At 72.5% G+C, this 57671-nt stretch carries 38 protein-coding genes and 1 pseudogene (2 of these 39 running past the window's edge); 16 read left to right on the forward strand and 23 right to left on the reverse strand.

Annotated elements, in window-relative coordinates:
• The 6 genes from C6361_RS09220 to C6361_RS09245 all read left to right on the forward strand — a co-directional run.
• On the forward strand, positions 1–370 hold the 3' portion of the coding sequence (locus tag C6361_RS09220; RefSeq protein ID WP_107267478.1) for a hypothetical protein. Its footprint begins 209 nt before the window's first position; only the last 370 of its 579 coding nucleotides appear in the window; its start codon lies off the left edge, out of view; its stop codon occupies positions 368–370.
• Between the two features lie 281 nt (positions 371–651).
• On the forward strand, positions 652–1926 hold the full coding sequence (locus C6361_RS09225; protein WP_107267479.1) for a fibronectin type III domain-containing protein: 1275 nt from the start codon (positions 652–654) through the stop codon (positions 1924–1926).
• A gap of 277 nt (positions 1927–2203) precedes the next feature.
• On the forward strand, positions 2204–4813 hold the full coding sequence (locus C6361_RS09230; RefSeq protein WP_234359580.1) for a fibronectin type III domain-containing protein: 2610 nt from the start codon (positions 2204–2206) through the stop codon (positions 4811–4813).
• A 52-nt stretch (positions 4814–4865) separates the two neighbouring features.
• The gene (locus C6361_RS09235) at positions 4866–5861 is read left to right on the forward strand and encodes a MoxR family ATPase (RefSeq protein ID WP_107267480.1); all 996 of its coding nucleotides are present in this window, start codon (positions 4866–4868) and stop codon (positions 5859–5861) included.
• Between the two features lie 10 nt (positions 5862–5871).
• Positions 5872–7026, forward strand: a complete 1155-nt coding sequence (locus C6361_RS09240; RefSeq protein ID WP_107267481.1) for a DUF58 domain-containing protein — start codon at positions 5872–5874, stop codon at positions 7024–7026.
• Between the two features lie 41 nt (positions 7027–7067).
• Positions 7068–9416: a transglutaminase domain-containing protein gene (locus C6361_RS09245; RefSeq protein ID WP_107270844.1), complete on the forward strand. Its 2349-nt coding sequence runs from the start codon at positions 7068–7070 to the stop codon at positions 9414–9416.
• Positions 9417–9579: 163 nt separating this feature from the next.
• Here C6361_RS09245 and C6361_RS09250 read toward each other — a convergent pair whose 3' ends face one another.
• Complete coding sequence (locus tag C6361_RS09250) at positions 9580–10560, reverse strand: LLM class F420-dependent oxidoreductase (RefSeq protein WP_107267482.1); 981 nt, start codon at positions 10558–10560, stop codon at positions 9580–9582.
• An 85-nt stretch (positions 10561–10645) separates the two neighbouring features.
• Here C6361_RS09250 and C6361_RS09255 point away from each other — a divergent pair, with 85 nt between their 5' ends.
• Positions 10646–11479: a DUF1028 domain-containing protein gene (locus C6361_RS09255; RefSeq protein WP_107267483.1), complete on the forward strand. Its 834-nt coding sequence runs from the start codon at positions 10646–10648 to the stop codon at positions 11477–11479.
• Positions 11480–11497: 18 nt separating this feature from the next.
• Here C6361_RS09255 and C6361_RS09260 read toward each other — a convergent pair whose 3' ends face one another.
• The 3 genes from C6361_RS09260 to C6361_RS09270 form a co-directional block, all read right to left on the reverse strand.
• Positions 11498–12178, reverse strand: a complete 681-nt coding sequence (locus C6361_RS09260) for a maleylpyruvate isomerase N-terminal domain-containing protein (protein WP_107267484.1) — start codon at positions 12176–12178, stop codon at positions 11498–11500.
• A gap of 9 nt (positions 12179–12187) precedes the next feature.
• The gene (locus tag C6361_RS09265) at positions 12188–13093 is read right to left on the reverse strand and encodes a phosphatase PAP2 family protein (RefSeq protein ID WP_369931370.1); all 906 of its coding nucleotides are present in this window, start codon (positions 13091–13093) and stop codon (positions 12188–12190) included.
• A gap of 429 nt (positions 13094–13522) precedes the next feature.
• Positions 13523–16432: a glycoside hydrolase family 48 protein gene (locus C6361_RS09270; protein WP_107267485.1), complete on the reverse strand. Its 2910-nt coding sequence runs from the start codon at positions 16430–16432 to the stop codon at positions 13523–13525.
• A gap of 1066 nt (positions 16433–17498) precedes the next feature.
• Between C6361_RS09270 and C6361_RS09275 the strand changes: the two genes are divergently transcribed.
• Entirely contained in the window at positions 17499–18998 is a 1500-nt protein-coding gene (locus C6361_RS09275) for a GH1 family beta-glucosidase (RefSeq protein WP_107267486.1), read from the forward strand.
• Between the two features lie 65 nt (positions 18999–19063).
• Complete coding sequence (locus C6361_RS09280) at positions 19064–20092, forward strand: phosphotransferase family protein (RefSeq protein ID WP_107267487.1); 1029 nt, start codon at positions 19064–19066, stop codon at positions 20090–20092.
• Between the two features lie 41 nt (positions 20093–20133).
• Here C6361_RS09280 and C6361_RS09285 read toward each other — a convergent pair whose 3' ends face one another.
• From C6361_RS09285 to C6361_RS09295, 3 genes are all read right to left on the reverse strand, one after another.
• Positions 20134–20556, reverse strand: a complete 423-nt coding sequence (locus C6361_RS09285; RefSeq protein ID WP_101365437.1) for a roadblock/LC7 domain-containing protein — start codon at positions 20554–20556, stop codon at positions 20134–20136.
• Positions 20553–23000, reverse strand: coding sequence for a nitrate- and nitrite sensing domain-containing protein (locus C6361_RS09290; protein WP_234359426.1), 2448 nt, complete (start codon positions 22998–23000; stop codon positions 20553–20555). Before C6361_RS09290 ends, C6361_RS09285 begins: the two co-directional genes overlap by 4 nt.
• A gap of 215 nt (positions 23001–23215) precedes the next feature.
• Positions 23216–24628, reverse strand: coding sequence for an FGGY family carbohydrate kinase (locus C6361_RS09295; RefSeq protein WP_107270845.1), 1413 nt, complete (start codon positions 24626–24628; stop codon positions 23216–23218).
• 307 nt (positions 24629–24935) lie between these two features.
• Here C6361_RS09295 and C6361_RS09300 point away from each other — a divergent pair, with 307 nt between their 5' ends.
• Both C6361_RS09300 and C6361_RS09305 read left to right on the forward strand, forming a co-directional pair.
• Positions 24936–27011, forward strand: coding sequence for an anthranilate synthase family protein (locus C6361_RS09300; protein ID WP_107267489.1), 2076 nt, complete (start codon positions 24936–24938; stop codon positions 27009–27011).
• A 163-nt stretch (positions 27012–27174) separates the two neighbouring features.
• Entirely contained in the window at positions 27175–28425 is a 1251-nt protein-coding gene (locus C6361_RS09305) for a sensor histidine kinase (protein WP_234359427.1), read from the forward strand.
• On the opposite strand, the gene C6361_RS09310 is transcribed toward C6361_RS09305, so the two are convergent.
• Entirely contained in the window at positions 28422–29522 is a 1101-nt protein-coding gene (locus C6361_RS09310) for a winged helix-turn-helix transcriptional regulator (RefSeq protein ID WP_107267490.1), read from the reverse strand. The two genes, C6361_RS09305 and C6361_RS09310, sit on opposite strands and share 4 nt — an antisense overlap.
• A 33-nt stretch (positions 29523–29555) precedes the next feature.
• Here C6361_RS09310 and C6361_RS09315 point away from each other — a divergent pair, with 33 nt between their 5' ends.
• Positions 29556–30272 (forward strand): N-acetyltransferase, encoded by a 717-nt coding sequence (locus C6361_RS09315; protein WP_107267491.1) that lies wholly within the window; start codon positions 29556–29558, stop codon positions 30270–30272.
• A gap of 60 nt (positions 30273–30332) precedes the next feature.
• Here the strand turns inward: C6361_RS09315 and C6361_RS09320 are convergent, their stop codons facing one another.
• The 5 genes from C6361_RS09320 to C6361_RS09340 form a co-directional block, all read right to left on the reverse strand.
• Entirely contained in the window at positions 30333–31196 is an 864-nt protein-coding gene (locus tag C6361_RS09320; protein ID WP_107267492.1) for a DMT family transporter, read from the reverse strand.
• Between the two features lie 236 nt (positions 31197–31432).
• Entirely contained in the window at positions 31433–32641 is a 1209-nt protein-coding gene (locus tag C6361_RS09325) for an ABC transporter ATP-binding protein (RefSeq protein WP_107257154.1), read from the reverse strand.
• Between the two features lie 7 nt (positions 32642–32648).
• Positions 32649–33488, reverse strand: a complete 840-nt coding sequence (locus C6361_RS09330) for a carbohydrate ABC transporter permease (protein WP_107257155.1) — start codon at positions 33486–33488, stop codon at positions 32649–32651.
• A 55-nt stretch (positions 33489–33543) separates the two neighbouring features.
• A complete protein-coding gene (locus C6361_RS09335; protein ID WP_369931414.1) occupies positions 33544–34494 on the reverse strand; it encodes a carbohydrate ABC transporter permease in 951 nt (316 codons plus the stop codon).
• Positions 34495–34526: 32 nt separating this feature from the next.
• The gene (locus tag C6361_RS09340) at positions 34527–35813 is read right to left on the reverse strand and encodes an ABC transporter substrate-binding protein (RefSeq protein ID WP_107257156.1); all 1287 of its coding nucleotides are present in this window, start codon (positions 35811–35813) and stop codon (positions 34527–34529) included.
• A 569-nt stretch (positions 35814–36382) separates the two neighbouring features.
• Here C6361_RS09340 and C6361_RS09345 point away from each other — a divergent pair.
• From C6361_RS09345 to C6361_RS09355, 3 genes are all read left to right on the forward strand, one after another.
• The gene (locus C6361_RS09345; RefSeq protein WP_107257157.1) at positions 36383–36814 is read left to right on the forward strand and encodes a hypothetical protein; all 432 of its coding nucleotides are present in this window, start codon (positions 36383–36385) and stop codon (positions 36812–36814) included.
• A gap of 175 nt (positions 36815–36989) precedes the next feature.
• Positions 36990–37274 carry a hypothetical protein gene (locus C6361_RS09350; RefSeq protein ID WP_107257158.1) on the forward strand — a complete coding sequence of 95 codons (285 nt, stop codon included), beginning with the start codon at positions 36990–36992 and terminating at the stop codon, positions 37272–37274.
• A 154-nt stretch (positions 37275–37428) separates the two neighbouring features.
• Positions 37429–39456 (forward strand): bifunctional diguanylate cyclase/phosphodiesterase, encoded by a 2028-nt coding sequence (locus C6361_RS09355; RefSeq protein ID WP_107267493.1) that lies wholly within the window; start codon positions 37429–37431, stop codon positions 39454–39456.
• A gap of 8 nt (positions 39457–39464) precedes the next feature.
• Here C6361_RS09355 and C6361_RS09360 read toward each other — a convergent pair whose 3' ends face one another.
• A complete protein-coding gene (locus C6361_RS09360; RefSeq protein WP_107267494.1) occupies positions 39465–40442 on the reverse strand; it encodes an FAD-dependent oxidoreductase in 978 nt (325 codons plus the stop codon).
• Positions 40443–40610: 168 nt separating this feature from the next.
• Between C6361_RS09360 and C6361_RS09365 the strand changes: the two genes are divergently transcribed.
• The gene (locus tag C6361_RS09365) at positions 40611–40958 is read left to right on the forward strand and encodes a hypothetical protein (protein WP_159079261.1); all 348 of its coding nucleotides are present in this window, start codon (positions 40611–40613) and stop codon (positions 40956–40958) included.
• Positions 40959–40985: 27 nt separating this feature from the next.
• On the opposite strand, the gene C6361_RS09370 is transcribed toward C6361_RS09365, so the two are convergent.
• From C6361_RS09370 to C6361_RS09420, 9 genes and pseudogenes are all read right to left on the reverse strand, one after another.
• Complete coding sequence (locus tag C6361_RS09370) at positions 40986–41741, reverse strand: thioesterase II family protein (protein ID WP_107267495.1); 756 nt, start codon at positions 41739–41741, stop codon at positions 40986–40988.
• A gap of 49 nt (positions 41742–41790) precedes the next feature.
• Positions 41791–43743: an AfsR/SARP family transcriptional regulator gene (locus C6361_RS09375; protein WP_159079262.1), complete on the reverse strand. Its 1953-nt coding sequence runs from the start codon at positions 43741–43743 to the stop codon at positions 41791–41793.
• A 20-nt stretch (positions 43744–43763) separates the two neighbouring features.
• Positions 43764–45560 (reverse strand): fatty acyl-AMP ligase, encoded by a 1797-nt coding sequence (locus C6361_RS09380; protein ID WP_107267497.1) that lies wholly within the window; start codon positions 45558–45560, stop codon positions 43764–43766.
• A gap of 533 nt (positions 45561–46093) precedes the next feature.
• Complete coding sequence (locus C6361_RS09385; RefSeq protein WP_234359428.1) at positions 46094–47014, reverse strand: TauD/TfdA family dioxygenase; 921 nt, start codon at positions 47012–47014, stop codon at positions 46094–46096.
• Between the two features lie 76 nt (positions 47015–47090).
• Positions 47091–48032 (reverse strand): TauD/TfdA family dioxygenase, encoded by a 942-nt coding sequence (locus C6361_RS09390; RefSeq protein ID WP_107267499.1) that lies wholly within the window; start codon positions 48030–48032, stop codon positions 47091–47093.
• A 111-nt stretch (positions 48033–48143) separates the two neighbouring features.
• Positions 48144–49610 carry an MFS transporter gene (locus C6361_RS09395; RefSeq protein WP_159079264.1) on the reverse strand — a complete coding sequence of 489 codons (1467 nt, stop codon included), beginning with the start codon at positions 49608–49610 and terminating at the stop codon, positions 48144–48146.
• Positions 49607–50554, reverse strand: a complete 948-nt coding sequence (locus C6361_RS39170; RefSeq protein ID WP_107270847.1) for an ornithine carbamoyltransferase — start codon at positions 50552–50554, stop codon at positions 49607–49609. The genes C6361_RS09395 and C6361_RS39170 overlap by 4 nt, the downstream gene beginning before the upstream one ends.
• Positions 50555–50770: 216 nt before the next feature.
• A pseudogene (locus C6361_RS36925) lies at positions 50771–53704 on the reverse strand (amino acid adenylation domain-containing protein); the annotation flags it as partial.
• Between the two features lie 5 nt (positions 53705–53709).
• Positions 53710–57671 carry the final stretch of a non-ribosomal peptide synthetase gene (locus C6361_RS09420; protein WP_107267501.1) on the reverse strand. The gene runs 7078 nt beyond the window's last position, so 3962 of the gene's 11040 nt are visible here — the last part of the coding sequence; its start codon lies beyond the right edge, outside the window — the gene reads right to left on this strand; the stop codon is at positions 53710–53712.

Raw genomic sequence — 57671 nt, forward strand, 5'->3', positions numbered from 1 at the left:
GGCCCGTCAGGTGATGGACCTCGGCGCGACGTACGACGTGACCGACGCCGCCGGTACTCCGATCGGCCTGTTCCGCAAGGACTTCAAGTCGTCGCTGCTGCGCTCCACCTGGCATGTCGAGCAGCCCGGTCTCGGACAGGCCACCGGTCAGGAGCGCAGCCTGCCGGTCGCGCTGCTGCGCCGGTTCGTCGACTCGCTCTCCTGGCTCCCCTACCACTTCGACTTCACCATCGGCGGCCAGCCCGCCTTCTCGGTGGTGAAGAAGTGGGGCCTGCGCGACCGGTACGTGGTCGACGTCCACCTGCCGCAGCTCGACCGCCGGCTGGTCATCGCGATGGCGGTCGGCCTGGACGCGTTGCAGAGCCGCTGACCGGGGCGCCGACCGGGCCGGAGCGCCGGTGGGGCCGGCGTCGACGTACCGGCCCCACCGGAACACGGCCCGACCCCGGGGGCGGGTCGGCGCCGGCCGGGACCGTCGCCGGCCGCCGGACCGGATCGCGGGAAACTCCGACCGGAATTGCTGGACGCTCGGATCGGCCCTGGTCAGCGACGTACGGGCGGCGGGGCGGCCTCCGGCACCGGGGCGGAACGGCACCGCCGGACGGGTACCCGGCTGGCGCGGTACCCCGTGCAGGGGGCAGCATGGCTGGCGTGTCTCAGCCTCCACAACTTGCCGCCGTGCAGGGCCGCGCCCGGGCGCTCCGCGACGGCGGTGACGATCTGGGTGCCCGACGGCTGCTCGCACAGGCACTCGACGCGGCCCGGCCGGCGTACGGCAAGGACCATCCGGAGGTGCTCGGCACCGTCGGGCTGCTGGCACGGTGGCACCGCGAGGCCGACGACCCGGCGGCGGCTCGGCGGCTGCTCGAAGAGGCGATCGTCGACGGTCAGCGCCGGTGGGGTGACGCCGATCCGCTGATGCTGTCGCTCACCTTCGAACTCGGCGCCGTCGCCGAGGAGTTGGGCAACCGGCACGAGGCGCGGCGCAACTTCGGCCGGATCGCCTCGCTGGGGCCGGGTGTGCTCGGGGAGGACCACTGGCAGGTCCGGGCCGCCCGGGACTACCTCGGCGAGCCGCCCGGCGGCGCCGCACCGGATCAGGTCGGGCCGCTCTCGGCACCGCCCGCACCGCTCTCGGCACCACCGGCACCACTGTCGGCACCACCGGCACCGCTGTCGGCACCGCCGGCCGGGCCGCCGCTGGTCTCGGCGCCACCCGCCGCGCCGCTCTCCGCACCGCCGGCCCGACCGGCCGGGGACGGGCTGTTCCGCTCGGCCGCCACCGCACCGGGGTACCTGCCGGCCACCGAGCCGGTACCGGCCCGTCCGGCGGAGGCGCAGACCTCGCCGTACGCCCCGGGCGCCGCCGAGCAGGCGTCGTCGACGTACCCGCCGTACTCGGCGCAGTCGGTCGCGCAGCTCGAGTCGTACCCGGTGATCGCACCGACCCCGACCCCCGTGGCGCCGGCGCCGGCCCCCGAGCCGAGCCGGGGCCGCGGCTCGACGGTGGCCGCCGCGGTCGCCGCCGCCGCGGCGGTGGTCGCCGCGATCGTGGTGGTGGTCGCGGTGCTGGTGGACAAGAGCGGGTCGACGGAGCAGGGGCCGACCGACGAGCGCGGTGAGCCGGTCGTCGCCGGTGAGCCGCCGACCGACGTGAAGCTGGTCGACGAGGGCTCGGCGATCACCATCAGCTGGACCGATCCGAGCGGCGGGACGGTGCCGTTCGTCGTCGCGGGCGGCCGGGCGGGCCAGCCGACCAAGCCGATGACTACGGTCGGTGCCGGCGAGACCACGTTCAAGGTGAACGCGTTGAACTCCAAGCTCGATTACTGCTTCTCGGTGCTCGCCGTCTATTCGACCAACGAATTCGCCCCGTCGGATCTTGTCTGTACGAAGCGGGACGGCGCCGGGGCGACACCACGCTGATCACAATTCGACAACCGTTCCCACCGCACTGACCTGCGGAAACGGTGATGGCCACCCGGGCTTATCCACAATTCACGCCCCGTCTGTCCACAACGGCACGTTGCGGGTACCCGCAGCCAAAGCCTCGGGCCCTATGATGGCACGCGGTTTCGGGAAAGATTCGCTGACGACGGCGGTCGGACACGACCGCCCACGGGTGGGGAGGCGGCCGGCTGTGGTCACCACAGGCAACGGCTTGACAGGCAGTGACGGGATCGGCGGGGTCGACCCCGCCGGTGTGGCGCCGGACGCGCCGCCGGCCCGTCGCCGGTCCCGGCTCCGGGGTGGACTGGTCACCATCGCCACCGTGGCGGCGCTGGCCGCCGCGATGGGTCTGACCGTGCTCGGCCTCGGCGCTGCCGACAACGCCGTGGCCAGCTACGACGCCAGTTCCTGGCTGTGGAGCATGACCAAGAGCGAGATGGCCCGGGTCAACGGGGTGACCGGTCGGGTCGACACCCGGGTGCAGATCCCGCAGGGCCGCAACCACGAGATGCAGGTCGTGCAGACCGACCGGCTGCTGATCCTGCGCGACCTGAACACCGGCCAGATCAGCTCGCTCGACCTCGCCACGCTACAGATCATGGCGACCACCAAGACGACCGCAGGGCTCGGGGTCAACGTGGCCCTGCACGAGGACGCGGCGTTCGTCGTCGACGCCGTGCAGGGAATCGTGCGCCAGCTCGACCCCCGGACGCTGACCCCGGTGGGCGAGCAGATCAACTATCCGCCGGGCATCACCGGCGGCCAGTTCGACGGGACGGGGCGGCTCTGGGTCGCCGTGCCGAGCGAGGGAACCGTCTCCGCCATCACCGCCGCCAAACTTCCGGAGTCCGACAGCGGCGGCGCGGGCGGCAGCGTCAACCCGGAGCAGATCTTCAGCGAGGCGGTCGCCGACCCGAGCCACGACCTCAAGCTCTCCACCCTGGACGACGGCGTGGCGGTGCTGGACCGGACCACCAGCACGCTCACCACGCTGCGCGGCAAGGACAAGCGTCCGATCAAACTGCCGCTCACCGGCCCGGGTGACCTGCCGCCGCGGACCACCGGCCTCCGGGTGCCGGTGACCGTGCTCGACGACCGCAACATCGTGGTGGCCGACAACGGCGCCGTCGGGCAGCAGTTCAGGGTGCCGGGTGCCGGCACCAAGCTCAACCCCGCCGTCGCCTGGGCGGACCGGTTCTACTGCGCCGACGACGACACCGGGACGGTCTACTCCTTCGACGCCGGCGGGAAGCTGCTGGAGAAGATCGAGATCCCGGGTGCCAACGGCCCGCTGGAGCTGGAGGTCCGGGAGAACCACCTCTTCATCAACGCGCCGAACTCGGCCGTCGCCCGGGTCATCGACGACCAGCACCGGGTCAAGGACGTCAACAAGTACGCCAACGACATCCTCGGTGGGGACCCGCCGCCGAACCCGCCGCCGCCTCCGCCGCCGCCGAAGCCGGTGATCAGCAAGCCGAGCGCCCCGAAGTCGGTGACCGCCGCCGCCGGCAACGCCCAGGCCCGGGTGAGCTGGCGACCGGCCGCCGCCAACGGTGCCGCCATCACCCGCTACGTGGTGCAGGGCGCCGGCCGGACCTTCGAGGTGGGCGCCAACCAGCGCTCGCTGGAGGTGACCGGCCTGACCAACGGCGAGACCTACCAGTTCGCGGTGCACGCGGTGAACGCCAAGGGCGCCGGACCGGCGAAGAAGAGCAACCCGGTCGTGCCGACCTCCGAGGTGCCGGATCCACCGGCCAGCGTCACCGCCGAGGAACGCCCGGACGGCACCGTGCTGGTCAGGTGGGCGGCCGCCAACGGCCAGGGCTACAAAATCAAGAAGTACGCCGTGACCGCGATCTCGGCCGGCGCCAACGCACCCGTCGGCGAGTCGACCAAGACCGAGCTGGTGATCCCGGCCGGCGAACTCGACTACGGCAACCAGTACGCCTTCACCGTCGTATCGATCAACGAGAAGGGCGCCGGTTCGGCCGCCTCGCCGGCCAGCAACAGCGTCGTACCGTTCAGCACCCCGGCGGCGCCGGTCAACCTCCAGGCGAAGACGGTCGCCGGCTCGCGCGGCACCGTCTCGATGACCTGGAGCCCGCCGGCCGACAACGGCCGCCCGATCACGAAATACGTGGTCGAGGCGGGCGGCAAGAAGAGCGAGGTGACCGACACCCAGGCCACCGTGGGAGAACTGGGTGACGGGGCGAACGTCACCGTCCGGGTGCAGGCGGTCAACGAGGCCGGGGCCGGCGCCGCCGCCACCGACACCGCCAGGACGGTCGCGGCGCCCCGGGTCACCATCACCGGCACCAGCGCGGACGCCACCTCGGTCACGGTCAACTTCACCGTGGACGACGGCGGCGGCCAGGCGGCCTGCTCGGTGACCCCGGCCGGGCGGGCCAAGGTCAACGGCAACTGCTCCAGCATCCGGGTCACCGGGCTGACCCCGGGGACCGACTACAGCTTCACGGTGACCGCGACCAACGCGGCCGGACCCGGCACCGACAAGGTCGACAAGGCGACCGCCGCCGTCTACGGCATCGCCACCTGCAAGAACGGCTCCTCCGGCGAGCAGCGGACGTACTGCAACTCCGACGGTCCGGGCCGCAACGGCAACGAGATCTTCTCGGTGACCCAGCAGGACGACGACCGCCAGGTCGGCTGGGCGAAGCCCGGCACCCGGATCAAGGCGCTCTGCAAGAAGTCCGGTGAGGAGGTCTACGCCTACGTCTACAACGACGACAAGCGCAGCACCTGGTGGGTCCGGATCGAGTGGAACGGCGGTAAGCCGTACATCCCGTTCGCCTGGCTCAACCTCGAGGGGGGCGACAATATCAACGTCCTGCCGACCTGCTGACCGAGTCGCCCGGTAACAGGGAGCACCTCCGGTAACAAGGAGCACCACGACCGTGAACAACCACGAGCCGCTTACCCCGCACCACGTGCAGGGCTTCGCCAACCTGGCCGCCCGGATAGCCGACAACATCAGCTCGGTGGTGCTGGGTAAGCCGCACGTGGTCCGGCTGGCGCTCACCGCGCTCTTCGCCCAGGGGCACGTCCTGCTGGAGGACGTGCCCGGGGTGGGCAAGACCACCCTGGCCCGGGCGATCGCGGCGACGGTGCACGGCCAGTGGCGGCGCATCCAGTTCACCCCGGACCTGCTCCCCGCCGACGTCTCCGGGGTGACCATCTTCAACCAGGCGAGCCGGGGATTCGAGTTCCACCCCGGCCCGGTCTTCGCCAACATCGTCATCGCCGACGAGATCAACCGGGCCTCCCCGAAGACCCAGTCGGCGCTGCTGGAGGTGATGGAGGAGCGCAACGTCACGGTGGACGGCGTTCGGCACCCGGTCCCCCGGCCGTTCCTGGTGGTCGCCACCCAGAACCCGGTCGAGATGGACGGCACCTACCGGCTGCCCGAGGCACAGCTCGACCGGTTCCTGGTGAAACTCTCCGTCGGCTATCCCGACGAGGCCGTCGAGATCGAGGTGCTCCGGGGCGCCCCGATGCGCTCCCCGGAGGCGCTGGAGCCGGTCACCGACACCGCCACCGTCGGGGAGATGGTCCGGATGGCCCAGCGGGTGCACATCGCCGACCCGCTCTACGCGTACGCGGTCAGGCTGGCCGCGGCGACCCGCAACCACCCGCAGGTCCGGGTCGGGGTCAGCCCCCGGGGCGTGATCGCGCTGACCCGGGCCGCCTGCGCGTACGCCCTGATCGACGCACGCGGCTGGATCCTCCCCGAGGACCTCAAGACCCTCGCCGAGCCGGTCTTCGCGCACCGGATCCTGCTCTCCCCCGACGCCCAGGTCCGGGGCGTCACCGCGACCGAGGTGCTGCGCGAGGCGATCGCGTCGGTGCCGGTGCCGCTCCCCTCGGGGCAGCTCGCCTCGGCCGGCACCTGATCCCGGCGCCATGACGGTCACCTCGCGCGGCATCGGCCTCCTCGTCGGCGCCGCCATCCTCCTCGTCGCCGGTTTCCGGTTCGGCTATCCCGAACTCGCCCTGCTCGGCACCACCGCCGCCATCGCGGTCGGCTGCGCCGCCGGCAACGCCAGCTGGCGGCCCCGGCTCGACGTCACCCGGGTCGCCGACCCGGACCGGGTGGGCCGGGGCGAGCCGGCCACCATGACCCTGACGGTGCGCAACAGCGCCCGGCTCCGCTCGGCCAACCTGATCGCCGAGGACCGCTGCGGCAACCGGGCGGTGCCGGTGCCGCTGCTCCGGCTGCGTCCCGGCCGGGACACCACGGTCAGCTATCCGGTCCCGACCACCCGGCGCGGGGTGATCGCCGTCGGTCCGCTGCGGGTCACCGGGCGGGACGCGCTCGGGCTGATCACCGTCGCCCGCTCGCACGGCGAGACCGCCCAGGTCTGGGTGCATCCCCGGATCCACCCGCTGGCGGCGGTGCCGGCCGGGATCGCCCGGAGCATGGACGGGCGGATCGACAAGGTACCGCAGGGGTCGATCACCTTCGACTCGCTCCGGGAGTACGTCGTCGGCGACGAACTGCGCCGGGTGCACTGGCGGAGCAGCGCCAAGGTCGGCGAGTTGATGGTCAAGGAGCAGCTGGACACCAGCCTGCCCCGGATCGTCGTACTGCTGGACAACCGGGCCGGCGCCCATCCGGAGCGGGTCGACGGGATCGCCGAGACCTTCGAGTCGGCCTGCGAGACGGCCGCCTCGGTGGTGGTCGCCGCCCGCCGGGAGGACCTGCCGGTGACGCTGCTGCTGGTGGCCGACGCCGACGGCTCCGGGGAGTTCCTGGACCGGCTCGCCGCCGCCGACCTGGTGCCGGGGCCGCAGGGCACCGAGGGTGACCCGCTGCGCACCACGACGCTGCGGCTGCGGCAGGAGAAGCTCGGCGACACCCTGGTCTTCCTCACCGGTCCGGGCGCCGCCGCCGACCTCGGCTACGTCGGCGCGCTCCGCCCCGCGTACCCGTCGGTGGTGGCCGGGGTGTTCGGAGCCGGCGGGCAGATCCCGGCAGGCAGCGCCGGACTGGTCGTGATCGACGCGGCCGACGGGGCGGAGTTCGCGGCCGAGTGGGACGGGGTCCGCCGGTGGTGAAGTTCCTCCGGACGCTGCCGGTGCCGCTGGCCCTGGTGGCGATGATCGGCCTGGCCGGTGCCGTCCTCGGCGGGGTGTACGCCGATTCGCTGCTCAGCCGGCTCGTCCTCGGCGCGGCGGTCGGCTCGGTCGGGGTCAGCCTGGCCGCCCGCCGCCTGCCGTCCTGGCTGGTCGCCCCGCTCTCGGTGCTGGTCCTGCTCGGCTACACCGCGGCCGTGCTCCGGTTCACCGCGCAGCGGGCCGACCTGCCCGGCTCGCTCGGCGAGGTGGCGGCCGATGCCGCCCGCAACGGCATCCCCCGGCTGCTCACCGCGCTGATCCCGGTCGAGCCGGTGCCGGACACCGTGATCGTGCCGCTGGTCGCGGCCTGGCTGGCCGGGCTGGCCGGTGCCGAGGTCGGGATCCGGGCCGACCGGGTGCTGCTCGGCCTGACCGCCCCCGCCGCCCTCTACGCGGGCGCGCTCTACGTCGTCGGCCCGAACGCCGATCCGACGCCGTGGCTGACGGTCGCGTTCGCCGCCGCCGGTGCGGTGGCGCTGGCCGCCGGTGGACGGCCGACTCCGCCGGAACAGGGCCGCGCCCCCGATCCGGCCGGCGAGCTGAACCCGGGGGTCCGGGCCGCGCTGCGGGCCCGCACCCTGGCCAGTACCGCACTGGGCCTGGTGCTGGTGCTCGGCCTCGCCGTACTGGTGGCGCCACTGGTGGCCCGGCAGGTCGGCGCCACCCCGGTCGACCCGCGCCGCTACGTGCAACCGCCCCAGGTGGACAGTCTCGACGAGAATCCCCTGATCCGGATCTCCGGCTGGGCGCTGAACCCCGACCAGAAGCTGCTCGACGTGGCGACCGTGGGAGCGGGTGGGCCGCCGGCCGCCGGACAGCCGACCGGCACCGCCGGGCCGACCCCGGGGGGCGACGGCGCTGAGCCGGCCGTCGAGGAGGAGGAAGCTCCGTCGACCAGCCGGCGCATCCGGCTCGCCGTACTCGGCGACTACGACGGGGTCACCTGGCGGGTCGGCGCGACGTACCGGAACGCCGGTCGGGTGCTACCCGAGCCGGAACCGCTGCCCGACGCCCGGGTGCGGCAGGTGGTGCAGCAGATCACCATCGACAGCCTGACCGGAAAGCTGCTGCCGGCGGTCGCCACCCCGCGAGAGGTGACCGGCGCCCGGGTGGCGTACGACCAGGAGAGCGGGACGCTGATCCGGCCGGAGGGGCTGACGACGGGCCTGACCTACTCGGTCACCTCCCGGCAGGAGAGCCCCGACTACAGCCTGCTGCCCTCGGCGAGCGTACCGGCCGGCGACGCGGTGGCCCGGTTCCTCAGGGTCGAGCCGGGCGCACCGGAGCAGATGCAGCAGCTCGCCGCCCAGCTCGCCGAGGAGAACGGCGCGCCGTTCGCCCGGGCCGACGCGATCGAGACGTTCCTCGCCGAGCACTACCGGGTGGTCGCCGACGCGCCCAGCGGGCACGCCTATCCGAACCTCAACTTCTTCCTCTTCGGCCCGAGCAACGGTGGCGGGCAGCGGGGCACCTCGGAGCAGTTCGCCGCCGCGTTCGCCGTACTCGGCCGGATGACCGGGCTGCCCACCCGGGTGGTGGTCGGCTTCCAGTCGCCGGCCGGCACCGGGCCGGTACGCGGCGCGGACGCGCTCGCCTGGCCCGAGGTGCTCTTCGAGGGGCTCGGCTGGGTGGCGTTCGACCCGCTGCCGAAGCCGAACACCCGGCCCAAGCCGGTCGAGCAGGACTTCAAGCCGGAGCCGGAGGACCCGACCCCGCCGCCGGACGAGGCGTCGCAGAGCGCGGCGGCCACGCCGAGCGGCACCCCGGACCCGCAGGCCGGCCCGGGCCGGGGCGGCGGCCTCGGCACCCCGGTCCTGGTCGGCGGCGGTGCCGGCGGGCTGCTGCTCCTGCTCGCCGGGCTGGCCACCCTGATCGTCGGTCTGCGTCGGGGCCTGCGTCGGCGCCGGCTCGCCGAGGGGCCGCCCGCGCAGCGGATCGCCGGAGCCTGGCGGGAGGTGACCGACGCGCTGCGCCTGGCCGGGCGACCGGCGCCGGAGCACCTGGCGGCGACCGAGGTCGCCGAGCACGCCCGGTCCAGCCTGCCCGACGCGACGAAGCCGGGGCCGGAGCCAGGCCCGGGACCGGCCCTCGGCGGCGGACCGGAGCAGCCGGGCCGACCGGGTCCGCTCCGCCCGGCGACACCGCCGGTCGACGACCTGGCCGCGCTGGTCAACCTGGCCGCGTTCGCGCCCGGCAACGCCACCGACGAGCAGGCCCGCCGGGCCGGTGAGCTGGCGGTGGCGTACGCGGCCGAACTCCGCGCCGGCCGGCCGTGGTGGCGCCGGGTGCTCTGGTCGCTGCACCCCGGCCCGCTGCGCTGGCGTCGCTGAGCAGCCTCCGGCAACGCGGTCGGGCCGAGCGCACCCGGTGTCGGCCGGCGACCAGGCTCCGGTCAGGCCGGGACAGGGTCGCCGGACCGAGCTGAGCGATCAGCGATGCGGGTCAGGCCAGGGGCAGGGTCGCCGGGCCGAGCTGAGCGATCAGCGATGCGGGTCAGGCCAGGGGCAGCGTCGCCGGACCGAGCTGGGCGATCAGCGTGGTCAGCGCGGCGGCGCCGCCGGCCGTCACCTCCGGGGTGGGCAGCAGGGCCAGCACCGGAACGTCCACTCCGGCCGCCGCGTACCGCTCGATCCGCGCCCGGCACACCTCCGGGCTGCCGTGCACGACCAGCGCGTCGACCAGCTCGTCCGGAACCAGCTCGGCGGCACCCCGACGGTCACCGGCCGCCCAGGCCCGCCACATCGGAGCGAGCACCGACTCCCGGCCGAGCCACCGGTGGAACTCCGCGTACGCCGGGACGGTCAGGTAGGTGGCGATCAGCCGGCGGGCGGAGGCCCGGACGTACCCGGTGTCCTCGGTCGGACAGACGAAGATCCGGGCCGCCACCTCGAAGCCGGGGCGGCGCTCCCCCAACGCGGCGAGCACCTTCGGCACGTCGTCGTCGGCCAGCCAGTTCAGGATCGTCCCGTCCGCCTCGGCGCCGGCCAGCCGGAGCATCCGGGGCCGCAGCGCCGCCAGCAGGATCGGCGGCGGTACGGCCGGCGGCCGCTCCAACCGGAACCGCCGTACGGTGAAGGTGTCGTAGACCTCGTCGACGGTCTCGCCCCGTAGCGCCGCCCGCAGGAAACGCAGTACGTCGCGGCTGCGCCGGTACGGGTCCGCGAACCGTGTCGCGTTCCAGTCCTGCACCAGCACCGGTGACGACGCGCCGATCCCGAGCGAGAACCGCCCGGGGGCGGCCTCGGCCAGTGCCGCCGCGCTCATCGCCAGCAGCCCGGGTCCCCGGGTGAAGACCGGGGCGACGGCGGTGCCCAACCGCAGCGACGGTTGCCAGGCGGCGGCGAGCGCCAGCGGGGTGAAGGCGTCGCTGCCGGCCACCTCGGCGGACCACAGGTCGGTGAAACCCGCCTCGACGAGCGCGGCGTAGATCGCGTCGTGCCCGTCGAGCGGTACGCCGCCCAGCGGCACGGTCATTCCCCAGCGTGTGGTCATCGGTCGATGGTGCCCGCTCCCCCAGGCCCGGGCAACAGAACGGGCCCGTTCTTGTAGCCTCTGCCGGGTGACCTTCTCCATCGTGGCGCGCTCCGACGACGGCCGGCTGCACGGTGTCGCGGTAGCGAGCAAGTTCCTCGCCGTCGGCGCGGTGGTGCCGGCCGCCGAGGCCGAGGTGGGCGCCCTGGCCACCCAGGCGTACGCCAACCTGGCCTACCGGCCGCAGGGGCTGGCGTTCCTGCGTACCGGTCTGGCGGCGGCCGACGCGCTGGCCGGGCTGGTCGCCGCCGACTCCGGCCGTCCGCAGCGGCAGCTCGGGATCGTCGACGCCGACGGTACGGCCGCCACCTACACCGGCGTCGGCTGCCACGACTGGGCCGGTGGGCAGGCCGGTGCCGGTTGGGCGGTGCAGGGCAACATCCTGGTCGGGCCGCAGGTTGTCGACGAGATGCGGGACGCCTGGCTGGGCGGTGCCGACCGGCGCTTCCCGGACCGGCTGCTCGGCGCGCTCCGGGCCGGCGACCTGGCCGGCGGTGACCGGCGTGGCCGGCAGAGCGCGGCGCTGCTGGTCGTCGGTCGCGGCGGTGGGTACGGCGGCGGCAGCGACGTCATGGTGGACCTGCGGGTGGACGACCACCCGGATCCGGTGACCGAGCTGGCGCGGCTGCTGGACGTGCACCGGCTGCTCTTCGAGCGCCCCGATCCGGAGACGCTGCTCGACCTGACCGGTGACCTCGCCGACGAGGTGTCGCGGCTGCTCGCCGGGGTGGGCCATCCGGGCGACGGTGCGGCGCTGGAGGATCGGCTCGCCGCCTGGGCCGGCGTGGAGAACCTGGAGGAACGGATGGTGCCGGGCAAGATCGATCCGGTGGTCCTCGCCCACCTGCGCGCGCAGTCCTGACCGGCCGGTCCCGGCAGGTCAACCGAAGGAGAGCCAGCGCACCCCGCGGCGGTCGAGTTCGACCCGCTCCGCAGCGGTCAGCGGCCGCCGGCCGGTGGCCTTGGCCACCAGGGTCAGCCGGTCCCAGTGGTGCTCCTCGGCGAGGCCGGCTGCCGCCGGGCCGGCCGCCCGGACCAGCAGCTCGGCGATCAGCTCGCCGGCCGGTTCGGTCAGCCACGGCTCCCGGTCCAGGGCGGCGGCCAGGTCGAGCCCGTGCACCCCCAGCTCGACCACCCGGGTCACCAGGAACTCCTCCAGGGTCATCGGGTCGCCGTGCCGGGTCCGGACGAGCCGGCCGGGCGGCGCGGCGAGGCTCACCGCGTACCCGGCCCGCCAGGTCCGGGCGAATTCCTCGGCGATGTCCCGGCCGGTGCCGGATCCGGCGCCGTGCTGGCGAGCCGTGTCGATCCGGGCCGCGTCGGTCGCGGGGGCGAACTTCGCCGGCCCGAAGTAGGCGGCGGCGTCGACCTCGGCACGTGGTGGTGCCGGCTCGGCCAGCATCCCGACCATGCGACCGGCCCCGATGCTCACGTGTGCGACCAGCTCCCGGACGTTCCACGGTGCACAGTGCGTCGGTCGGGCGAAGTCGGACTCGGTCAGCCCGGCCAGTACTCCGGCGAGCCGGGCGGCCTCGCCCCGGAACACCTCGACCACCCGCACGCCAACAGGTTAGTCGGCCGGTGCGGTGGCGCCCCGACCGGTGTGCCGGGGCACCACCCGGTGCAGGGTGACGAGTACCAGGGCTGTCACCAGGGCGGCCGTGCCGGCGATCCCGGCCGCGCTGCCGCCGTACGCGATCATGAGCTGGCGTCGGTCGAACTCGGGGATCGGCGTCGAGCGCACCCCGTCGGTCCAGCCGAGGGCGAGCGCGGCGACCAGCAGCAGGGCGAGGCCGACGACGGCGAGTACCGCGGTGACCCGCCGGTTGCCGTCGGCCGCCGAGACCTGCGCGGTCTCGCGCTGGGTCAGCAGCAGTACCAGGCTGGCCGCCGACGCCCAGGCGCCGACCACCAGCAGCGCGGCCACGGCGTCGCTGGGCCGGTGCCAGCCCGCCGACAGGGTGGCGACCCCGGCGGCGGCGGAGTAGCCGGCGCCGACCAGCGCGCCCCAGCCACGGACCCGGGGCGGCAGCACCATGACCAGCGCGATGGCGACCGAGGCGGCGACGGCGGTGTGTCCGCTGGGCAGGCTGTTGCCGGCCGCCTCCCGGGCCTCGTCGACGTCGAAGTCGGGCCGCTCGATGAAGTACTTCAGGGCCTGGGTGGTGACGTTGGCGCCCACGATCAGCACGACCGTCACCACCGCCAGGGTGATCCGGACCCGGATCAGCGCGATGAAGCCGATGACCGCGGTGGCGACCAGCAGGGAGAGCAGGGAGACCGCGTTCAGCACGCCGCCGACGATGCCCTCGATCCGGTGTTGCCCGATCGAGTTGCCGGTCAGCGCGATCGTGTCCAGCAGTTGACCGTGTTCGGTGCCGACGGCGAACCGCCAGACCACGACGAACGCGAGTATCTGTAGTGCGGTCAACAGGATCAGCCAGGACGCTGTCAGGATGCCGCTTCGGCCACGCACGCCCGACACCGTATCGGACGCTCCCGGCATAGCCGACACCGCACTCGACCGGCGGGCGGCGAGGGGGCGGGAGAACAAGAAGCGGGAGGGGCCGCCACGGGGGAAGCGGCCCCTCCCACTGAGGCCAGGATACTCCGTCTTGCCGCACGGGGCACCCCGGACTGACTGGAAACTCAGTGCCTTTACCGGGCCGGGCCACGAAAATCTCCGCCACGACGCCGGCACGGACGACGTTGGTCCCGGGCCCGGACAGGCAAGGGCGGGCGGCACCCGCTGGTGCCGCCCGCCCTTGGGGCGGTGGTGGTCGCCCCTGTGCTGTCCGGAGTGGAACGGGAGTGGCGGGCCGGCCGGATCGCTGCGTTGGCCAATCCGGCCGGGCCCGCCACGGTTGGCCTGACCGTGGGAATCAGGCCCGTCTGGTGACCGGGATCAGCCGATCAGCCGGTCGTAGTCGTGCAGTGCCATGGCCACGTCGATCTGCGCCCAGAACCGGTGGTACGTGAACGTCGGCACCGGGCCGCCGTTCAGGTACGACTCCACCTTGGGCCAGTCCGGGTCGTCCTGGAGGAACGAGCGGATGCTCAGGAACGTGGAGTTCTGGTTGATCGGGTCGCCGTTCGGCATGGTGCCGGTGAAGCCCGGCGGGATGTAGAGACCCTGACCGGTGCTGGAGTTGTACTGGTCGTCGAAGCGGTTGTAGTCCGCCTTCGTCTCCGTCACCGCGACGCCCTTGTCGGTCTTGTGCTGGAGCACGGCGTCGAGCAGGGCCTTGGCGGTGTTCTTGGCCGCCGCGTGGTTGGCCTTGGCACCGTAGTAGATCAGCGTACGGGCGTAGGCACCCGCGACACCGACGTCCTGGGTGTGGTCGACCACCGAGACCCGCAGGTTGCTGTTGTTCACCGAGGTGGTGCCGGCGGTCCAGTTGCCACCGGGCTGACCGCTCCAGCTCAGCGTCGACGGGATCTGGTAGTTGGCACCGTTCACCGTGGTGTTGGCGATCGCCCAGTTCACCCACTTGTCGAGCAGCGCCTTGGCCCGGGCGTCACCACTCTCGTGGTAGTACTCCGCGACCCGCTCCATGCTCCACGCCTGGAAGCCGAACCACTGGTTCGACGGCGGGTCGTGGTAGACCGGCTTGACGTCGTACACCATGCCGTAGAAGGTCGGCACGCCGGCCGGGCGGGCGCTGTAGTCGCCGTTCCAGCTGTTGGTCGCGCCACCGGCGATGGCACCGTCGGCCGACTGGAGCCAGGTGTAGAAGTCGATCTGCCGGGTAAGGCTGGTGGCCCAGTCGGTCCGCGCGGTCGGCGACCGCGGGGTCAGCTCGGACACCGTGGAGAGGGCGTACGCGGCGAACGGGTTCTGGTAGCCGCCGTGGTTGTGGCTGGAACCGATCCGCCACGACCAGCTGCTGCTGCCACCCTGCGAGCCGCCCCAGGCGTAGTACCAGGAGAGCAGGTAGGCGGCGCTGTTCTTGCCGCTGCCGGCCGCGCAGGACGGCGAGGCGCACCCGGGCTGCTTGAAGTACTTGTCGTACATCGCGTAGCGCAGGTAGTCGCCCATCTTGGCGGCGTTCTGGATGGTGGCCGAGATCTGGCCCTGCGCGCCCTGCTCCTTGGCCCACTTCAGCGCCCAGTACGCGGCCTGGACGGCGCGCGCGTCGGCGTCGGGAGCGTTGGTGTAGCGCCACTGCTGGGCGTAGGACGAGTCACCGATGAAGATCGGCAGGTAGCCGTTCGGGCCACCGTGCCTGAACGTCTCGCAGGAGGGGTGCGGCACGGTCTCGAAGACCGACTCCTGCGGGCCGCGCTGGTAGGTGTTGATGTACGCCGGCTTGGTGGTGCCGTCGCCGCACTTGCCGAAGCCGTAGACGTTGTCCACGTCGAGCAGCCAGTGCATGCCGTAGACCCGGCCGCTGTTGTAGGTCGACTGGAGCTCGGCGGCGAGCGGGTCCTGACCGACCCGGACGCTGGAGTCGAGCTTGCCGCCCTGCTGCGGGTAGAGGTCCGGCCGGTTCGCCTCGGGGGCGTAGTCCGCCGGGTCGCTGGCGTTGTAGTTCGACTGGGTCTCGGACGGGATGATGTACCGGTCCATGACCTGCCAGGCGTTGTTGAACGGTCCCCACTCGCCGGTGGTCCGGCCGTACATGGCCTCCAGGAAGAGCCAGTAGCTGAACGCCTCGGAGGTGGTCTCGTGACCGTGGTCCGGGGCCTCGACCAGCAGCGTCTCGACGGAGTGGTACGGCACGCCCTCGGGGCTGAAGTAGCCGCTCGCCGGCGCCTTGATCTTGTTGTAGAGCTCCAGGAACTCCTCGCCGTACTCGCCGGCCGGTCCGCCGCCCTCGTCGTCGGTGACGGTCACCTGGGTGGTGCCGGGGGTACGCCCGCTGGCGCTGGCGGTGATCGTCGCCGTGTCGTTGGTGTCGTCGGCGTCCTGGGCGGCGTTGACCGCCACGTTGACCCCGGTGTTCCAGTTCGACGGGGTGATCGTCGCCGTGCTGGCGCCCAGCGTCACGTCCGCGTCGCCGGTCTTGGCCAGGTTGACGGTGACGTTGCTGGTCGGTGCGGCGCTGAGCCTGACGTTCAGGGCCGCGTTGCCGCCCTCGGGTATCGAGAGGGTCGCCGGGACGACCACGCTCGCCTGGCTGGTGCCGCCGACGGTGAAGGCCACCTCGTCGATGCCGCTCAGCCCGGCGCTGTCGTACGCGCGGGCCTGGGCGGTGTACGACCCGGCCGGCAGCGCGCTGTTGGTGTAGCTGTACGGCGCGCTGGTGTCGGTGCCGACCAGCAGGCCGTTGCGGTAGAACTCGACGCGCTCGACCGGTCCCTCGGCGTCGCTCGCGGTGGCCGAGACGGTGACGTCGGCCGGTGCGGTGAAGGTCGCGCCGTTGGCCGGGCTGCTGATGTCGACGGTCGGCGCGGTGTTCTGGGCGCCGTTGCAGGCGTTGCCGTTGATGGTGAACGCGGTGGGGCTGGCGTTGGTCCCCGAGTAGGTGCCGTTGAACCCGATGCTGGTCGAGGCACCGGTGGCCAGGTTGCCGTTCCAGGACACGTTCGTCGCGGTCACGTTCGCGCCGGACTGGGTCCAGTTCGCCGACCAGCCCTGGGTGATCCGCTGGTTGCCCGGGAAGGTGAACCCGAGGCTCCAGCTGGTCAACGGGTCGCCGACGTTCCGGATGGTGACGGACGCGCTGAATCCGGAGCCCCAGCTGTTGGCGGTGTAGGTGACGTCGCAGCCGGGGGCCGCGTAGGCGGTGCCGGGGACGACGGCCACACCTCCGACCACCAATATGCCGGCGGCGGCCATCGCCAGTCGGCGTCTTCCTAACCTCAACTTCATGTCGTGACTTCTCCTCGCGGACCGGGCCGCGGACTGCCGCGGCTTGGGCGCCTCCTGCGCGTGGTGCGGGGGCGATGCGCGTGGGTGGGTAGGCGCCGGAATGGTGGTGGTCAACCCGTCCCGGACCGGGGTCGGCGGACGCCGGAGGAGACGCCGGACGTGGCGGCTCCGAGCTGTGCAGGGGCGCCGTACCGAGAGACTCGGATGCCCTGGCGGCCCGTGATCGCGTCAGCTTGTGGCTCCCCTACCGCGATAGTTCGACAGTGTGGCATGGGAGCGCTCCCGCAGCAAGTGGAGCCGGTCCCGGCTGCACTGGGGACGTCCGAAGGGGCGCCCTGACCTGGGCATCGATGCGACCGAGGCAGCACAACGGAGTTTCCTCGACGTTGGCCGGATGTTTCGATCTTATTTTGGGTCTTTCACAAACCCGTGACGCGGGCTACAGTCCAACCAACGTCGATGGGAGCGCTTCCATTGATGATGATGTAAGTAGCTTGGATCGCACCACCACGGGGGTTGCGAGGACCCGGTCCGCCGGGTCGACCGCTCCCCGATGGGCGAGCTACGGCAATCGTACGTAGCCGCCGACCGCTCAGCCAGAGGGCTGAGGGCGGGCCAGCCCGGACTCCGCCGTCAGCCAGCTCACCACCGTCGGAAGGAGGTGGAACCAGAGCCACTCGCGTGGCCCGGCTCCCGCGCGGCACGCACGACCTGGACGCCAATTCCGTTCGTGCGTGTTTGTAACTCAAGCTGGGGACGGGGGTTGCCCTCCCCGTCCCCACACTAACCCCCCGCCAACGACGGGAAAATCGGTCATCGGTACAGCGTCTCGACGCGAACCGGTCGATCGGCTGCGTCATCGGCACCTCGGACGGCGACCGGCCTCGTCGCGACGCGACGAACGGTCGCCGTGGTCATGACGCACGTGGGGACGGGCAATGGACGAGGCCCAGACCCGCCATTGCCACCCGAACATCCCATACGCAATCGCTCGGTAGATCGCTACGCTCTTGTGTGGGAGCGCTCCCGGGCGTCGTGCGGAGGGCCCCACTCACGAGGAGACAGCATGTCCGTACTGACTCGGCGGCATCTGCTGCGCCGCGCCACGTTATCCGCCAGTGCCGTGCCCGCCGGCCCGCTGTCGACGAGCACGGCGGCAGCCGACGTCGCCGACGCGCCGCTGGCCGGCCGCGACGCCGACTCCGAGGCCGACGACGTGCGACGTACGGCACCGGAGACGCAGCTCGGACTCCGCTTTCCGGACGGCTTCGGGTGGGGCGCCGCCACCTCGGCATACCAGATCGAGGGCGCGGCCAAGGACGACGGACGGGGCGAGTCGGTCTGGGACACGTTCAGCCACACCCCGGGACGGGTCCGGGGCGGCGACACCGGCGACATCGCCGCCGACCACTACCACCGGTACGTCGAGGACCTGGACCTGATGAAGGATCTCGGGCTGCGGACGTACCGGTTCTCCATCTCCTGGCCACGGATCCAGGCCGACGGCACGGGCGCGCCCAACCAGCGCGGACTCGACTTCTACCGGCGCCTGGTCGACGGCCTGAACGACCGGGGCATCGCCCCGATGGCCACGCTCTTCCACTGGGACCTGCCGCAGTCGCTCCAGGACGTCGGCGGCTGGGAGTCCCGGGACGTCGCCTACCGCTTCGCCGACTACGCCGAGGCGATCTTCGAGGCGCTCGGTGCGAGCGTGCCGGTCTGGCTGACCATCAACGAGCCCAAGACCGTGGTGCAGAACGGCTACCTCCAGGGCCACCACGCCCCCGGCCTGCGCGAGCCGGACGCGGCCTACCTGGTCGCGCACCACCTGCAACTCGCGCACGGCCTGGCGGTACGCGCGCTGCGCGCCACCGGCAGCGACAGCCGGATCGGCCCCGCGCTCAACCTGCACCCCTGCTACCCGGCCGACGACACCGCCCCCGGTGCGCTCGAGGCGACCCGGCTCTACGACGGCTACGAGAACCGGCTCTACCTGGACTCCATCTTCAAGGGCGCCTACCCGGCCGACGTGCTGGCCGACCTCGGCCCGGAGAGCCGGATGGTCCGGGGCGTCCGGGACGGCGACCTGGCGATCATCTCCTCCCCGGTGGACCTGCTCGCCGTGCAGTACTACACGCCGATCTACGTCACCCCGGACGGCGGTACGGTCCGCAGGTGGCCGACCTCCGAGGCGGGCTGGCAGCAGATCTTCCCCGACGGGATGTACGACATCCTGACCCGGGTCACCCGCGACTACGGCGAGGTGCCGCTCACCGTCACCGAGAACGGCCTGCCCACCCCGGACCGGCTCGACGGGGACGGCACGGTCGACGACGTCGGCCGGATCGCCTTCCTCCGCGAGCACCTGGCGGCCGCGCACCGGGCCATCTCCGACGGCGTGCCGCTGGAGAGCTACCACGTCTGGTCGCTGATGGACAACTTCGAGTGGAACGAGGGCTATGAACAGCGGTGGGGATTGATCTATATTGATTTCCCCACCCAACGCCGGGTCCCCAAGCGCAGCGCGCACTGGTACCGGAGGGTGATCGCCGACAACACCGTCTGACCCCGGGTCCGGAACGTCACCTCGGGTCGGCACCGCCGCCCGACCGTACCGCCGAGGGGGGTCGCATGGAATACCAGAGCACGACCAGGAGGCACGTCTCCGAGAGCGAACTCCGGTCGCTGGTCCGGCGCGGCTTCGGTGACCGGACCGGGATCACCGGGTGGCGGGAACTGACCGGCGGCACCTACAACGCGGCCTACGCCGTGACTCTCGGCGAGAGCACGGAACTGGTGCTCAAGGTCGCCCCGCCACCCGAGCTGAAGCTGCTCAGCCACGAGGTCGACCTGATGCGCACCGAGGTCGACTTCTACCGTCGGGCCGCCCGGGTGGTGACCGTCGTACCCGAGGTCGTCTACGCCGACTTCAACCGGGACCTGATCGGCACCGACTTCGTCTTCCTCAGCCGGGTGGCCGGCGCGGACCTGCACGGTACCCGGGACGAGCTGACCCCGGCGCAGCTCGCCGCCGTACGCGGTGAGATCGCCGCGCACGCGGCCCGGCTGCACACCGTCACCGGCCCGGCGTACGGCTATCCGCTGCGCGGCAGCCGGAGCTGGCAGCCGTCCTGGCGGGCCGCCTTCGGCGCGATGCTCGACGACATCCTCGCCGACGCCATCCGGCTGGGCAGTGCGCTGCCCGCCCCGGCGGACCGGATCGGCGACCTGCTGCGCCGGCACGCCGACGTCCTCGACGAGGTACGCCGACCCGCGCTGGTCCACTTCGACCTCTGGGACGGCAACGTCTTCGTCGCCGCCGATCCTGCCGGCACGGTCCGGGTGACCGGCCTGATCGACGGCGAACGGGCCTTCTTCGGCGACCCGCTGGCCGAACTGGTCTCGATGACGCTCTTCCGCGAACTGGACGACGAACCGGAGATCCTCGCCGGCTACGCCTCCGCCGGACACGGCCGGCTCGAACTGACCACGACGGCCCGCCGCCGGCTCACGCTCTACACCATCTATCTCTATCTCATCATGTGCGTCGAGGGCGCCACCCGGGGCTGGGGCGGCCCGGAACGCGCCGAATACGAGCGATGGCTCGCGGGGTTGCTCGACGCGCAACTGGGTCGGCTGGACCAGGTCCGGCAGGCATGAGACGACGCCACACCGTCGCCCCGGCGACCGGACGCGGCCGGTCAGCGGGGCAGCGCCTGCTGGAGTTCGGCCCGCAGCGCCGGGGTCAGCATCTCACCGGCCGCCTTGGCCAGCTTCGCCATCTCGTAACCCACCACGCCGATGTCGGCGTCGTTGGCGGCGAGCGTGGCCAGGATGGAACCGTCCCGGATCTGCATGACCAGGAAGTAACCCCGACCCATCTCGACCACCGTCTGCTTGACGATGTCGCCGTCGAACATCTCCGCGGCCCCGGTGGTGATGCTGGACAATCCGGAGGTGACCGCGGCGAGCTTGTCCGCGTGGTCCCGGGGCAGGTGCTCGGAGACCGCCACCAGCAGTCCGTCGGCGGAGACGACGATGGCGTGCGCCACCCCGGGTACCCGCTCCGTGAACCCGCTCACCAGCCAGTTCAGATCCCGTGCCTCTTGACTGAGCGTGTTCAATACTTCTCCTCTTCGGTGCGCGCGCCGGCCGGCGCCATGGGTATCACCATCGTGTCTTCCGCCTCGGCCCGGCGGAGACCACCGTAGTACCGCGACAGCATCCCGCCCACCTGCTCCGGATCCGGCGCCTCACGCGGGGCGGGCGGCCGGGGCTGTGCGGGCTCCGCCTTCACCCGGAGCTGGGCCATCGGGACCCGGATCGGCAGCCCGTTGGCGTTGGTACCGCCGGTAACCGGTACCGCCGGTGGGGCGTTCCCGGTGACCAGCGCCCCGGCCGGGGCACCGCCGCCGGCAGCCGGGGCCGCCGCGCTCCCCTTGCCCTGCCGGGACCACCAGGTACTCGCCGGTGCGGAACCGGCACCGGCGGCCATCCCGAGCACGTCCTCGGCCCGGGTCGGTGTCTCCCGACGCCCGGTCCGGCGCAGCGGGCCGCCGTCGGCGCCGCCCTCGGCCGGTCGGCCGGTCGACGGATGCGTGCCGTTCGGGCTGGCGATCGCACCGGCGACGATCTCCAGCATCCGCCGTCCCGAGCCACCCGCCGGTTCCGCCGCCGGGGCCGGGGCGAGCAGGTTCGCCGGCAGCCAGACCGCCGCCACCAGGCCACCCTGTCCGGTGGTCCGCAACCGCACCCGGACGCCCTGCCGGGCGGCCAGGTGGCTGACCACGAAGAGACCCATCCGTTCCGACGCGGCGACGTCCGCGGCCGGCGGTACCGCGAGCACCTGGTTGGCCCGCTCCAGCGCGGTCGGGCTCATCCCCAGCCCCTGGTCCACGATCTCCACCAGGACGCTGCCGTCCCGCTGCCCGGCAACCTCGACCTGGACCACGGTGTCCGGGCGGGAGAAGGACGACGCGTTCTCCAGCAGCTCGGCGAGCAGGTGCACCAGGTCGGCGACGGCGTGCCCGACGACGTACAGCTCGTCGGCGACGTGGTGCCGGATCCGCTGGTACTGCTCGATCTCGGCGACCGCCGCGAGCATCACCGTGGCGAGCAGCACCGGACGGTTCCACCGCCGGGTGGCCTCGCTGCCGGCGAGCACCAGCAGGCTGTCGTCGTTACGGCGCATGCGGGCGGCGAGATGGTCCAGCTTGAACAGGTTGTCGAGCTGGTCCGGGTCGCTCTCGTCCTGCTCCAGCTCGTCCAGCAGCTCCAACTGCCGCTCGACCAGTACCTGGCTGCGGCGGGCCAGGTTGACGAACATCGCGTTGACGTGTCGACGCATGACCGCCTGCTCCAGCGCCACGGTCACCGCGCTGCGGTGCACCGCGACGAACGCCTCGGCGACCTCGCCGATCTCGTCCATCGACCGGACGTCGGCCGGCGGTACCTCGAACTCGGCGGCGACCGGGTCGACCGTACGCAGTCGTTCCAGGGTCTCCGGCAGCTCGACCTGGGCCACCCGCAACGCCTGGCTGCGCAGCATCCGCAGCGACCGGGCGACGGAGCGACCGATCGCGATCGAGGTGAAGAGGGCCGCCAGCAGTACGCCCAGCACGCCGCCCGCGGTGAGCAGCGTGCGGCGCAACTGCTCGGCACTGCGGGCGTCGGCCAGCGCGACCGCGTCGTCGACCGCACCCGACTCGACCTGGCGGAGCAGTTCCTGCCGCTGCTGGCTGATCGTCCACCAGCGACCCGGCTCCAGCACGGCGGCGGTACGCCCACCGGCGGAGAAGGTCGTCTCCTCCATCCGGACCGCGGCGACGAAGTTCGGATCGGTCGACGCCTGGTCGTAGCGTTCGATCTGCCGGTCGGTGGCCGAGAGCCGGAAGCCGGCGAGGCCGGTGAGCTGCTGCGCCCGCAGGTCGGTCAGCGTCACCAGGTCGTTCTGGTCGTACCGGCCGGCCCGGGCCGCGGCGTAGAGCTGGCCCCGGATCCGGGAGTTGATCTCCTTGACCTGGGCGAACTCGACGTACCGCAGCACCGCGTCGGTGAGGTCGCCGCGATCCGTACCGGGCGACGGCTCGGCCAGCAGCACCAACAGCACCTCGATGGTCCGGTCGTACTCGGCGAGTACCGGGTCGGGGTTCGAGCCGGCCGCCGGCACCGAGGCCCGGACCTCCGGCAGCCGTTCGAGTGCGTTGTCGACCCGGTCGTAGGAGATCCGCCACGACGCCTCGCCCCGGGCCAGTGGCGACGCCGCCGTCCGGAACCGTTCGGCGGCGCGGTCGGCGACCGGGTAGACCGACTCCAGCGCCGGCAGCGGGCGGCCGGGCTCGACCGGCGGCGCCGATCCGGTGTTCAGGGCCGCCAGCTCGCCCGCCGTCTGGTCGCGCTCGCGCTGCAACTCGTGCACCAGCGCGGTGATCTCGCGGCCGACCGTCACCTGGTCGGCGAACTCGTCGAGCAGGTCGGCCTGGCTGACCAGCGCGCTGGTCTGCGCCCCGGCGAGGACCAGGAACGCGACCGACGGGACCACGAGGACGGCGCCCAGCTTGGTACGCATCCGCCAGTCCCGTACCCGAAAGGGTGACCTGCGGCGATGTGGCACCACCCGGACGTCGAGACGGCGCCGGCGGTGACGCGAGACGGCGCCATGTGACGGGTCCGGGGCAACAGCCACCATGCCTCCTACCGTCCTCGATGCGGGGCGCGCCAAGGAGCGGAGCTATTTCAATTCAGGCCCGGACCTGCTGTCAATGATCAGGGGGGCGGAACAGCTCACGAAGGATACTGCGGGCGATCAGATCTTGTCGCTGTCGCCGACTCGTCCTCATCCGTCCGGACGATGCGCTCAAGTCCGGACGCTCCGTCCAGCCGACCGATCGCCACCAGAGCGGCGCCAACCGCACCGATCTCCGGATTTCGGACGTGATGCACCTCGCGCGGCGCCAGCGTGACCGAGAAGGAGCGCCGCCACCACCCGGACGCGGCGACGGCGCCACCACCGAGGACGACCTGGACCGGTCTGTCCACCGTGGACTCTATCGCCGCGACCCCCACCGCGACCTGACGGCAGAGCGCGTCCATCAGTCCGGCCAGGATCTCCACCGCCGTGGTGTTGAAGCCCAGCCCGGAGAGCCCGCCGGAGCCGGCCGGGGCGAGCCCGGGTGGACGGTCGCCGCCCAGCCGGGAATCGGCGGGCACACCGTCGCCCGGCGGCACCCGGGCCAGCGCCCGGTCGAGTTCCGCTCCATCGGGCAGCCGCATCTCCCGGCGGGCCCAGGCGTAGAGGTTGCCGCCACCGGAGAAGGCGGTACCCGTCACCACGTGCTCGTGGTCCACCCGGTAGCGCCAGAGCTCCTCCGGCAGCGGCGGCAGCTCGACGCCGGCCGGGACCGGCTGGACCAGCCGGACCGCCGCCGAGGTGCCGACGGTGACCGCCGCGCGTCGGCTGTCGTAGCAGCCGGAGCCCACGTTGGAGGCGGCACCGTCGCCGCTGGGCGGTGCCCACCGGGCGTCCCGCAGCGCCGGCCAGCGCCGGGCGTACCCGGCGCGGAGCCGGCCGTGCCAGGCCAGCGGAGCCAGCGTCGGCAGCTCCCCCGGGCGTACCCCGGCCAGCTCGCACGCCTCCGCGTCCCAGTCCAGGGTCCGCAGGTCGAGCAGGCCGGTACCGGAGGCCTGGGAGATCGACATGACCGCCTCGTCGAGGAGCCTGCCGAAGACGTACTCGATCAGGCCGGCGAACCGGATCGTGTCGTCCCCGCACCGCTCCCGCAGCCAGGGCAGCCGCACCGACCAGTAGAACCGGTGCCACCAGGTGCCGGTACGCCGGTGGTAGTCGTCCGGATCCGCCGGCCCGGCCACCCCGGCCGGTGCGGTGGCCCGGGTGTCCAACCAGGTCAGCACCGGGCCGAGCGGATCACCTGCGGCGTCCAGCGGCACCACCGAGTGCCACTGCGCCGAGGTGACGACGAGCCCGACGCCGTCGAGGTGGTCCGCGCCGGCCAGCTCGTCGAGGCACTCGACCAGGGCGGCGAAGTAGGCGGGCCCGTCCAGCGTGGCCCGGCCGTCGCCGCCGATCGTCACCTTGGCCGGTCGCCGGGCCAGCGCACCCGGCAGCGGTCGGGCGGCCGCGTCCAGCACCAGGCCGCGCACCGACGACGTACCCAGGTCGAGAGCGAGAATCCTCATCGACGAAAACCGTACCGGTTCCCCGGTGCCGACCAGGGCAAGGTCGCGCGGTACCGGCCGGACGGGCCGCGCCCACCGGGCGCCCACCTGGTGGACGGCTGGGCCGAAGGGGTGCCGCCGCGGGCGGTGGCTGGCCTAGACTCGGCCCGTGCTCGCGCGACTCAACTCCTGGTGGCCCGCCATTCCGGCGGCCGACCTCCGCGCGTAGCAATCTTCCACGCGGCCGCCCCACGCGGCGGCCGCCAGGGTTCCCTGCACGTCTCTCCGGCCACCGCTCGGGACGGCCCCCGGCTGTGAGGGACGACCGATGACCCTGCTCGACCACCTGCTCCGCACCATCGCCAGCGGCGCCGACCCCGGCCCGTTCGCCCTGCTGCGCCGGGACGGCGCCGCCAACCTGGAGGTCTTCACCGGTGTGTCGCACACCGTCGACACGCTCGCCGAGATCCCCCTGCCGGCCGGGCCGGCCGGCCCGCGCACCCTGGCCGTGGTGCCGTACCGGCAGGTCGCCGAGCGCGGCTTCGCCTGTGTCGACGACGGCGCCCCGCTGGAGTGTCTCGTCCTCGACGAGCCCGAACGGGTCCCGCTGGCCGACGCGCTGGCGGCCCTGCCCGAGGTGCCGGTACCGGTCCGGGACGCCGGCTTCGACATCGCCGACCCGGAGTACGCGGAGATCGTCGACCGGGTACTGGCCGACGAGATCGGCCTGGGCGAGGGGGCGAACTTCGTCATCCACCGCTGCTACCTCGGCACCCTGGCCGGTGCACCGCTGCCGGCGGCGCTGGCCGCACTGCGCCGGCTGCTGACCGGCGAGCGGGGCGCGTACTGGACGTTCCTGGTGCACACCGGCCGGCGGATCCTGGTCGGCGCCTCCCCGGAACGGCACGTCAGCGTCGAGGACGGGCTGGTCATGATGAACCCGATCAGCGGCACCCTGCGCCACCCGGGGCGGCCGGCGGACCGGGACGAACTGCTGCGCTTCCTTGCCGACCCCAAGGAGATCGACGAGCTGTACATGGTGCTCGACGAGGAGCTGAAGATGATGGCGACCGTCGCCGAGCAGGGTGGCCAGGTGATCGGGCCGTACCTCAAGGAGATGGCGAACCTGACCCACACCGAGTACCTGCTCGCCGGGCGCGGCTCCCTCGACGTCCGGGAGGTGCTCCGGGAGACGATGTTCGCCCCGACCGTCACCGGTTCGCCGATGGAGAACGCCTGCCGGGTGATCGCTCGGCACGAGCGGCGCGGCCGGGGCTACTACGCGGGGGTGATCGCGCTGCTCGGCCTCGACGAGGCCGGCCGGCAGACGCTGGACGCGCCGATCCTGATCCGTACCGCCGAGATCTCACCGACCGGACAACTGCGGGTACCGGTGGGCGCGACCCTGGTGCGGCACTCCACCGCCGCCGCCGAGGTGGCCGAGACGCACGCCAAGGCCGCCGGGGTGCTGGCCGCGCTGGGGCTGCGGTCGGCGCCGGCCGGTCCGGACGACGAGCGGGCCGGCGAGGGTGCCGGGGCGGCCGCCGTCGTGCCGGGGCGGATCGGCCCCGCGCCGGCCGCGGAGGTCCGGCTCGCCGACGATCCGGCGGTACGGGCGGCGCTGGCCGCCCGCAACGTCGGGCTCGCCCCGTTCTGGCTGGAGCAGCGGACCCCGGATGCTCCGGTACGACCCGAGTTCGCCGGCCGGCGGGTGGTGGTGGTCGACGGGGAGGACACCTTCACCGGCATGCTCGCGCACCAGTTGCGGGCCCTCGGCCTGACCGTGGCGGTACGCCCGTGGGCCGAGGTCACCGGGCCGGGCGGGTTCGATCCGGGCAGCGTCGACCTGACCGTGCTCGGCCCGGGACCGGGCGACCCGGGACACCCGACCGACCCGAAGATGGTCGCCCTGCGCGGCCTGGTCGGCCGGCTGCTCGACACCGGGGCACCGACGTTCGGCGTCTGCCTCGGACACCAGATGCTGGCCGCCCGGCTCGGCCTGACCCTGCACCGGCGCAGCGCGCCGTACCAGGGACTCTGCCGGGAGGTGTCGCTCTTCGGCACCGGGGCCCGGGTCGGCTTCTACTCCAGCTTCACGCCGCTGGCCGACGCGGACCGGCTCGACACCGGGTACGGGCCGGTGCGGCTGGCCCGGGACCCGGTCGACGGTGCGGTGCACGCGCTGCGCGGACCGACGTACGCCGGGGTGCAGTTCCATCCCGAGTCGGTGCTCAGCCGGGACGGGTTGGCGGTGCTGACCGGGATGGTGGGCCGGCTGCTTCCGACCCCGGCCGGCTCGGCGCCGGGCGCCGGGGTTTCCCAGCCGGGGCCGGCGGGCGCGACGATGCCGTCGGGAGCGGGGCGGGGCGCGGCCGGGGCGCATACTTCCCGGCATCCCGGGTAGGCATTCGCAAGCCGGTGGTCCGGGCGGGTTGAGAGCCCCCGCCCGGGCCGCCGGTCCGCGTGTGCCGCCCGCCCGGGCCGGCGTGGGACCATGGGTCGGCCCCGGGGCCGCTGCACGGTCCCGGTCCGCCCCCCCGCGTCCGGCGCGTTGGAGGTCTGCTGCGATGTCCGGCCACGTCCTGCCGAGCGGGCCGACCGGCGCCGCCCCGGATTCCGCTGCCGCCGGTCGAGCCGAGCCGGGCAGTTGGGCGGCACGTTACCGGTTCTGGGACGTCTACTTCGGGCTGGTCGGGCTCGGCGTCGCGGGCCTGCTGGCGGTCTACGGCGCCGATCCGTTGTCGCGGTTCGCGGCCCTGCTGCCGCTGGCCGGGCTGGCCGGCTGGTACGTCGGCTTCGGACGCCGGCTCATGCGCGACGAGATCGAGGACTGGCGCGGGTACGTCTATCTCGCCGGGGTCCTGGCGCTCTACGTACCGGCCGTACTGGTCGAGGGGTCGGCCTCGTTCGTGCTCTTCGCGCTCTGCCCGCAGGCGTACATGGTGGCGGCTCCGGTGCCGGCCACGGTCGCGGTGGTGGCGTTCAACTCGGTGCACCTCGTGGTGCTGCTGGCCAGGGGTGTCGAGCCGGCGGAGGTGGTGACCGGCCCGCTGCCGGTCGCGGCCCTGGGCGTGGTGCTCTCGGCGACGCTGGGCACCTGGAGCCGGCGGGTGGTCGCGCAGAGCCAGGAGCGGGCCCGGCTGATCCGCGAGCTGGACCGGTCCCGTTCGGAGGTGGCCCGGCTGTCGCACGAGGCGGGCGTCCTGGCCGAGCGGCAGCGGCTGGCCGGCGAGATCCACGACACCATCGCGCAGGGTCTGGCCAGCGTGGTGTTGCTGGTGCAGGCGGCCGACGACGACGTGGACGGTGACCCAGAGCGGGCGCACCGGCATCTGGCGCTCGCCGCGCGTACCGCCCGGGAGAACCTCGCGGAGACCCGCGAGTTGATCGCGGCGTTGACCCCGGCGGCGCTGGCCGGCTCCTCGCTGACCGACGCGCTCGCCCGGCTGGTCGACCGGTTCACCGCCGAGACCGGCATCCCGGCCGACTTCCGGTGCGTCGGTGATCCCGCCCCGCTGGCCATGTCGACCGAGGTGGTGCTGCTGCGGGCCGCCCAGGAGTCGCTGACGAACGTCCGCAAGCACGCCGACGCCGGGAGCGCCTCGGTGCGGCTCGACTTCGGGCCGGACCGGGTGCTGCTGACCGTGACCGACGACGGGCGTGGCCTGGCCGCGACCGCCGGCAGCGATCCGGCTCCCGGCGGTTACGGGCTGACGGCGATGCGGGCCCGGGTGGCGCACGCGTCGGGGGTGCTCACCGTCGGTCCGGGCACCGCCGAGGGATCGGGGACGACGGTACGGGTCGAGCTGCCGGCCTAATCACCCGTCACCCGGTCGCCCTGCCGGGCCCAGGTGTCGAGGCCGGTCAGCACCTCGCGGAGTCCGGCACCGCGCCCGGTGAGCAGGTAGCTGATCCGGGTGGGCGGCCCGGGGTCCACCCGGCGGCGCAGCAGCCCCGCGTCGGCGAGTTCGCGCAGCCGTTCGGTGAGCACCCGCCGGGAGATCCCCGGCAGCGCCTCGACGAGGTCGCGGAACCGGGCCTCGCCGTGGCCCAGCACGTGCAGCAGGTCGAGGGTCCAGCGCCGGCCGAGCGTCTCCAGTGCGGCCGAGGTGGCCGCCGGGAGTCGCCGGTCGAGGATGGTTACTTTTTCCAACCTGTTTTCGTCGGTTGCCGCCCCGGTCGGGTCATTCGCCGGCCGGCCGTCCGCCGGGTCGGCCGGGCCGCGCTCGCCGGACAGGAAGACGCCGATGCCGTCGAGGACCCGGCCCAGGCCGAACTCGAAGTCCTGCCGTACGGTCGCCGGGGCGGCACCGACCTCTTCGGTCAGCCGGGACAGCACCGGAAACTGGCCGGTGCCGAGCAGCCGGGCCAGCGCCGGCGCCTCGGCCGCCCACCACTGCTCGGCGTTCACCCCGGTCCGCCGCTCCTGCTCGACCTCGGTCTGCACATAGCGGGCGGCGCCCTGCACGTAGTCGCTGACGGTCAGATAGACCTGGAGCATCGTCGCCGGGTCGAGCCCGAAGCCGTCGACGGCGGCCAGTACCCACTCCACGCTGGCCAGCACGTTCGGCCCGAGCGGGGGGCGGCCGGTGCCGGCCACGATCGGCAGCACCCACGGATGCCGCTGGTACATCGCCCACTCCCGGCGGGCGCCCAGCTCGATCCTGGCCCGCCAGCCGGCCGGACCCGGCTCCGGATAGTCGATCTCGCCGAAGACGGTCTCCACCATCAGGTCCACCAGCTCGGCCTTGCCCGGCACGTACCGGTAGAGCGACATCACCCCGGCGTCCAGGGCGGTGGCGACCCGACGCATCGAGAGGGTCGCCAGGCCGTGCGCGTCGGCGAGCCCGACCGCCACCCGCACGATGCGGTCCAGGCTCAGCCCCGGGCCGCTCCCGGCACCGTCGCGTTCCATCCACCCCGCCCCGATCGTCGCCACCCGGTACGCATGCTCGCGTACACTGTACCCACGATCCGCGACCACGACGGGGTGACGATGACCGAGACGATGACGGTACGCCGGGCCGGGCTCGCCGATGCCCGGGCCGTCGCCGAGGCGGTGGGCCGGGCGGGGCTGGACGAGGCGGTCTTCAGCTGGGTGGTGCCGGACGAGGCCGCCCGACAGGCCTGCGCCGAGGCGTGGGTGGAGTTCGCCCCGGCCTGGGTCTCCGGCCTGTTGGAGACCGGGGAGATCCTGCTGATGCGGGACGGCTCGCTGGCGGTCGGCGGCCTGTCGGTGTGGGAGCTGCGCGGTCCCGGGCCGGACGAGTCGACCGCCCCGGTCGACCCGGTGGAGGCGCAACGGCAGGCCGCCTTCCTCGACCGGGCGTACGGCCGGTACGCGCCCCGGATGGCCCTGGTCGACGAGCTGATCGCGGCCCGCCACCCGGACCGGGAGCCGCACTGGTACCTCCAGCAGATGGCCGTACTGCCGGCGCTGCGCGGCCGGGGACTCGGCGGTGCGATGCTGCGCCACCAGCTCGACCGGGCCGACACCGACGGGATCGGCACATATCTGGAGGCGAGTACGCCGCGCAACCGCGCCCTCTACGAGCGGTACGGCTTCCGGGCCCAGGGTGAGCCGATCCGGCTGCCGGACGGCGGCCCCGCACTCCAGCCGATGTGGCGGGACCCACGCCCGCCCCGGACCACGACCGACGGCTGAGCCCACGACCGACGGCTGAGCCCACGACCGGGGTCGCGGGACTGCGGCCCCACCGGTCCGTCAACTCCCCTCGAAACCCTCGCGGCCGGTGGAGCGGGTACTGGCCAGCCAGATCCCGAAGCCCATCGCCAGGATCGCCGGCACCTCGACCAGGAGCCGGAGCCCGCCGAACGAGAGCGTCTCGTGGAAGGCGGTCACCCCGATCACCACGCTGGCGACGGGGTCCACCAGGGTGATCGCGGTGAGCGGCGCGGCGAGCGGACCGTTCTGGAAGGCGTTCTGGTTCAGCGCCACCGAGGCGAACCCGACCACGGCCAGCGCGTACAGGTGCCAGTCGGTCAGCGTCGAGAGCGGGTCGTGGGTGACCCGTTCGGCGACGGTCTTCAGCAGCGACGCGGTACCGGCGTAGAGCAGCCCGCTGGCGATACCGAGCAGGGTTCCCCGGGCGGCGCCGGTGGCCCGGTGGGCCAGGAGCAGGCAGGTCACGACCAGCGCACCGCCGATCAGCGCGACGCCGAGCCAGCCCATCAGGGACGGCTGGGCCACCCCCGCGCGGGGCCGGGCGGCGACGAGGAAGACGGTCAGCCCGAGGACGCAGGCGGCGACCGCGGTGACGTCCCGCGGATGCGGCCGCCGATGGTCGAGGGCCGCCTCCAGCGGGATCGCCAGGAACATCCCGCTGATCAGCAGGGGCTGGATCAGGGTCAGCGGCCCGAACCGGAGGGCGAGCGCCTGTAGCACCGTACCCGCCAGGTCGGGGACCTTGGCGAGCAGCCAGCTCCGGCGGCGCAGCAGCCGGATGAGCAGCCTGGGGTCGGCGGTGGCGTGCTGCGGCTCCCGCCTCGCGGCGCGCTGTTGCAGGGCGGCCCCCAGGGCGAAGCAGGCGGCGGCGCCGAGCGCCAGCACGACCGCCGGGGTGGTCACGCGGCGGTCCCGGCGACCGACGGCGGCCCGTACTCCGTACCCACACAGCTACGCTACGTGGTGAATTCGCCGCCCACGGACGGTTCCGGACCGGCCGACGAACCCGTCGCCGGTACGTCCGGACCGCCGCCCGGCACGGCGACGGTGCCCGAACCGGCCGGAAGCCTCCCGGCCCGTCCGGGCACCGTCGACGCCGCGCGCCAGCCCCCCGCCCGGGGCTCGACGCGCTTTCCGGTTCAGGACGCCAGCGCTCCGGCGGCCCGCCCCTCGTGCAGGGTGAGGTTGCGCCCGTTCGACGGGTCGAAGAGGTGGATCTTCTCCAGGTTGAACCAGATCCGGTGGTTGCCCCCCTCGGTGACCGGGGACTCCGCCGACAGTCGGGTCACCAGGTTCCCGCCACCGCCGCCGAAGCCGTCCGCGCCCACGTCGGCGGCGAGTTCCTCCAGCTCCGCCGCGCTGGCCCGCTCGCCGGAGACGGTGAGGTAGACGTACTTGTCGGAGCCCATCGACTCGACGATGTCGACCGGCGCCTCGAACTCCAGCCCCCGACCCCGGGTCTGCTCGTCGATCAGCCCGGCGTCCTCGAAGTGCTCCGGCCGGATGCCGAGGATCAGCTCCCGGGGGGCGTCCTCCGCCGCCAGCTCGCGACGGAGCCGGTCCCCGAGGGGTACGTCGCCGATCGCCGTCCGCAACCGGTCGTCCTCGACCGCGGCGTGCAGGAAGTTCATCGACGGCGAGCCGATGAACCCGGCGACGAAGAGGTTCGCCGGGTGGTCGTAGAGCTCCTGCGGCGGGCCGACCTGCTGCACCGCACCGCCCCGCATGATCACCACCCGGTCGCCGAGGGTCATCGCCTCGGTCTGGTCGTGCGTGACGTAGACGGTGGTGGTGCCGAGCTGCTTCTGCAACCGGGACACCACGGTACGCATCTGCACCCGCAACTTGGCGTCGAGGTTGGAGAGCGGCTCGTCCATCAGGAACGCCTTCGGGTTGCGGACGATCGCCCGCCCCATCGCCACCCGCTGGCGCTGCCCGCCGGAGAGGTTCGCCGGCTTGCGGTCCAGCAGCGGCGTCAGTTCCAGCACCTTGGCCGCCTCGGCCACCTTCTGCTCGATGGTCGCCTTGTCGAGCTTGGCGAGCCGGAGCGGGAACGCCATGTTCTCCCGGACGGTCATGTTGGGATAGAGGGCGTACGACTGGAACACCATCGCGATGTCCCGGTCCCGGGGCGCCTTGTCGTTGACCCGTTCGCCGTCGATCCGCAGCTCGCCGGAGCTGATGTCCTCCAGTCCGGCGATCATGTTCAGCGTGGTCGACTTCCCGCAGCCCGACGGGCCGACCAGGATCACGAACTCGCCGTCGGCGATCTCCAGGTCGACGTCCCGGACCGCGACCGTCCCGTCCGGGAAGCTCTTGCTCACCTTGTCCAGCACGATGTCAGCCACTGCGACCTCACCCCTTGACGGCGCCGGACGTCAGGCCCGACACGATGCGACGCTGGAAGAACAGCACGAACAGAATGATCGGAATCGTGATCACCACGGCGGCGGCGGAGATCGCCCCGGTCGGGTCCTCGAACTGCGACTCCCCGGTGAAGAACGACAGCGCCACCGGTACCGTGCGGGACCGCTCGGTGGAGGTCAGCGAGATCGCGAAGAGGAAGTCGTTCCAGCAGAAGATGAAGACCAGGATCGCGGTGGTGAAGACCCCGGGGGCGGCCAACGGCGCGATGACCCGGCGGAACGCCTGCCCCGAGGTGGCGCCGTCCATCTTGGCGGCCTTCTCCAGGTCCCACGGGATCTGCTTGAAGAACGCCGACAGCGTGTAGATGGCCAGCGGCAGCGAGAAGGTGATGTACGGCAGGATCAGCCCCGGCCAGGTGTCGAAGAGCCCGAGCGACCGCTCGATCTCGAACAGCGGCGAGACGAGCGAGACCTGCGGAAACATCGCGATCAGCAGGGAGACCCCGACCAGCGCCTTCTTGCCCGGAAAGTCCAGCCGGGCCACCGCGTACGCGGCCATGGTGCCGAGCACCACCGCGATGGCGGTGGCGATCAGGGCGATCCCGATCGAGTTGCCCAGCGCCCGGACGAACTGGTTGGTGGAGAAGATCGTGCGGTAGTTGTCCAGCGTCCACTCCCGGGGGATGAAGTTCCCGTCGGTGAGCGTGCCGGTGGTCTTGAACGACAGCGACGCGATCCACAGCACCGGGACCAGTGCGAAGACCACCACCACGACGTCCAACAGTCCCCACCGCCACTTCGCGGCGGCAGTGGTGTCACTCGCGGCCATCAGAACTTCCTTTCGTTCGCGACTGCGGTGCTCCGCTTCGCTGCGCTCCTCGCGCTCACCGGCGGCTCCCCTCGTCCGTGCTGCCCGGGGCAGCCGTGCCGAACAGCTTCACGAAGACGAACGCGATGATCGCCACGGCCAGGAAGATCAGCACCGACATGGTCGACCCGATCCCGAGGTTGAGCCCGCGCATCAGGTTGTTGTAGGCGAGCATCGACACCGACGACGTCTCGTTCGACCCGGCGGTCAGCACGAAGATGTTGTCGAAGACCCGGAACGCGTCCAGGGTGCGGAACAGCAGCGCCACCAGGATCGCCGGCTTCATCACCGGCAACATGACCTTGACGAACCGCTGCCAGGCGGTGGCACCGTCCATCGAGGCGGCCTTGAGCAGGTCCTCCGGCACCAGCGCCAGGCCCGCCATCAGCAGCAGCGCCATGAACGGGGTGGTCTTCCAGATCTCCGCCAGCATGATGATCGCCAGCGCGCTGGCCCGTTCGGTCAGCGGCGCCCCCTCGCCGAAGAGGTTGGCCAGATATCCGGTGCCGGGCGTCCAGGCGTACCGCCAGGAGAAGGCCGCGACCACCGTGACGATGCCGTACGGGATCAGCGCCGAGGTGCGGACCAGCCCGCGCCCGACGATGGTCCGGTGCATCACGACGGCCAGCCCCATGCCGAGTACCAGTTCGACGGCGACCGTCACGACGGTGATCAGCATGGTCACCCCGAACGCGGTCCACCAGTAGTCGTTGGTCAGCACCGTGGCGTAGTTGGCCAGCCCGACGAACTCCCGCTCGTCCGGGAACTTGAGGTCGAAGCGCTGCAACGACAGCCAGACCGAGTAGAGGATCGGATAGGCGGTCACCGCCAGCATCACCAGCGCGGCCGGCGCGCAGAGCAGCCAGCCGAGCCGGCGCTCGGCCCGCTTCCCCTCGCTCAGCGCCGCCCGTCCGGGACGGCCGCGCCGGGGCGCCGGCACGCTCCGGCCGGCCCCGCTCCGGTCCACGGCGGTCGCGGTCCCGGTCTCGGTCTCCGTGCTCACGGCAGCACCCCCTTCGAGTCGAGCGCGTCCTGCGTCGCCTCCCGCATCCGGTCCGCGGTCCGCTCCGGATCGATCGCCGACGGCGGGGAGAGCGTCGCCGACAGCACCGTCGAGATGTTCTGGTACGCCGGGCTGCGCGGCCGGGTCGCCGGATCCTTCAGCTCCTCGAGGATGGTGTCCCGCATCGGGTACGCCTCGGCCATCTCCGGCTCCGCGTAGACGCTCTCGATGGTCGGCGGCACCCCGTCGTTGATCGCGGAGAACTTCTGGTGCTCGGCGTCGCGCAGGCAGGTGGCGGCGTCGAAGGACTCCTCGGGATGCTCGGTGTACCGGCTGATCCCCAGGTTGAACCCGCCGATCGTCACCTTGCTCGGTGTCCCCGGGTCCACGCCCGGATAGCGGGCCCACCTGACCTTCTTCGCCAGCTCCGGGTCGGCCTCCTGCATCGCCGGATAGACGAACGGCCAGTTGAGCTGGAACGCGCCCGCCCCGGACTGGAAGTCGAGCCGGGCCTGGTCCTCGATGGTGTTCGAGAAGGAGGAGGTGGTGATCCCGGCGGTGGCGAAGTTGCGCAGTACCTCCAGGGCCCGGACGGCACCCTCGTCGAAGACCGCCTTGCTGCCGTCGTCGTTGATGATCTGGCCGCCGGCGCTGGCCACCAGGGTGTTGTAGAGCACCACCAGTCCCTCGTACTGGGCGCCCATGGTGATCACCCGGTACGGCTGGCCCCGCCCCCGCAGGTCCTGGGCCATCCTGATCATCTCGTCCCAGGTCTGTGGCGGCTGCGGCACCAGGTCGGAGCGGTACCAGAGCAGTTGCACGTTGGTGTTCTTCGGCGCGGCGTAGAGCTTGCCTTCGTAACGGGCGGTCTCCAGCGGGCCGGCCAGGGTGCCGCGCTCGACCTCGGCCCGGCGCTCGCCGGTCCACTCCAGCAGCCAGCCGGCGCTGGCGAACTCCTGGGTCCAGGTGACGTCCAGGCCCAGGATGTCCATCCCGGTGTCCTCGGCGGCCAGCCGCCGGACCAACTGCACCCGCTGGTCGTCGGCGGCCCGGGGCAGCACCCGGTACGCGATCCGGTACCGGCCGCCCGCCTTCGCGTTGCAGTCGTCGACCACCTTCTGGATGTTCTGCTCGGTGGTGTAGTAGAGGTTGATCGTCGGTACGCCGCCGTCGTCGCCGGAGCCGCAGGCGGCGAGTGGCCCCAGCAGCGTCAGCGCCGCGAGTGCCGCCGCCAGCCGGGACCGGCGGCTCCGGCCCGGGCCGCCCCGCTCGGGCTCAGCCATGCCGGCACCCCGCTCTCCCCCCGGCCGTCCCGCCCACGTCGGCGTCCGCCGACCATGACCGCCGGTGGTGGCCCGCCGACCACACGTCGCGCACCCGGTGACCGCTCATCGCGCCGTCCTCCCTCCCACGGCGCCGGGGCGGGGTCCGTCCCGGCACACGGCGAAAGCACCCCGCCTCCAGCCGCAGGCGAACCGCCGGACCGGGCGTAGGTGTCGGACTCCCCCACTGCCCCGACGCCGATCGGCCGAAACATCGACAGGCGTGCGCGGCGCCGCGCTCCGGACGCCCGTCACCGGGCGGTACCCGGCACCACGGGCCCCGCGGTCCTCGGCCGGGGACCCGCCGATCGGGGCTCCACTGTGGTATTCCCGGCGGGCGACGCCTCGGATACCGTGGGTGCTACCTCCGGTGCCAGCAGGTCGCCGTCGATGCCGACCGCCCGGTGGACCGGCCACTCCGCCCGCGCGCGGCCCGGCCCGGATCCGTCCCGGGCGGCAGGTCCCGACAGCCGAACCGCGCCCCGTCCCCGCGATCCCTGGGCAGGATCGCCGCAAGAGGAGGTGCCGCCGTGCAGAACACCCGGGCGCTCACCCTGTCCTTCGAGGTCAGCGGGCCGCCGCCGGTGAAGACCGAGGCGCTGTCGATCTTCGCGGCCGGGCACCGGCAGGCGGCCCGGGTCCGTACCCTGCTCCAGGCCGCCTGCACCGCCGCGCAGCGCAGCGGCTGGACGGCGCTGTCCGGACCGGTCGCCCTGGAGATCGTGCTGCGCTGCCCGCCGGGTCGGCGGACCTCCGACGCCGCGACCCTGATCGGCGGGATTGGCGCCGTGCTCCAGGACAAGAAGCGGGCCGCCGACATCGGCCTCGCCCACCTCGGGGTACTCGCCGACGTCGCGCTCTACGTCGACGACCGGCAGGTCCAGCAGGTGTCGTACCGGGAGGAGCCGGCCGAGGAGCTGTCGTACCTGGTCCGGGTGACCAGCCTGCCGCCCGTGGCCTGAGCCGGTGCCGCCCGTACGCGCCGAGCCGGGCGCCGGCCGGCACCGCCCCGGCGGAACGACGGCGACACCGGTACGCCGGAACCGGTTTGACCCTCGCCCACCGCTGGGTACGCGGACGCGACCGGCGGGTGACGGGGACCGGCGGGCAACGGCACCGGCGACGAAGGGAGCGGTCATGTCGGAGCCACACGTCACGCTCGACCCCACCGGCCTGGACCCGGCGCGGCAGCATCTGCGCGGACCGCTGGAGGAGCAGCTCAACTCCGCGTTGCGGGCGGCCACCGAACGGGTCCGGGCCGACTACGCAGGTGAACCGGTCGAGGAGGTCTGCCGTCGGCTGCTCGACGAGACCCGGTCGGGGCTGCATCCGGACATCGCGGCCGGATTCACCCCGGACATGGACGAGTTCTGCCGGGTCGCCGTGGCGATCGTCCGGCGGGACGGCTCCGGGTCCCGCTGACCCGCGCCCGGACCCCGGGCAAGATCGACGGCTGTCGGCGCGGGGGCGTTGGCCGTGGACGTCCGGCCTCCGTACACTCAGTGCGCCGTCACGGCCGACCGTGCACGTCCCGCGTCCCCTGCACCGGATCCGGTCGATCTCTACGGGAGGCCCAGTGCCCGCACTGCCGTCCAGCGTGCCCGCCGCGGTGCTCGACACCACCTCCACCGCCCTGCTGACCACGGCCGAGAACGGCGAGGTGACCTGGTACAACCGGGCGGCGCAGCGACTCGGCCAACTCGTCGGGGCGGACATCGGCTCGCTGCCCTTCGACACCGCCACCCCGGGCGGACCGCCGGTCGAGTTGCGCTGCCCGACGGCCGACGGCACGGTACGGCACCTGCGGGTCACCTGCCGGCGGCTGCCGCCGCTGCCGCGTACCGACCCGGAGCCGGACGGCCACCTGGTGTACGAGCTGATCGACGTCACCGAGCAGCGTGCCGACCGGCGCCGTGCCGACGACTACGCCTGGCGGCTCTCCCACATCGAGCAGTTGGCCCGGGTCGGCACCTGGGAGTGGCACCTCCCCACCGACCAGGTGGTCTGGTCACCCACCCTGAAGGCCATGATCGGGCTGGCCCCGGAGACCGCGCTGGACTACCCGACCTACCGGACGATGATCCATCCGGACGACCTCGGGATGATCGAGGCGACCCTGGACCGGGCGATCCGGGAGGCGAGCCCGTTCACCTACACCCACCGGATGTACCTGGCGAACAGCCGTCAGATGCGCGTCCTGGAGTGCTACGGCGAGGTCTTCACCGACGAGTCCGGCCGGCCGCTGCGGATGCTCGGTACGGCGCACGACATCACCGAGATCCGGCAGGTCCAGGACGAGCTGGCGTACCTCGCCGAGCACGATCCGCTGACCGGGCTGCCGAACCGGCGGGCGCTGACCGCGAAGCTGAGCCAGCTCACCGGCACCGACGGGGCGACGGCGGCGGCCCTGCTCCTGATCGACATCGACAACTTCAAGGACATCAACGACCTGCGCGGGCACGCCATCGGCGACGAGGTGCTCCGGCTGCTGGCCCGGCTGCTCCCCGACCACCTGCCCGCCGACGCGGTACTCGGCCGGCTCGGCGGGGACGAGTTCGCCGTGCTGCTCCCCTCCTGTGACGCCGACGGGGCGCTGGCGATCGGGGCCGGGCTCTGCGACCTGGTCGCGCACACCCCGCTCGCGGTGCGCGGCGAGCCGCTGCGGGTGACGCTGAGCATCGGCGCCGCCCCGCTGGACGCCGCCGACGACGACGCCCTGCTGCTCGCGCACGCCGACCTGGCGCTCTATCAGGCCAAGGGCGAGGGTCGAAACCGGGCCCGGCTCTTCGCGCCGGAGCAGCAGCGGCTGGCCGCCCAGCGGGTCGACCTGGTCTCCCGGGTACGCCGGGCGCTGGACACCGGTCAGTTGCAGCTCGACGCCCAGCCGATCATCGACCTCGGCGACGACCAGGTGCGCAGCTACGAGCTGCTGATGCGGGTACGCGACGACCAGCACCGGCAGATCGGTCCCGGGGACTTCCTGCCGGCGCTGGAGCGCGGCGACATGATCTACGAGCTGGACCGTTGGGTGGTGGAGACCGCCACCGGAGCGCTCGCCGCGGCCCGGGGCGCCGGGGTGGAGCTGCGGCTGGACGTGAACATCTCCAGCCGTTCCCTGGAGGATCCGAGCTTCGGTGACTGGGTGGTCGGCACCCTGGCCGCCGCGGGCGTACCGGCGACCCAGCTCGGCCTGGAGATCACCGAGACCACCGCGATCGCCAACCTGGCCGCCGCCCGCCGGCTCGCCTCCACGCTCACCTCGGCCGGCTGCCGGTTCAGCCTGGACGACTTCGGCGCCGGATACGGCTCCTTCGTCTACCTCAAGCACCTGCCGTTCAGCGCGGTCAAGATCGCGGGTGAGTTCGTCCGGCACGCCGACCACGGCGGCTCCGACCCGATCCTGATCGACGCCGTGGTGCGGGCCGCGCACGGGCTCGGGATGCGGACCGTCGCCGAGCACATCGACCGGCCCGAGCTGGTGCCGGTGCTGCGCGACCTCGGCGTCGACCGGGGCCAGGGATACCACCTGGGCCGGCCCGAGCCGCTGCACGAGCTGATGGCCCGGACCATCGCCCGGTCCGGCGTCTCCGCCACCATCCGGTAGCCGCGCCGTCAGTCGGCGGCGAGTGCCGCCACCTCGTCGGCGCAGCCCCAGCCGAGGGTGACCCCGGCGCCGCCGTGCCCGTAGTTGTGGATCAGCCGGGCCGGTCCGGCCAGCCCGGTGGCGTCCTGCGCCAGCCGGGCTCCGCCGAGCCGGCCGGGCCGCAGCCCGGCGAGCTGCCCGAGCACCGGCGCCCCGGCCAGTTCCGGGACCAGCGCGACGCACCGGGCCAGGATCGCGGCGCCGGCCTCGTCGTCGGGCCCGGTCTCCGTCCGGTACGGCTCGAAGGTGCCGCCCAGCACCACGTCCCGGGAGCGCGGGTGTACGTAGGTGATGCCGGCCGGGTTCTGCTCGTCGCGTACCGAGGTGTCCAGGCCCGGGTTGCCGACCAGCACGATCCGGCCCCGGATCGGGTGCACGGCCGGGTCGTCGGCGAGTTTGCCGGCGGCCAGCCCGGTCGCGTTGACCACCAGCGGTGCCCGCCGCGCCGACGGCCACACCTCGGCCGCGATCGCGGGTACGTCGGCGAGCCGGTCCACCCGGTGCCGGCGTACCGGCACGTCCAGCCGGCCGAGCCGGTCGACCAGCCAGTCGAGGTACGGGCCCATCTCGACGGTCGGCACGGTGAACCGCCACTGTCCGGCGTACCCGGCCGGGGGCGCGGCGGTGCGGAAGTCGGGGACCGCCGGGGCCCACCACGGGTGCCCGGTCACCGGCTCGCGCAGCAGCATCCGGGTCGGCCGCATCACCACCCCCGGCACCTCCCGCCGGGCCTGTCCGGCGAGCACCTCGAAGGTGCGCCGGGCCCAGCCCAGCACCCGGGGGTCGCCGCTGGTCCGGGTCGGGTACCACACGGCGGCGGCGATCCGGGAGACCGTGTCGGCCGGTTCGTCGGCGGTCAGCACCGTCACCCGGGCACCGGCCTCGGCCAGCCGGATCGCGGTGGTCAGCCCGACCACCCCCGCGCCCAGCACCACGACGTCGCGCATCCGACCAGCCTGCCGGTCGATCCCGAGACAGACAACCTCCCGCAGGGTAATCGAATTCTCACTCAATGTCCATACAGGAAGACCCCTAAAGTGCGCCGGAACCCCGTAAGTAAATAAACTTGCTTGACGAGGGATCAATGAGGGTTTCTGCGCATGAAAGGTACGACTATGCTCAGGACCGTGAAGGAAGAGATGGACAGCGAGCTCAGCGCTTCCACCCGGACCCAGCGCTACGTGGTGGTGTCCGAGGTCGTCGTCGAGGTCGAGAACGACTATCGACTTCGGGCGGCGGCACTGGTCAAGCTGGACGCCGTGGCGTCCAGCACCCCGGAGGGGCTGGAGCGGATGCGCAGCCGCATCGAGGGCGACACCGCGGTCGCGCTCGACTTCCTCACCGATCCCGTCGCGGCGATCGCCGCCGCCGACGGCATCCGCGCACACGGCCACGGCATCCGGGTGCGCCGGTATCTGCCCCGGGACGACGGCGACGGCGGCCCCGGAGCCGAGGAGCGGTAACGGATCCCGGGCCGGGCCGCCCCGGCGTCACCGGGGCAGGATCCGCTCCAGCAGCAGCGGGACCAGCCGATCCGCCTGGTCGTCCAGATAGAAGTGGCCGCCGGGCAGCGAGTGCACGTCGAGCCCGGCGTTGGTGTGCACCACCCACCGCCGGGCGTCGGCGGCGGTGAAGGTGTGGTCCCGGTCCCCGACGATCGCGGTGATCGGGCAGTTCAGCGGCTCGCCGGCCGCGTAGCGGTAGGTCTCGATCAGCCGCAGGTCGCCCCGGACCATCGGCAGCGTCAACTGCCGGATCTCGTCGAGTTCCAGCAGTTCCACGCCGCTGCCGCCGAGTTCCCGCAGATACGCGACCACCCCGTCGTCGTCGCGCAGATGCACCCCGATCGAATGTCGGGCCGACGGTGCCGGACCGGCCGACACGAAGAGCCGGCGCACCGTCAACGAGTCGCTGCGGCGCAACCGGCGGGCCACCTCGAAGGCGACCACGGTGCCCATGCTGTGCCCGAAGAAGACCACCGGTCCGGTCAGTTCCCGCTCGACCGCCGCGACGATCTCGTCGACCAGTACGCCCATGTCGTCGATGACCGGCTCGCCGTACCGGTTCTGCCGGCCCGGGTACTGCACCCCGATCACCTCGATCGAGTCGGGCACCAGTTCCGCCCAGCGCCGGTAGCCCGCCGCCCCGCCGCCCGCGTGCGGGAAGCAGACGAGCCGTACGGTGGCCCGGGGCGCGGCCGCGAAGCGGAGGAACCAGTCGTTCGTGACCCTGCCGTACGTGCTCACCGGCGCAGCCCTTTCCCTCGGTGGAGTTGTCCCGGGCGGAGCCGGGTGGTCAGCCGTTCTCCTTGGCGCCCGGGCCCGGGCGGCTGCCGAACGTCCGGTCCAGCGCCGCGTACCGCTCGTCGGCCGTCTCCTCGTCCGCGGCCTGTTCCATGGCGAGCGCCCGGACCAGGTCGTGGAAGAAGTATCGCGCCTGGCTCGAACCGTCGACCTGGACGACGTCCAGCAGTCGGGCGTCGACCAGTTGCTCCAGCAGCTCCCGCGCGGTGGCGAGGGTGACGTCGAGCAGCACCGCCGCGGTCCAGATGGCGAACCGGGGCGCGTCCAGCAGGGCCAGCAGCCGGAAGGCACGCCGGGCCGGCTCGTCCAGGCCCTGGAGGCTCAGCGCCACGCTGGCCCGTACCTCCAGGTCGCCGATCCGCAGCTCGTCCAGCCGCCGACGCTGGCTGGAGAGCCGGTCGGCGAGCCGGGCCAGCCGCCAGTGCGGCTTGGCGGTGAGCCGGGCACCCGCGATGCGTACGCCGAGCGGCAGGTGCCCGCAGAGTTCGACGATGCGTACCGCGGACTCCGGCTCGGCGGCCACCCGGGCGGCACCGACGATCTTGGAGAGCAGCTCCAGCGCCTGCCGGTGTTCGAGGACGTCCAGGTCGATCAGGGGTACGCCCTCCAGCGCCGCCAGCCGGGCCCGGCTGGTCACCATCGCCGCGCAGGTCGGGCTCTCCGGCAGCAGCGGGCGTACCTGCTGCTCGCTGGCGGCGTTGTCGAGCAGCACCAGTACCCGCCGCCCGGCGAGCCGGTTCTGGTAGAGCTGGACCCGCTCCGCCATCGACGGCGGGATCTCCGACGCCTCCACCCCGAGCGCCCGCAGGATGGTGCCGAGCAGGTCCACCGGGTCCGCCGGCTGTGGTCCGGCGCCGCGCAGGTCCAGATAGATCTGCCCGTCCGGGTACGACGAGCGCAGCAGGTGTCCGACGTGGATCGCCAGGGCGGTCTTGCCCAGCCCGGCCATCCCGCCGATCACGCAGGCGAGCCGCCGCCCACCGTTGTCCGCCCGGGTACGCAGCAGCGCGACCACCTGGGCGGCCTCCCGGTCCCGGCCGGTGAAGTCGGCCACGTCCGGCGGGAGCCGGGCCGGCAGCGGTTCGGCCGGGGTACGCCGGACGGCCACCCGGACCTCCGGCGCCGGCAGGGTCAGCGACGCCTCGGCGGCCAGGATGGACTTGTGCAGGTCCTGTAGCTCGCGTCCCGGGTCGATGCCGAGTTCCTCGGCGAGCAGGTGCCGGTAGTCCTGGTAGCTGGCGAGCGCGTCGGCCTGCCGGCCGCAGCGGTAGAGCGTCAGCATGAGCTGGCCGCGCAACTGCTCGCGCAGCGGGTCCGCCGCGACCAGCCCGGTCAGCTCGACGACCAGCCGCCCGTGCTGGCCGAGCGCCAGTTCCGCGTCGATCCGGTCGCCGAGCGCGGCCAGCCGCGCCTCCTCCAGGCGGGGCCGCTCCGCGTCGCTGAGGAACTCGGTCACCCCGGCGAGGGCGGGGCCGCGCCACAGCGCGAGGGCGCCGCGCAGCGCCTCGGCGGCGTCGGCGGGCCGGCCCTCGGCGAGGGCGTCCCGGCCCCGCGCCGCGAGCTGCTCGAAACGCACCAGGTCGAACCGCTCGGGTGCGACCCGCAGCACGTAGCCGGGGCGCTGCCGGACGATCTCGGCGTCCGGTGCGAGCTTGGCGCGCAGCCGGGAGACGTACGTCTGGATCTGCGCGGCGGCGGTGACCGGCGGGTCGTCGCCCCAGAGCACCACGGCGAGCCGCGAGTCGGAGACCACCCGACCCCGGGCGAGCAGCAGTACGGCGAGCACGGTGCGTACCTTGGACGCGCTGAGTTCGACCAGGCCGGTCGAGTCGACCACCTCGACCGAGCCGAGGATCCGGAATTCCATCTCCCCGGGCCGGGGGTGGCCGGTCACGCCCGGCCCGGTGGAATCGACCGGTGCCGGAGCCGGCGGGGTTCCGAACATCAGGACCTCCCCGCCGGACGTCATCGGAAGTCCTTGCCGTGGCTCACCGCGAGCGGCCGGCCGACCGCGCGGTAACGGCGCCGGGTCTCGATGTCCAGGTCCTCGTAGACCGGGTCGAGGGCGTCGGCCATGAACAGCTCCCGCATCAGCGCCCGCTGCACCTTGCCGCCGGGCGACTTGCGCACCTTGCCGGGGCGCAGGAAGGCCACGTTGGCCACCCGTACCCCGAAGCACCGGCTGAGCCAGTCCTTGACGCCACGGGCCAGCGACGAGAGCGTCGCCGGGTCGGCCGGCTCCGCCTCGACCTCGTGCAGGACGACGATCTCCTGTCGGGGCGACGGCACCGCGAAGACGGTGCCGGTCAGATCGGCGAACCGGGTGTCGGAGGTGCGGACCGCCTTCTCCATGTCGTGCGGATAGAGGCTCCGCCCGCCGATGACCAGCATCTCGCGCATCCGGCCGAGCACGTAGAGCTCGGCGCCGGCCCAGACGCCGAGGTCACCGGTACGCAGGTAGCCGCCCTCGCCGTCGGCGGTGGTCGCCTCGAAGGCCCGGTCGCTCTCCACCTCGCGCCGCCAGTAGCCACGGGCCACGCTCCGGCCCCGGATCCAGATCTCGCCGAGCCGTCCGTCGGGCAGTATCGCGGTGGTGTCCGGGTCGACGATCCTGACGTCAAGACCATTTACCGTGCCGCTACTGACAAGCGATCTCGCCGCGGCCGCATCGGTCGCCGCCGGCAGCAGGATGTTCTGTTCCAACCGGCTCGGATCGAACCGTTCCACCGCGAGCGGACGACCGGGTCGGGTGCCGGAGACGAACAATGTCGACTCGGTGATGTGATAGCCGACCCGCACCGCTTCGCGACGGAACCCGGCCGGCGCGAACCGGTCGGCGAATTCGATCAGCGGCTCGGGCTCGATCGGATCCGCCCCGCCGACGCAGGCGTGCTCCCACCGGGCCAGGTCCAAGCCTCTGACCTGCTCGTCGGTCACCCCGCGCGCGCACATCCGGTAGGCGAAACCGGGCGCGGAACTGATCCGCACATCGCATTTGTCGATAGCTTTCAACCAACGGAACGGATCGGTGAAAAAATCATCGGGCGACATGAGCACGGTGGTGGCGCCGCGATAGAGCGGTTCGAGCAGCATTTTGAGCAGACCGGCGCCGTCGTGCAGTGGCAACCAACCGAGGGAACGGTCCTGCGGCGTCAGCGAAAACGCGTCCCTGAACATTTCGAAGTTGTGCGCCAGGTTCTCATGGCTGATCATCACACCTTTTGGATCGCTCATGGACCCGGTCGTATAGCGCAGCAGTGCCAAGGTGCTCGAACCGATGTGCGTCGGCCCGTCCCAGGCACCCGGGGCAGCCGGCCCGGCGAGGTCGGTGGCGGTGCAGAGCAGCCGGTCCAGCCCGTCCTGGCTCATCCAGTCGGAGACCGTGACCAGGCTTCCGCTGTCGGTCAGCACGATCCTCGGGTCGGAGTCCAGCGCGATCCCGGTGGCCCGCATGAGGTGGTGCTTGTCCCCGTCGGGCAGCGGGGCCGGCACCGGGACGACACCGGCATACATACAGCCCAGGATGCTTTTGACGAACTCTAGGCCCGTCGGATAGAGCAGTAGTGCGCGATCGCCGGGACGACAGCGGTCCCGGAGTCTGCCGGCCAACTGCCGGGCAGCCCGGTCCAGCTCGCCGTAGCTCAAGGACTCCGAACGTTCTTCACGTTCGTCCCAACGGAGGAGGACAACAGCCTCCCGGTCCGGATCCTGGTCGGCGTGTCGGGCGACCCGCTCCACCAAACCCACGATTCCCACCCGCATTTCCCCCCAAAATGTTGGCTACAGGAAGCGTGGCCAACCACGGCGGGCCGCCGAATGAGCGACAGGCTCCCAGCGGCCACGACCGCGGACGCCAGTACTCCCAAACGCTCACGGACGGTTCCGCCTACGATATCGGTGCACCGATATTCAATCAAGTCAGGTTGGAGACAGCGATAAGAACTTCGAGCGAAACATCGGGATAACGTCCCGTCGCTTATCGAGTCCGGGCCTTCACTACCGAATGGTAACCTTGTCTGCATTGCCGCAATGTCCCGCCCACCAGGGCAATTGGCCCGGCCGGCCGGGATACTCACCGTTTCTTTGCCGACGCAAACAACATAGTCGGGCGTCGTGTGGATACGGCCGCGTATCCAGAAGACAAGACAGTTTCACATACTCGTCCGTAACCAGGGCGATCCGCAGCCGGAACAGGCCGGGCGGAGTCGGAAATAGGGGACGGCATGCGAGAAGCCCGCCCTGGCGGCCGGGTGGCTGCCAGGGCGGGCTTCCGCTCGCGCTGGGTCGGGCTGGGGTCAGGCGTTCGACGGCTCCGCCATCGCCACCGCGATCTGCCGAGGGCCGGTGAACGGCTCGCGGCCGTGCGCCGCGAGCATGTTGTCGACCACCAGCACGTCGTCGTACTGCCAGTCGAACCGTACGGTCGCGGCACGGTAACAGTCGCGCAGGTGGGAGATGACGTCGTCCGGGATCCGGGCCCCGTCACCGTAGTAGGTGTTCGTCGGCAGGTCCTCCTCGTCGAACATCTCCAGGACCCCCTCCCGGACGTCCCTCGGCAGCGTCGTCACGTGGAAGAACGTGGCGTGGTTGAACCACACCGCCTCGCCGCTGACCGGGTGCGTGTGCACCGGCTTGCGGACCGCCCGGGTCCGCAACCCGCCGCCGTCCCGCCATTCGGTCTCGATCCCGTTGCCCGCGCAGTACTCCGTGACGGCCGCCCGGTCGTCGGTGTTGAAGATCTGCTGCCACGAGGTGCCGAACGAGCCGTGGAAGTTGCGCACCACCATCCAGCCCCGCCGGACGAACTCCTCGCGGATGGTCGGGTCGATCGACCGGTACACCTTGCGGATGTCGGCCAGCGGGGTGGCCCCCCGGGTGGCCGGCGCCTGTCGGCAGTAGAAGTAGAGGGTCAGCGGCCACACCGCCTGGTAGGAGTTCTCGTTGTGCAGGAAGATCTCCTCTTCCGGCGGGTAATCGGTCGAGGTGTAGACCTGGCCCTTGATCGTGCTCCGCGGCGAGGAGCGCTCCGAATAGGTCAGCGGCGGGCCGGAGAGCGCGCGCACCACCGCGTCGAAGCCGTCGACCCCACCGACGGAGAAGCCACGCAGCAGCAGCGCACCCCGCTCGTTGAGGATCTTCCGCAGGCCGGCACGCTCGGCCCGGATCAGCTCCCCGATCTCGGCGCCGGCCGACTCGCGGGTGACCAGGTGCGGCATTGTTCCGATGTCAGTAGTGGAGGAAGTCATGGTCCGGCCCTTCGGTCTGGACAACTCCGCGCGGCGATCCGGCGGCTCAGTCGGACATGGCAACCAGGACCCGGCGCCGTCCGGTGAACGGACGCCGGCCGTGGCCGACCAGTACATTGTCGATCAGCAACACGTCGCCCTGGCACCAGTTGACATCGACGGCGCTCTCCAGACCGCGATCGCGTACCTGGATAACGTAGTCGTCGGGGATCGGAGTGCCGTCGGCGAAGGTGACCGACTGCGGAAGCTCGTCCGGCGGCAACACCTCGGCCAGCGACTTCGCGGTCTCGTCACCGAGCGCCGCCGGGTGCCACTGGTCGGACTGGTTGAACCACACCTCGACCCCGGTCACCGGGTGCCGGGTGGTGGAGGGGCGGTCCTGGGTGACTCGCAGCCCACCGTCGGACTTCCACTCCCACTTCGCCTCGGTGCTGCTCAGGAACGCCTCGACCTCGTCCCGGTCGGCGGTCTCGAAGGTGTCCTGCCAGCTCTTGCCGAGACCGAAGCCGTCGTGCAGGTTCTGGGTGTAGCGCACCCCACCGGCGTACGCGGCGCGCACCTCCGGGTCCAGCGAGTGCAGCCAGAGTGCGGCGTCGACCACCGGAGTGGCGCCACCGGTCTCCGCCGCCGTGTGGCAGAAGAACATCAGCCGGGACGGCCACTGGTGGGCGTACGACAGCTCGTTGTGCATCGAGATGGTGAACTCGGGCGGGTACTCGGTGGAGGTGTAGACGTTCTTCCCCACCTTGGTGCGCGGCGAGTTGCCGTGCACGTACGCCAGCCGGTTGGGCAGCAGCCGGTCCATGACCGGGTCGAGCGTCTCCTCCGTCACCTGGAAGCCGCGGAAGACCAGCGCCTTCTCGGCGGTCAGCAGCTTCTCCAGGTCCGGCGTCGTCGAGAGGTAGTCGACCAGCCCCTGCGGGCTCGCCGCCACCCCGGCGGCCGCCGGGTCGATCTCCATCGGTCTCCAGGTCTGGTGACCTTCCATCGGACTCTCCCTTCGAGGGGACTCCCGCGAAAGGTGGAGACCGGTAGCGGGAATCGGAAGGTAATGCGTCGGTGACACAGCCGTCATCCAGTCCAAGGATGCAGGCAAGATCTATACTTTCTCGATACTGCGGCCATTGGCCGACTGAGCTGCGGCAACGGTCGGGCCGGCGGCGCCGTTCCCGGTCCGGACACCGGCCGCCGGAGGCACGTTGTTGCGGCCGGGCGCCGCGTGCCGGCCGAGTCGGCGGACCATCCGGGCGTTGTCCGGAGTCCGGGCGATGCCCCGCACCGCCGGACTGAGCACGGCGAGCACCACCAGCGACGACATCACCGCGCTGAGCCACAGCACCGTCGGCCGGATCCCGGCGCCGGCCAGCAGCACCCCGCCACCCAGCGCGCCGAGGAAGTTCGACCCCGAGGCCAGCAGCGTGGCCACCGCGCCGACCCGACCCATCATCGGATCCGGGGTGATCCGGACCATGTACACCATGCCGACCACGTTGAAGAGTCCGCCGACGTAGCTGTTGGCGGCGAAGATCACCGACAGGTGGACCGGGTTGGTGGTGAAGGCCATCAGCGGCACCGTCACCGCCCAGGCGGCCAGCCCGCCCACCACCAGGGCCCGCAGGGTGGCCCGGCGCAGCCACCACATGCCGCTCAGCGCGCCGAGCATCCCGCCGATGCCACTGGCCCCGATCACCGCGCCGACCACGGCGGCCGAACCGCCGCCGTTGCGGATGATGACCATCAGCGCCAGGGTGAGCGCCTGGAAGACGGCATTGCTGATCGCCACGAACCCCAACACGGTACGCAGGAAGCGCTGTTGCCACATCCAGGCCAGCCCCTCGGCGATGTCGGCGCGCAGCGTGGTGACGCGTCGCTCCGTACGGGCCTGTTGGAAGGGCTTGCGGATCAGCAGCAGCGCGATCAGGGAGCCGAGGTGGGCGATCGTGGTGAAGAGGAACGGCGCCCACTTGGCCGCCGTGAAGAGCACCCCGCCGACCGGCTGGCCGATCAGCACCGCCGCGCGGCCCCGGGCCTCGTTCTGGGTCAGCGCGGTCGACAGCTGATCGGCCGGGACGAGCTGCCGGACGGCGGCCCGCTCGCCGAGCTGGTAGAAGACGCTCAGGCTGGTCTGCACGAACGCCACGACCATGAGCTGAGGCACCCAGATCCGGTCGAGCAGCACGGCCAGGGCCACGCTGCCGGTGGCGACGAGACAGCCCAGATCACAGAAGATCATCATCCGGCGGCGGTCCCAGCGGTCGACGAACGCACCCGCCGGCAGCTGGACCAGCAAATGTGGCAGCAGCGCCGCGGCGCCGACCAGGCCCGCGTTCCCGGCCGAGCCGGTGTACCAGAGCACCAGCATCGGGTACGCGATCGAGGTGATCCGGGCCCCGATCAGGGTGCCGGCCGCCCCGACCCAGAGCAGCAGGAAGTCCCGGTTGCGGCGCAGCGGGACACTCGGCGGGCCTGGTTCGGCCGGCGCCGGAGGTTCACCGGGAGGTGGCGGCGGGGCACCACGCGGCGCCGCCCCGCCGGATGGCGGGGCGGGCTCCTCCACGATGCTCACGATCCGGACCCCGGCGGCCCGTCGACCGGGCCACGGCGGCACCACTCCAACACCGCCATCGCGCTGTGCATCTTGTTCTCCGCCTGCTCGAAGGCGATGCTCGCCGGGCCGTCCAGCACCTCGGCGGTGACCTCCTCGCCCCGGTGCGCCGGCAGGTCGTGCATGAAGACCGCGTCCGGGCTGCCGACCCAGAGCCCGGCGTCGACCTGGAACGGCGCGAAGATCTCCCGCCAGTTCGGGTCGGGCTTGCTGGTGCCGGTGGTCTGCCAGCGGGTGGTGTAGACGACGTCGAAACCGCCGGGCAGCTCCGCCATGTCGTGCCGCTCGCGGATCGTCGCCGTACCCCGGGCCGCCTGCGCCGAGGCGGTCGCCCTGATCTCCTCGGTCAGCCCGTACCCCGGCGGGGTACGCAGCTCCAGGTGGGTGCCGGCGTACCGGGTCAGGGCCAAGGCCAGCGCGGCGGCACTGTTGTTGCCCTCGCCGACGTAGAGCACCCGCAGCCCGTCGATCCGTCCGAAGTGGTCGAGCATCGTGGTCAGGTCGGTCAGCGCCTGGGTCGGGTGCTCGTCGGCGCTCATCGCGTTGACCACCGACATCCGGTCCTGGTCGGCCAGTTGCCGCAACTCCGCCGGGTCACCCGAGGTGCGGGCCACCAGCACGTCGAGCATCCGGGACATCACCCGGCCGGTGTCGGCGTGCGTCTCGCCGGTGTTGAGCTGGAGGTCCTCCGGCCCGTACGCGACGATCTGCGCGCCGAGCCGCAGCGCGCCGCTGGAGAACGCGGTCCGGGTCCGGGTCGAGGTCCGCTTGAAGTAGACGCCGACCACGTCGCCGTCGAGCGGCCGCTCCCGCCGGGCCTGCCCGGACCGGAACCGTACCCCCCGGGCGACGATGGACCGCAGGTCCTCGTCGGTCAGGTCGTTGATCGAGATCAGGTGTCGCACCGTCCGCGCCTCCTCCCGCACCGGACCGGTGGCCGGCGCCGCGTCCCGGGTCAGGTCGGCCTCGGTTCCGGCGCGGCCGGCCGGCTCGCCGACCCGGATGGTCTCGCCGTCCTCGGCGGCGGCGTAACCCGCCGTCGCCGCCGCGCCGCCGGGCCGCTCGACCCAGCCGGCCAGTTCGGTGGCGACGAACGACTGCACCGCCTTGCCGGACTCGGAGTTGGTCAGCACCACGAAGCCGTCACCGGCGCGGAGCCGGCCCATGGTCATCGCCCGGTAGCCGACCGTCTCGCCCGGGTGCCCGAACTCCAGGTCCGGCGCGGTGTCGTCGACGACCGTGCCGAGACCGTAGAAGGTGCCCGGCGAGGCGACCGCCACCAGTTCGGCGGCGAGTTCCGGGGTGAGCAGCTCGCCGCCGCCCAGGTGCGCACGGTGGATCTCGACCAGCACCCGGGCCAGGTCCGCGGCGGTCGTCCAGAGACCCCCGGCGGCCAGCGCCGGACGGTTGCGCCAGCCACCGGGTACGGGTACCCCGTGCTCGTCGTGACCGAGCGCGACCCGCCGGGCGGGGTCGGCCGGGAACGCCGGGTCGAAACTGCTGTCGGTCATGCCCAGCGGTGCCAGGACGAGCCGGCGGAGCAGCTCCGGGAACGGCTCCCCGGTCAGGTCGACCAGCACCTGTTGCAGCACCGCGTAGTGGCTGTTGGTCTTCCGGAACGACTCCCCCGGCACCAGTTCGGGCCGGACCGGCTCGGAGGTCGCCGGCGGGCGGCCGTGCAACACGTCGAGCAGGTCCGGCATCGGCTCGGTCGGGGCGTACCCGGTGTTCGGGCTGGTGGAGAGGCCGGAGAGGTTCGCCAGCAGGTGCCGTACGGTGACCGGCGCCGGCCCGTCCGGCACCCGCCACGAGGTGAGGTACCGGTTCACGTCGGCGTCCAGCTCCAGCCGCCCCTGACCGACCAGCCGGAGTACGCCGAGCGCGGTCACGTGCTTGCTGATCGAGGCGACCTGGAACGGGGTCTCCGGGGTGACCGGCTCGGCCCCACCGGCGACGAGTACGCCGTAGCCGCGTACCTCGGCGACCTGGCCGGCCCGGACCAGCGCGACACTCGCCCCGGGTATCTGATGCGCGGCCATGGTGGGCAGCGGCGACGGCCCGGCGGCGAGCCGACCCACCGGACGCGACTCGACCCGGGTGGCCGGCACCGGCTCGGTGGTGCCGGCGGTGACCGGCTCGGCTGTGACGGCGACCGCTGCCGGTGCGGCGGCGACCGGTTCCGGTGCGGCGGCTGCCACCGCTTCCGGTGCGGCGGCTGCCACCGCTTCCGGTGCGGGGGCTGCGGCCCTGTCCCGGCCCGGTGTGATGACGGGCAGCAGCTGGGTCGGCTCGACGAGCAGACTGGCCGGAGCCGGTGCGCCGAGGGCGACGGCCAGCTCGGCGACGCTGCCGTGCTGGTAGAGCATCCGCAACGACACCGGAAGATCGGCCTTCCGGGCGGCGGTGACGAGCTGCACGATCCGCATCGAGTCGGCGCCCAGGTCGAAGAACCTGTCGTGCACCCCCACCCGGTCGATGCCGAGCACCTCCACGCAGATCCGGGCGATCCGCCGCTCGATCTCGTTGCGCGGCGCCACGAACTCGCGCTCGCCGCCGAAGGACGTGCGCTCCGGCGCCGGCAGCGCCCGCCGGTCCACCTTGCCGGCCGAGTTCAACGGCAACGCGTCCAGGGTGACGAACGCGACCGGCACCATGTAGCCGGGCAGCGCCTCGGCCAGGAAGTCACGCAGCCCGGCCGGCTCGATCGGCCGGCCGTCCACCGGTACGACGTAGCCGGCGAGCCACTTCTCGCCGCCCTGGTCCTCCCGGGCCACCACCACCCCGTTGCGGACGTCCGGGTGGGCGAGCAGCCGCTCCTCGATCTCGGGCAGCTCGATCCGGTGCCCCCGGATCTTCACCTGGTGGTCCGCCCGACCCAGGAACTCCAGGTTCCCGTCCGGCCCGTACCGGACCAGGTCACCGGTGCGGTACATCCGGGTCCCGGCCGCCTTGCCGAACGGCTCCGGCAGGAACTTCTCGGCGGTCAGCTCGGGGCGGTTGACGTACCCCCGGGCGACGCCGTCACCGGCGATGTACAGCTCGCCGACGACGCCGACCGCGACCGGCTGGAAGTCCCGGTCCAGCACGTACGTCCGGGTGTTCGCGATCGGCCGGCCGATCGGCACCACCTCGACGTCCCCGGGCACGTCCCAACTCGTCGACCAGATCGCGGTCTCGGTCGGACCGTACACGTTGACCAGTCGCTTCACCCGGCCGCGCAGGTCACCGGCGAGCGCCGGCGGCAGCGCCTCGCCGCCGACCAGCGCGACCACCGGCCGTTGCCCGAAACCCGCGTCCAGCAGCAGCTTCCAGCCCGACGGCGTCGCCTGGACGTGCGTCACCGGATAGCGGTCGAGCAGGCTGAGCAGCTCCGGACTGTCTCCCACCTCGTCGTCGTCGGCCAGCACCAGCCGGCCGCCGGTGACCAGCGGGAGATACAGCTCCAGCCCGGAGATGTCGAAGGAGAGCGAGGTGGCGGCGAGCCAGACGTCGTCGGTGCCGGCGTCCAGCAGCCGGCGCATCGAGAAGAGCAGGTTCAGCAGCGCCCGGTGCGAGATCTGCACGCCCTTCGGCCGCCCGGTCGAGCCGGAGGTGAAGATGATGTACGCCAGCTGGTGCTGGTCGTCGCGGCGGGGCACCGGCTCCGCCGGCCGGGACTCGATCACGTTCTCGTCCCGGTCGGCGAGGACGTGCCGGCCGGCGTAGACCCCGTCCAGCCGGCCGACCAGCCTCGACTCGCTCACCACCAGTTCCGCGCCGGCGGTCTCCAGCATGTAGCCCAGCCGTTCCGCCGGCAGCTCCGGGTCCAGCGGCACGTACGCCGCACCGGCCTTCCAGACCGCCAGCAGCCAGGCCACCAGGGACGGCTCCCGCCCCAGCAGCACCCCGACCACCGACTCCGGCCCGACCCCGACCGCCCGCAGGTGCTGGGCGTACCGGTTCGCCAGCGCGTCGAGTTCGGCGTACCGGACCCGCTCGCCGCCCTGGACCACCGCCACCGACTTCGGGGTGGCCGCGGCCTGCGCCTCGACAATGTGGTGCACCGATCGACTCATCTTCTTCACCACTCCACCGCTGTGTCGTTCCAGTCGGTCAACACCGCGTCCAGCTCCCCCGCCGGCACGTACGTCGCCCGGGCGTCACCGTCGGCACCCGCGGCCATCGACTCCAGCACCGTCCGGTACATCGCGACCACCCGCTCGGCGTTCTCCGGGGTCAGCGCGGAGCGCCGGACCCGCAGCATCAGGTGCCCGGGACCGGTCGACACCGCGAGCGCGAACTCGTTGGCGGCGTCGCCCGCACCGGCCCGCACGTCGACGAGATCCGTGTCGACCTGGTGGAAGTCCTGATAGCTGAACATCACCTCGATGAGCTGCCGCCCGCCGAGCCGGCGTTGGATCGCCGGCATCGGATAGCGCCGGTGCGGCCAGAGTTCGACCTCGCGGTCGAAGACCTGCCGGACCAGGTCGCCCCAGGTGCCGGCCGTCCGGTCGTGCGGGAACGGCAGGGTGTTGAGGTACATCCCGTACACCTTCTCGGCGCCGTCGATCTCCGGCCGGGCGCTGCACACCAGGCCGGTGAAGAACGCCGGCTCGTCGGTGAGCTGGCTCATCACCTTCAGGTGCGCCGCGTGCAGCACCGCCTTCATCGACGTACGGGTCGCCGTCGCCAGCGCCCGCAGCCCCGGCTCCAGGTCCGGGAACCCGACCGGGACCCGGAAGCTGCCGGCCTCGTCGGCGGCGCCACCCCAACCGGCCGGCAGGGTGAACCGGGCGTGCCGGGTGACGATCCCCTGCCAGTAGTCCCGGTCCTCGGTCGAGGCCAGCGAGTCGAGTTCGGCGGCGATGAAGTCCGCGTACCGCACCCCGGGCGCGACGACCGGCTCGGGTTCCCGGCCGGCGGCGAGCTGCCGGTAGAGGTCGAGCACCTCCATCAGCAGCGACTGCTGGCTCCAGCCCTCGGTGATCGCGTGGCACTGGGTGAAGCCGAGCCGCCAGGCGTCGTCGCCCTCCACGAACCCGGCCATCCGGAGCAGCGGCGGGTCGGCCAGGTCGAACAGGTTCGCCCGCTCCCGGGCGATCAGGTCGTGCAGCGCCTGCTCCCGGCCCGGGTCGTCCAGGTGCCGTACGTCGCAGACCTCGACCGGCATCTCGGCGGTGTCGTGCACGAGCTGCATCGGCACCGAGTAGCTGGTCAGGTCGAACGAGGTACGCAGCAGCTCGTGCCGCCCGACGACGATCCGGGCCGCCTCGCGCAACGCCTCCGGCTGGAAGGGCTGCTCGTCACGGATCCGGAAGAAGCTGGTGTTGTGGTAGCGGTTGCCACCGACCCCGCCGAGCATCTCCACCACCATGCCGAGCTGCACCTGCGACAGCGGGTACGCGTCGACCACCCCGGCCGGCAACGCGGCCCGGTCCTCGGCGGAGAGCAGCGCGTACGGCGCGATCGGACCGGACTCGACCGACTGGTCGGCAACCGACTGTCCGGAGAGCTTCTCGGCGAGTTCGGCGATGGTGCGGTACTGGAACACGTCCCGGACCGCCACCTCGAACCCGGCCGCCCGCAACTTCCCGACCAACGCCACCGCCCGAATCGAATGCCCACCCAGATCGAAGAAACTCTCCGTCACCCCCACCCGCTCCAGGCCCAGCACCGCACACCACACCGAAGCGATCCGCTCCTCCACCGGCGTGCGCGGACCCACGAACACCGGCCCTGCATCCACCACGGCAGAATCCGGATCCGGCAACGCCCGACGATCCACCTTCCCGTTCGCGTTCAACGGCAACGCATCCAACACCACGAACGCCGCCGGCACCATGTACTCCGGCAACCGGGTCGCCGCATGCCCGGTCAACCCGGCAACATCCAACTCGCCGGACGAGGCCGGCACGCAGTAGGCGACCAGACGCTTGTCCGACGCCGCACCCACCGCCACCACCACCGCGTCCCGAACCGACCCATGCTCCAGCAACACCGACCGGATCTCACCCAACTCGATCCGATACCCGTGCACCTTCACCTGATCGTCGACCCGACCGACGAACTCCACATCACCGCTCGGCAACACCCGGACCAGGTCGCCGGTCCGATACAACCGAGACCCCGCCGACCCGAACGGATCCGGCACGAACCGCTCCGCCGTCAACTCCGGCCGGTTCACATAACCCCGGGCCACACCGACCCCACCGACATACAACTCACCCAGCACACCCACCGGAACCGGCGACAGGTCGGCGTCGAGGACGTACATCGACATGCCGGGCAGCGGACGACCGATCGGCACCACGTCCGAGTCGGGCGTACGGGTGACGGGATAGGTGCAGGTGCCGACGGACGCCTCGGTCGGGCCGTACTCGTTGACCAGGCGGCCGTCGCCGAGGATCCGGCGCCAGTTCTCGGCGACCGGGCCGGGCAGGGCCTCGCCGGCCACCACCACGATCTCGGCCAGCGCGGCGAGCTGGGCGTCCTCGGCCTGCTGGCCGATGATCTCCAGGTGGCCGGGGGTCAGCTTCAGGAAGCTGAACGGACCGGCGGCCACCAACTCCCGACCCAGATCCGCCATGTCCAGATCCGGACCCGCCAACCACACCCGCTGACCCGACACCAACGGCGCCCACACATTCGGCACCACCAGATCGAACGCCACCGACGAGAACAACGCCGAACCACCAACACCACGACCAGCCAACTCCCGCGCCGCCCACGACACATGGTTGACCAACCCACGGTGCGACACCGCCACACCCTTCGGCCGCCCCGTCGACCCCGACGTGAAAATCACGTACGCGAGCCGATCGAGGTCGGCGGGTTCGGCGATAGGGGTCGCCGGACGGTTGCCGATCTCCAGGCGCTCGGTGTCGACGAGGACACAGTCCAGCGTCGGGTCGAACCGGTCCGCGTGCCGGGACCGGGTGACCACCACCCGGGCACCGGCGTCGGTGAGCATCGTGTTCACCCGGTCGGCCGGGAACGAGGGGTCCAGCGGCACGTACGCGCCACCGGTCTTCCAGACCGCCAGGAAGGTGGCGATCAGGTCCGGTCCCCGGTCCAGCAGCACCCCGACCAGCGACTCTGGGCCCACGCCCCGGGACCGCAGGTGCCGGGCCAGCCGGTTCGCCCGGGCGTCCAGCTCGGCGTAGTCGAGTTCCAGCTCGCCGAGGGCCACCGCGATCCGGTCCGGATGCGCGGCGGCGACGTCGGCGACCAGCTCCGGAACGGTACGGGTCGGCGCGGCGGTGGGGTTGACGGCGTACTCGCCGAGCAGCCGCTCCCGCTCCTCCGCCGGCAGGTGGTTCTGCCGGGCGTCGCCGCCGGCACCGGTCGCCGCCATCGCCGCCAGAACCGCCCGGTACATCGCGCCGAGCCGGGTCGCGTCCGGCCGGCTCAGCATGTGCGTGTCGGCGGTCAGCACCAGGCTCCCGGTCATCGCGGCGACGGCCAGGCCGAACTCGGTGGCCCCCTCGCCGAGCCCGGACTCCACGTCGACCAGTTCGGTGTCGACCGCGTCGAAGTCCTGGTAGCTGAACCGCACGTCGAGCAGGCGCTGGCCGTCGGCCAGCTCACGCTGGATCGCCGGCATCGGATAGCGCCGGTGCGGCCACAGCTCGACCTCGCGGTCGAAGACCTGCCGGACCAGCTCACCCCAGGTCGCCGCTCCGCGCCGGTGCGCGAAGGGCAGGGTGTTCAGGTACATCCCGTAGACCTTGTCGGCGCCGTCGACCTCGGGCCGGGCGCTGCACACCAGGCCGGTGTAGAAGACCGGCTCGTCGGTGAGCTGGCTCATCACCTTCAGGTGCGCCGCGTGCAGCACCGCCTTCAAGGAGGTACGCGTCGACGTGGCCAGCGCCCGCAGCTCCGGCTCCAGGTCGCGGACCGGCACGGTGACCGAGTACGGCTCCCGGGGCGTCGACGGGTCGGCGGCCCAGCCGGTCGGCAGTGACAGCTTGGTGTAGCCGTCGACGATTCCGCGCCAGTAGTCGCGGTCCTCGGTCGAGGCCAGCGAGTCGAGTTCGGCGGCGA

This window comes from Plantactinospora sp. BC1 (assembly GCF_003030345.1).
Lineage (GTDB): Bacteria > Actinomycetota > Actinomycetes > Mycobacteriales > Micromonosporaceae > Plantactinospora.

Excerpts from the sequence above, each read along its gene's own strand:
- C6361_RS09240 (WP_107267481.1), top strand. The coding sequence starts at position 5,872 with ATGACGGTCACCTCGCGCGGCATCGGCCTCCTCGTCGGCGCCGCCATC.
- C6361_RS09245 (WP_107270844.1), top strand. The coding sequence starts at position 7,068 with ATGATCGGCCTGGCCGGTGCCGTCCTCGGCGGGGTGTACGCCGATTCG.
- C6361_RS09250 (WP_107267482.1), bottom strand. The coding sequence starts at position 10,560 with ATGACCGTGCCGCTGGGCGGCGTACCGCTCGACGGGCACGACGCGATC.
- C6361_RS09270 (WP_107267485.1), bottom strand. The coding sequence starts at position 16,432 with ATGAAGTTGAGGTTAGGAAGACGCCGACTGGCGATGGCCGCCGCCGGC.
- C6361_RS09275 (WP_107267486.1), top strand. The coding sequence starts at position 17,499 with ATGTCCGTACTGACTCGGCGGCATCTGCTGCGCCGCGCCACGTTATCC.
- C6361_RS09280 (WP_107267487.1), top strand. The coding sequence starts at position 19,064 with ATGGAATACCAGAGCACGACCAGGAGGCACGTCTCCGAGAGCGAACTC.
- C6361_RS09290 (WP_234359426.1), bottom strand. The coding sequence starts at position 23,000 with ATGCGTACCAAGCTGGGCGCCGTCCTCGTGGTCCCGTCGGTCGCGTTC.
- C6361_RS09295 (WP_107270845.1), bottom strand. The coding sequence starts at position 24,628 with ATGAGGATTCTCGCTCTCGACCTGGGTACGTCGTCGGTGCGCGGCCTG.
- C6361_RS09300 (WP_107267489.1), top strand. The coding sequence starts at position 24,936 with ATGACCCTGCTCGACCACCTGCTCCGCACCATCGCCAGCGGCGCCGAC.
- C6361_RS09305 (WP_234359427.1), top strand. The coding sequence starts at position 27,175 with ATGTCCGGCCACGTCCTGCCGAGCGGGCCGACCGGCGCCGCCCCGGAT.
- C6361_RS09310 (WP_107267490.1), bottom strand. The coding sequence starts at position 29,522 with ATGGAACGCGACGGTGCCGGGAGCGGCCCGGGGCTGAGCCTGGACCGC.
- C6361_RS09315 (WP_107267491.1), top strand. The coding sequence starts at position 29,556 with ATGCTCGCGTACACTGTACCCACGATCCGCGACCACGACGGGGTGACG.
- C6361_RS09330 (WP_107257155.1), bottom strand. The coding sequence starts at position 33,488 with ATGGCCGCGAGTGACACCACTGCCGCCGCGAAGTGGCGGTGGGGACTG.
- C6361_RS09340 (WP_107257156.1), bottom strand. The coding sequence starts at position 35,813 with ATGGCTGAGCCCGAGCGGGGCGGCCCGGGCCGGAGCCGCCGGTCCCGG.
- C6361_RS09350 (WP_107257158.1), top strand. The coding sequence starts at position 36,990 with ATGTCGGAGCCACACGTCACGCTCGACCCCACCGGCCTGGACCCGGCG.
- C6361_RS09360 (WP_107267494.1), bottom strand. The coding sequence starts at position 40,442 with ATGCGCGACGTCGTGGTGCTGGGCGCGGGGGTGGTCGGGCTGACCACC.
- C6361_RS09365 (WP_159079261.1), top strand. The coding sequence starts at position 40,611 with ATGCTCAGGACCGTGAAGGAAGAGATGGACAGCGAGCTCAGCGCTTCC.
- C6361_RS09375 (WP_159079262.1), bottom strand. The coding sequence starts at position 43,743 with ATGTTCGGAACCCCGCCGGCTCCGGCACCGGTCGATTCCACCGGGCCG.
- C6361_RS09380 (WP_107267497.1), bottom strand. The coding sequence starts at position 45,560 with ATGCGGGTGGGAATCGTGGGTTTGGTGGAGCGGGTCGCCCGACACGCC.
- C6361_RS09385 (WP_234359428.1), bottom strand. The coding sequence starts at position 47,014 with ATGCCGCACCTGGTCACCCGCGAGTCGGCCGGCGCCGAGATCGGGGAG.
- C6361_RS09390 (WP_107267499.1), bottom strand. The coding sequence starts at position 48,032 with ATGGAAGGTCACCAGACCTGGAGACCGATGGAGATCGACCCGGCGGCC.